The 57,358-nt window shown below is 72.6% G+C and carries 53 protein-coding genes and 1 pseudogene (1 of these 54 cut by a window edge); 34 read left to right on the forward strand and 20 right to left on the reverse strand.

The genetic code is table 11. The features are described from left to right. The first annotated feature begins 1,467 nt into the window (after positions 1-1,467). The 13 genes from ACFT55_RS01750 to ACFT55_RS01810 all read left to right on the forward strand — a co-directional run bounded on the left by ACFT55_RS01750 (position 1,468) and on the right by ACFT55_RS01810 (position 18,310). Positions 1,468-2,391 (forward strand): hypothetical protein, encoded by a 924-nt coding sequence (locus ACFT55_RS01750; RefSeq protein ID WP_380240863.1) that lies wholly within the window; start codon positions 1,468-1,470, stop codon positions 2,389-2,391. After that, positions 2,388-3,401 (forward strand): HAD-IIA family hydrolase, encoded by a 1,014-nt coding sequence (locus ACFT55_RS01755; protein ID WP_380240865.1) that lies wholly within the window; start codon positions 2,388-2,390, stop codon positions 3,399-3,401. Before ACFT55_RS01750 ends, ACFT55_RS01755 begins: the two co-directional genes overlap by 4 nt. Before the next feature lie 259 nt (positions 3,402-3,660). Continuing rightward, on the forward strand, positions 3,661-3,951 hold the full coding sequence (locus tag ACFT55_RS01760; protein WP_380240867.1) for a hypothetical protein: 291 nt from the start codon (positions 3,661-3,663) through the stop codon (positions 3,949-3,951). Further along, the gene (locus ACFT55_RS01765) at positions 3,951-4,853 is read left to right on the forward strand and encodes a TlyA family RNA methyltransferase (protein WP_380240869.1); all 903 of its coding nucleotides are present in this window, start codon (positions 3,951-3,953) and stop codon (positions 4,851-4,853) included. The genes ACFT55_RS01760 and ACFT55_RS01765 overlap by 1 nt, the downstream gene beginning before the upstream one ends. Next, positions 4,850-5,845, forward strand: coding sequence for an NAD kinase (locus ACFT55_RS01770; RefSeq protein WP_380240871.1), 996 nt, complete (start codon positions 4,850-4,852; stop codon positions 5,843-5,845). Before ACFT55_RS01765 ends, ACFT55_RS01770 begins: the two co-directional genes overlap by 4 nt. 1 nt (position 5,846) lies before the next feature. Continuing rightward, positions 5,847-7,607 carry a DNA repair protein RecN gene (gene recN, locus ACFT55_RS01775; RefSeq protein ID WP_380240875.1) on the forward strand — a complete coding sequence of 587 codons (1,761 nt, stop codon included), beginning with the start codon at positions 5,847-5,849 and terminating at the stop codon, positions 7,605-7,607. Between the two features lie 6 nt (positions 7,608-7,613). Continuing rightward, on the forward strand, positions 7,614-8,807 hold the full coding sequence (gene steA / locus ACFT55_RS01780; protein ID WP_380240877.1) for a putative cytokinetic ring protein SteA: 1,194 nt from the start codon (positions 7,614-7,616) through the stop codon (positions 8,805-8,807). A 72-nt stretch (positions 8,808-8,879) separates the two neighbouring features. After that, positions 8,880-9,875 (forward strand): copper transporter, encoded by a 996-nt coding sequence (locus tag ACFT55_RS01785; RefSeq protein ID WP_380240879.1) that lies wholly within the window; start codon positions 8,880-8,882, stop codon positions 9,873-9,875. Further along, positions 9,875-10,750 (forward strand): hypothetical protein, encoded by an 876-nt coding sequence (locus tag ACFT55_RS01790; RefSeq protein ID WP_380240881.1) that lies wholly within the window; start codon positions 9,875-9,877, stop codon positions 10,748-10,750. The genes ACFT55_RS01785 and ACFT55_RS01790 overlap by 1 nt, the downstream gene beginning before the upstream one ends. A gap of 2 nt (positions 10,751-10,752) precedes the next feature. Next, positions 10,753-12,399, forward strand: a complete 1,647-nt coding sequence (gene murJ, locus ACFT55_RS01795) for a murein biosynthesis integral membrane protein MurJ (protein WP_380240883.1) — start codon at positions 10,753-10,755, stop codon at positions 12,397-12,399. A gap of 145 nt (positions 12,400-12,544) precedes the next feature. Then, entirely contained in the window at positions 12,545-14,233 is a 1,689-nt protein-coding gene (locus ACFT55_RS01800; protein ID WP_380240885.1) for a CTP synthase, read from the forward strand. Next, positions 14,230-14,886 carry an NUDIX domain-containing protein gene (locus ACFT55_RS01805; RefSeq protein WP_380240887.1) on the forward strand — a complete coding sequence of 219 codons (657 nt, stop codon included), beginning with the start codon at positions 14,230-14,232 and terminating at the stop codon, positions 14,884-14,886. The genes ACFT55_RS01800 and ACFT55_RS01805 overlap by 4 nt, the downstream gene beginning before the upstream one ends. Before the next feature lie 22 nt (positions 14,887-14,908). After that, positions 14,909-18,310 (forward strand): BTAD domain-containing putative transcriptional regulator, encoded by a 3,402-nt coding sequence (locus ACFT55_RS01810; RefSeq protein ID WP_380240889.1) that lies wholly within the window; start codon positions 14,909-14,911, stop codon positions 18,308-18,310. Here the strand turns inward: ACFT55_RS01810 and ACFT55_RS01815 are convergent. The 6 genes from ACFT55_RS01815 to ACFT55_RS01840 all read right to left on the reverse strand — a co-directional run bounded on the left by ACFT55_RS01815 (position 18,292) and on the right by ACFT55_RS01840 (position 23,767). Then, positions 18,292-19,143 (reverse strand): ABC transporter permease, encoded by an 852-nt coding sequence (locus tag ACFT55_RS01815; RefSeq protein ID WP_380240891.1) that lies wholly within the window; start codon positions 19,141-19,143, stop codon positions 18,292-18,294. The genes ACFT55_RS01810 and ACFT55_RS01815 overlap by 19 nt on opposite strands. Continuing rightward, a complete protein-coding gene (locus ACFT55_RS01820) occupies positions 19,140-20,117 on the reverse strand; it encodes an ATP-binding cassette domain-containing protein (RefSeq protein ID WP_380240893.1) in 978 nt (325 codons plus the stop codon). Before ACFT55_RS01820 ends, ACFT55_RS01815 begins: the two co-directional genes overlap by 4 nt. A 76-nt stretch (positions 20,118-20,193) precedes the next feature. Next, a complete protein-coding gene (locus ACFT55_RS01825) occupies positions 20,194-20,922 on the reverse strand; it encodes an aminotransferase class IV (RefSeq protein ID WP_380240895.1) in 729 nt (242 codons plus the stop codon). A gap of 45 nt (positions 20,923-20,967) precedes the next feature. After that, complete coding sequence (locus ACFT55_RS01830; RefSeq protein ID WP_380240897.1) at positions 20,968-21,930, reverse strand: heme A synthase; 963 nt, start codon at positions 21,928-21,930, stop codon at positions 20,968-20,970. Positions 21,931-22,019: 89 nt separating this feature from the next. Further along, positions 22,020-22,799 (reverse strand): ABC transporter permease, encoded by a 780-nt coding sequence (locus ACFT55_RS01835; RefSeq protein WP_380240899.1) that lies wholly within the window; start codon positions 22,797-22,799, stop codon positions 22,020-22,022. Continuing rightward, entirely contained in the window at positions 22,796-23,767 is a 972-nt protein-coding gene (locus ACFT55_RS01840; RefSeq protein WP_380240998.1) for an ABC transporter ATP-binding protein, read from the reverse strand. Before ACFT55_RS01840 ends, ACFT55_RS01835 begins: the two co-directional genes overlap by 4 nt. Before the next feature lie 120 nt (positions 23,768-23,887). Here ACFT55_RS01840 and ACFT55_RS01845 point away from each other — a divergent pair, with 120 nt between their 5' ends. The 9 genes from ACFT55_RS01845 (at position 23,888) to ACFT55_RS01885 (ending at position 31,545) form a co-directional block, all read left to right on the forward strand. Then, positions 23,888-24,526 (forward strand): HdeD family acid-resistance protein, encoded by a 639-nt coding sequence (locus ACFT55_RS01845; RefSeq protein WP_380240901.1) that lies wholly within the window; start codon positions 23,888-23,890, stop codon positions 24,524-24,526. Between the two features lie 148 nt (positions 24,527-24,674). Continuing rightward, positions 24,675-25,466, forward strand: coding sequence for a helix-turn-helix transcriptional regulator (locus tag ACFT55_RS01850; RefSeq protein WP_380240903.1), 792 nt, complete (start codon positions 24,675-24,677; stop codon positions 25,464-25,466). Next, the gene (sufB, locus tag ACFT55_RS01855) at positions 25,463-26,923 is read left to right on the forward strand and encodes a Fe-S cluster assembly protein SufB (protein WP_380240905.1); all 1,461 of its coding nucleotides are present in this window, start codon (positions 25,463-25,465) and stop codon (positions 26,921-26,923) included. The genes ACFT55_RS01850 and sufB overlap by 4 nt, the downstream gene beginning before the upstream one ends. After that, positions 26,924-28,144 (forward strand): Fe-S cluster assembly protein SufD, encoded by a 1,221-nt coding sequence (gene sufD / locus ACFT55_RS01860; RefSeq protein ID WP_380240907.1) that lies wholly within the window; start codon positions 26,924-26,926, stop codon positions 28,142-28,144. A gap of 7 nt (positions 28,145-28,151) precedes the next feature. After that, positions 28,152-28,499, forward strand: coding sequence for a non-heme iron oxygenase ferredoxin subunit (locus tag ACFT55_RS01865; protein ID WP_380240909.1), 348 nt, complete (start codon positions 28,152-28,154; stop codon positions 28,497-28,499). A 50-nt stretch (positions 28,500-28,549) separates the two neighbouring features. Continuing rightward, entirely contained in the window at positions 28,550-29,317 is a 768-nt protein-coding gene (gene sufC, locus ACFT55_RS01870; RefSeq protein WP_380240911.1) for a Fe-S cluster assembly ATPase SufC, read from the forward strand. Positions 29,318-29,365: 48 nt separating this feature from the next. Then, the gene (locus ACFT55_RS01875; protein ID WP_380240913.1) at positions 29,366-30,664 is read left to right on the forward strand and encodes a cysteine desulfurase; all 1,299 of its coding nucleotides are present in this window, start codon (positions 29,366-29,368) and stop codon (positions 30,662-30,664) included. Positions 30,665-30,685: 21 nt separating this feature from the next. Continuing rightward, positions 30,686-31,153: a Fe-S cluster assembly sulfur transfer protein SufU gene (gene sufU, locus ACFT55_RS01880; RefSeq protein WP_380240915.1), complete on the forward strand. Its 468-nt coding sequence runs from the start codon at positions 30,686-30,688 to the stop codon at positions 31,151-31,153. Between the two features lie 32 nt (positions 31,154-31,185). Then, entirely contained in the window at positions 31,186-31,545 is a 360-nt protein-coding gene (locus ACFT55_RS01885) for a metal-sulfur cluster assembly factor (RefSeq protein ID WP_380240917.1), read from the forward strand. Positions 31,546-31,839: 294 nt separating this feature from the next. Here the strand turns inward: ACFT55_RS01885 and ACFT55_RS01890 are convergent, their stop codons facing one another. Continuing rightward, a complete protein-coding gene (locus tag ACFT55_RS01890) occupies positions 31,840-32,277 on the reverse strand; it encodes a hypothetical protein (protein WP_380240919.1) in 438 nt (145 codons plus the stop codon). Here ACFT55_RS01890 and ACFT55_RS01895 point away from each other — a divergent pair. Continuing rightward, positions 32,264-32,386, forward strand: coding sequence for a hypothetical protein (locus ACFT55_RS01895; protein ID WP_380240922.1), 123 nt, complete (start codon positions 32,264-32,266; stop codon positions 32,384-32,386). The genes ACFT55_RS01890 and ACFT55_RS01895 overlap by 14 nt on opposite strands. A 433-nt stretch (positions 32,387-32,819) precedes the next feature. On the opposite strand, the gene ACFT55_RS01900 is transcribed toward ACFT55_RS01895, so the two are convergent. Next, a complete protein-coding gene (locus tag ACFT55_RS01900; RefSeq protein WP_380240924.1) occupies positions 32,820-33,386 on the reverse strand; it encodes a TetR/AcrR family transcriptional regulator in 567 nt (188 codons plus the stop codon). 164 nt (positions 33,387-33,550) lie between these two features. On the opposite strand from ACFT55_RS01900, the gene ACFT55_RS01905 reads away from it, so the two are divergent. From ACFT55_RS01905 to ACFT55_RS01915, 3 genes are read left to right on the forward strand one after another with little or no spacing between them, the layout of a single operon-like run. Then, entirely contained in the window at positions 33,551-34,462 is a 912-nt protein-coding gene (locus ACFT55_RS01905; protein ID WP_380240926.1) for an aldo/keto reductase, read from the forward strand. 9 nt (positions 34,463-34,471) lie between these two features. Then, positions 34,472-34,780: a DUF2316 family protein gene (locus ACFT55_RS01910; RefSeq protein WP_380240928.1), complete on the forward strand. Its 309-nt coding sequence runs from the start codon at positions 34,472-34,474 to the stop codon at positions 34,778-34,780. Positions 34,781-34,834: 54 nt separating this feature from the next. After that, positions 34,835-35,479 (forward strand): NAD(P)-dependent oxidoreductase, encoded by a 645-nt coding sequence (locus tag ACFT55_RS01915; RefSeq protein ID WP_380240931.1) that lies wholly within the window; start codon positions 34,835-34,837, stop codon positions 35,477-35,479. Positions 35,480-35,807: 328 nt separating this feature from the next. Here ACFT55_RS01915 and ACFT55_RS01920 read toward each other — a convergent pair whose 3' ends face one another. Continuing rightward, a complete protein-coding gene (locus ACFT55_RS01920) occupies positions 35,808-36,821 on the reverse strand; it encodes a LacI family DNA-binding transcriptional regulator (protein ID WP_380240933.1) in 1,014 nt (337 codons plus the stop codon). A gap of 25 nt (positions 36,822-36,846) precedes the next feature. After that, positions 36,847-39,915 (reverse strand): glycoside hydrolase family 2 TIM barrel-domain containing protein, encoded by a 3,069-nt coding sequence (locus ACFT55_RS01925; protein ID WP_380240935.1) that lies wholly within the window; start codon positions 39,913-39,915, stop codon positions 36,847-36,849. Between the two features lie 288 nt (positions 39,916-40,203). On the opposite strand from ACFT55_RS01925, the gene ACFT55_RS01930 reads away from it, so the two are divergent. From ACFT55_RS01930 to ACFT55_RS01945, 4 genes are all read left to right on the forward strand, one after another. Continuing rightward, entirely contained in the window at positions 40,204-41,493 is a 1,290-nt protein-coding gene (locus ACFT55_RS01930; RefSeq protein WP_380240937.1) for an extracellular solute-binding protein, read from the forward strand. Then, on the forward strand, positions 41,493-42,467 hold the full coding sequence (locus ACFT55_RS01935; protein WP_380240939.1) for a carbohydrate ABC transporter permease: 975 nt from the start codon (positions 41,493-41,495) through the stop codon (positions 42,465-42,467). Before ACFT55_RS01930 ends, ACFT55_RS01935 begins: the two co-directional genes overlap by 1 nt. Further along, positions 42,454-43,386 carry a carbohydrate ABC transporter permease gene (locus ACFT55_RS01940; RefSeq protein WP_380240941.1) on the forward strand — a complete coding sequence of 311 codons (933 nt, stop codon included), beginning with the start codon at positions 42,454-42,456 and terminating at the stop codon, positions 43,384-43,386. The genes ACFT55_RS01935 and ACFT55_RS01940 overlap by 14 nt, the downstream gene beginning before the upstream one ends. 146 nt (positions 43,387-43,532) lie before the next feature. Then, positions 43,533-44,117 (forward strand): NAD-dependent epimerase/dehydratase family protein, encoded by a 585-nt coding sequence (locus tag ACFT55_RS01945; RefSeq protein WP_380241000.1) that lies wholly within the window; start codon positions 43,533-43,535, stop codon positions 44,115-44,117. On the opposite strand, the gene ACFT55_RS01950 is transcribed toward ACFT55_RS01945, so the two are convergent. The 5 genes from ACFT55_RS01950 to ACFT55_RS01970 all read right to left on the reverse strand — a co-directional run bounded on the left by ACFT55_RS01950 (position 43,998) and on the right by ACFT55_RS01970 (position 48,834). Continuing rightward, entirely contained in the window at positions 43,998-44,678 is a 681-nt protein-coding gene (locus tag ACFT55_RS01950) for a hypothetical protein (RefSeq protein ID WP_380240943.1), read from the reverse strand. The two genes, ACFT55_RS01945 and ACFT55_RS01950, sit on opposite strands and share 120 nt — an antisense overlap. 149 nt (positions 44,679-44,827) lie before the next feature. Continuing rightward, entirely contained in the window at positions 44,828-45,160 is a 333-nt protein-coding gene (locus tag ACFT55_RS01955) for a DUF4387 domain-containing protein (RefSeq protein ID WP_380240945.1), read from the reverse strand. Beyond that, positions 45,157-46,575: an acyclic terpene utilization AtuA family protein gene (locus ACFT55_RS01960; protein WP_380240947.1), complete on the reverse strand. Its 1,419-nt coding sequence runs from the start codon at positions 46,573-46,575 to the stop codon at positions 45,157-45,159. The genes ACFT55_RS01955 and ACFT55_RS01960 overlap by 4 nt, the downstream gene beginning before the upstream one ends. A gap of 2 nt (positions 46,576-46,577) precedes the next feature. After that, positions 46,578-47,906 (reverse strand): MFS transporter, encoded by a 1,329-nt coding sequence (locus ACFT55_RS01965; protein ID WP_380240949.1) that lies wholly within the window; start codon positions 47,904-47,906, stop codon positions 46,578-46,580. A gap of 73 nt (positions 47,907-47,979) precedes the next feature. Then, positions 47,980-48,834: a GntR family transcriptional regulator gene (locus ACFT55_RS01970; RefSeq protein WP_380240950.1), complete on the reverse strand. Its 855-nt coding sequence runs from the start codon at positions 48,832-48,834 to the stop codon at positions 47,980-47,982. Positions 48,835-48,986: 152 nt separating this feature from the next. Between ACFT55_RS01970 and ACFT55_RS01975 the strand changes: the two genes are divergently transcribed. Next, entirely contained in the window at positions 48,987-49,556 is a 570-nt protein-coding gene (locus ACFT55_RS01975; RefSeq protein ID WP_380240951.1) for a TetR/AcrR family transcriptional regulator, read from the forward strand. Between the two features lie 36 nt (positions 49,557-49,592). Here the strand turns inward: ACFT55_RS01975 and ACFT55_RS01980 are convergent, their stop codons facing one another. The 3 genes and pseudogenes from ACFT55_RS01980 to ACFT55_RS01990 all read right to left on the reverse strand — a co-directional run. Further along, positions 49,593-50,519, reverse strand: coding sequence for an NAD(P)-dependent alcohol dehydrogenase (locus tag ACFT55_RS01980; RefSeq protein WP_380240952.1), 927 nt, complete (start codon positions 50,517-50,519; stop codon positions 49,593-49,595). Between the two features lie 990 nt (positions 50,520-51,509). Then, positions 51,510-51,635, reverse strand: a complete 126-nt coding sequence (locus tag ACFT55_RS01985; RefSeq protein WP_380240954.1) for a hypothetical protein — start codon at positions 51,633-51,635, stop codon at positions 51,510-51,512. Between the two features lie 56 nt (positions 51,636-51,691). Further along, positions 51,692-51,904, reverse strand: a pseudogene (locus ACFT55_RS01990) (MarR family transcriptional regulator); the annotation flags it as partial. On the opposite strand from ACFT55_RS01990, the gene ACFT55_RS01995 reads away from it, so the two are divergent. Next, complete coding sequence (locus ACFT55_RS01995; RefSeq protein WP_380241004.1) at positions 51,803-52,849, forward strand: DNA-3-methyladenine glycosylase family protein; 1,047 nt, start codon at positions 51,803-51,805, stop codon at positions 52,847-52,849. The pseudogene ACFT55_RS01990 and the gene ACFT55_RS01995 sit on opposite strands and share 102 nt — an antisense overlap. A gap of 293 nt (positions 52,850-53,142) precedes the next feature. Here the strand turns inward: ACFT55_RS01995 and ACFT55_RS02000 are convergent, their stop codons facing one another. Beyond that, positions 53,143-54,633 (reverse strand): MFS transporter, encoded by a 1,491-nt coding sequence (locus tag ACFT55_RS02000; protein ID WP_380240956.1) that lies wholly within the window; start codon positions 54,631-54,633, stop codon positions 53,143-53,145. A 107-nt stretch (positions 54,634-54,740) separates the two neighbouring features. Between ACFT55_RS02000 and ACFT55_RS02005 the strand changes: the two genes are divergently transcribed. Further along, a complete protein-coding gene (locus ACFT55_RS02005) occupies positions 54,741-55,184 on the forward strand; it encodes a MarR family winged helix-turn-helix transcriptional regulator (protein ID WP_380240958.1) in 444 nt (147 codons plus the stop codon). Between the two features lie 96 nt (positions 55,185-55,280). Here ACFT55_RS02005 and ACFT55_RS02010 read toward each other — a convergent pair whose 3' ends face one another. Continuing rightward, complete coding sequence (locus ACFT55_RS02010; protein ID WP_380240960.1) at positions 55,281-55,856, reverse strand: TetR/AcrR family transcriptional regulator; 576 nt, start codon at positions 55,854-55,856, stop codon at positions 55,281-55,283. 145 nt (positions 55,857-56,001) lie between these two features. Here ACFT55_RS02010 and ACFT55_RS02015 point away from each other — a divergent pair, with 145 nt between their 5' ends. Then, on the forward strand, positions 56,002-57,358 hold the 5' portion of the coding sequence (locus ACFT55_RS02015) for a flavin-containing monooxygenase (protein WP_380240962.1). Its footprint extends 500 nt past the window's final position; the window shows 1,357 of its 1,857 coding nt (coding positions 1-1,357); it begins with the start codon at positions 56,002-56,004; the stop codon falls past the right edge of the window.

A 57,358-nucleotide genomic window follows, 5' to 3' on the forward strand; every position in this document is an offset into this window, starting at 1 on the left:
GAGAGTAGGACGCCGCCGGACACCCATTCACGAAAGGCCCACCCCCCACGGGGTGGGCCTTTCGCATACCCCCACACCACCCCACCCCCCACACCGCCCCAGATCCCACACCACCCCGGGGACCCACCACAGGCACCGCACCTGGTACCCGGGTCGTCGTGGTCGCCGGGCGCGTGCCCTGCCGCCGTCTCGCCCCTCACACCCGCATGCCGCCAGGCACCGCAGCCGCAGCTTCAGCGATCGGGTGGGGGCCAGTGCCGGCAGCGGGGCCTGGAGGAGTCCGGTCCGTCAAGGGGGAGCGGGGCCGCTCGCCTGCCGGTCGGACAGACGTTCCCCTCTCCCTTTCTCGGTGAGGCGGGTCGCCGGTTCTGTCGTCGCCCGACGCTGCACCCGGGGGCACCGGCCGGCTGGCCTGTGTGGAGGAAGGCGGTGCCCGCTGTCACACGCGTTTCGGGGCATCTCGGCGGTCCGAGTCGGGGGTGGCGTGGGAGAATACGGCTCGTGTCGGCGTCTGGAAGGAATACCGTGAACGATTCACCGCGGGACGAGAACAAGGGTGGTGCGGGCGGTCGCTCGTCGTCCTCGCGTGGCGCGAGCTCTCGCGGGGGAGCACGCGACGGTGGATGGGGTTCGCGCTCGTCCGAGGGCGGACGAGGCGCGGGGCCCCGGGGCGGGAGCGGGCCTGGTGAGCGGTCGCGCGGCGAGATCCGTGGTGCGTCCGGTCGCGGCGCCCAGGGAAGTGCTGGGGGGCGTCCGCGTTCGGACGACCGCGAGCGGTGGTCGGGTTCCGACCGGCGTGACCGTGCGGACGACCGGCGGCGCGGCGAGGACGGCCGGGGCGGACCCCGGTCGTCGGCCCCCGCACGGTACGGCGACACGAGCCGCGGGGACCGTCCGGCCCGTGGCGCGGGGCAGGGCGCAGACCGTCGTGAGCGCCGCGAGGGCTGGTCGCGGGACGACCGTGGATCGCGTCCGGCGCAGGGTGGACCGCGGGCTACCGACCCCCGCGCAGGTCGCGAGGGCGGGTTCCGGCCCCGCGGCGAGGGTCGGCCTGAGCGTGGGCGTGACGAGCGCGAGGACCGCGGTGGCCATGGTCGTTCGTACGGTGCGGACCGGCCTGAGCGCGGGCGCGAGCAGCGCGACGACCGTGGGTACGGCCCCCAGAGCTCGCGAGGTGGCCGCGACGACAGGTCGCGCCAGAGCCGTGAGCACGCCGGTGCAGGACATGGCCACGCCGACCGGCGCGACCGGGACAGCAACCGGGACGGTCGTGACGGCAACCGCCAGGGTTACCGCGGCGAGGGATCGCGTGGCCCGTCGACCGGTGGGCGACCCGCCGGGGCCGGCCAGGGACGACGTCCGGCAGGCCAGGGCCACGGCGGAGCGCCGCGGCAGGGAGGCCGTCCGGCGGCTGCGTCGGAGCGACGCCCTCGCGTCGTCGAGCCCGAGATCGCCGAGGACGCGACGATGGGCCAGCTCGGGCGTGAGGTCCGCGGACGCCTGCGTGGCCTCACCAAGGAGAACGCCGAGCGCATCGGGCTGCACCTGGTGATGGCGGGGCGGCTCCTCGACGTCGACCCCGAGCGGGCGTACGAGCACACCCAGGCCGCGGTCCGCCGCGGAGGGCGCGTGGACGTGGTGCGCGAGGCCGCCGGCATCGCCGCCTACCGCACGGGACGGTTCGCCGAGGCGCTGCGGGAGCTGCGGACGGTGCGGCGGCTCAACGGCTCGTCCGAGCACCTGCCGCTGATGGCGGACGCCGAGCGTGGTCTCGGGCGTCCGGAGCGTGCACTGGCCCTCGCGGCGAGCGAGGAGGCGCGCACGTTGGACGCCGAGGGCAGGACCGAGCTCGCGATCGTGGCGAGCGGTGCCCGCAGCGACCTCGGGGAGCACGATGCTGCGCTGGCCGTGCTCGACCGGATCCCCGCCGCGGAGCGGAAGGGAGACCTGGGGCTGCGGGTGCTCCAGGCTCGTGCTGCCGCGCTCGAGGCGGCCGGGCGATCCGACGAGGCGGCGTCGCTCCTCGCGGGCGTGGATCCCGCGGCGCTGGAGCGCGCCTCCGGTGTGGTGGACGACGAGGACGACGTCGTGGTCTACGACACCTACGACGAAGATGCTTTCGAGGAAGACCCCGAGGACGTCGTCGACGGGGCCCCGGACGAGCACGACGCGGATGGTCAGGACGCAGCGGGTGTCGCGGACGTGGCCGACGTAGCCGACGACGACGCTGACGACGCTGACGACGCTGACGAGGCCGGCGGTGCTGAGCCCCAGGCCCAGTCGGACGACGTCGAAGACGCTGGGGACGTGGCTGACGCCGAGGTCGCGGCGGGGCTCACCGACGCCGAGGCTGAGGACCGGTCGGGCGACGCTCCCGAGGGGAAGGGATGACGGCGACGCTCGCCGGCTGCGACGTCCCGCTCGCGACGGCGCACGACCTCGCCCTCGTCGACCTGGACGGCGTGGCCTACCGGGGGCACCTCCCGATCCCGCACGCGGCGGAGAGCCTGACCGCCGCTCGGGAGGGCGGCCTGCGGCTCGTGTTCGTCACGAACAACGCGTCGCGCGAGCCCGAGGAGGTGGCGGACCAGCTCACCGGGCTGGACATCCCCACGGCCGCCAACGAGGTCATGACCGCGGCGCAGGCCTGCGCCGCCCTGCTGCGCACGCGGCTCGCGCCGGGCGCTCGCGTCCTCGTCGTGGGCGGGGCCGGGCTGCGGACGGCCGTCGAGCGGGCAGGGCTGACGATCGTCGACTCGGCGGACGACGGACCGGACGCCGTGGCCCAGGGCTACGCTCCGGGCCTGGCGTGGGAGGACCTTGCGGAGGCGGCGTACGCCGTCGCCGGCGGGGCTTGGCACGTGGCGAGCAACCTGGACCTCTCGCTGCCGACCGCCCGCGGGTTCGCACCCGGCAACGGCGCCCTCGTGGGGGCCGTCGTGGCGGCGACAGGCGTGCAGCCCGACAGTGCCGGGAAGCCGTCGCCGACGATGTACCGCCTCGCCGTGGAGCGGGCGGGTGCGGAGCGGCCCCTGGTGATCGGCGACCGGCTCGACACGGACCTCGCAGGCGCTCGTTCGGGCGGGTTGCCGGGCCTGCACGTCCTGACGGGCGTCTCGTCGGCGCGGGACGCGGTGCTGGCCGACGCCGGGTTGCGGCCCGACTTCCTCGGCGGCGACCTGCGGGCGCTGCTGGAGCCGCACCCGGCGCCGCAGCGAGGCGCGGACGGCTGGTGGACCTGCGGCGACCGGGCGGCGCGTGCCGTGGACGGGCGTCTCGAGCTCGACCGGCAGGGCCCGCACGGCATCGACGTGATCCGGTCCGCCTGCGCCGCCGCCTGGGAGGCGGCGGACAGGGACGACCACGTGGACGCCACCACGGTGCCCGAGCTCGAGGCCTGACACCCGACGATCGACGCCGGGCGACCGACAGGAGGCCGGCGTTCGGCTGCGGTGCGGCGAGGTGATCCTCGAGGCCGCGACCGACCTGGTCGGAGGCTGTGCGTCCTGGCACAGGACGTCGGCGCCAGCAGGTAGCGTGGACCCGGACCTCGGACCGTGACGTCGCCCGCGAGCGATCGACCGCGCTCGGACCGGCGGTCCCCACGGCCCCGGCAGGCGCCGGCGACGAGACCACGACCCGCGACCGCAGGGAGGGACGATGACGCAGGATCCGGCGACGCCTGGAGGCGCTGTCCCCGATCCCACGCGCGACGCGGCGACGCACGACGACCGTGGACGCCCGGCGGCGAACGAGCAGCAGCACGACGATCCGCAGCCGGCCGGCGTACCGGGTGCGCTCGCGGAGCTGGAGGGCCTCGACGACATCCCGGTGGGCGAGCACGTCGAGCGGTTCGCGCGCGTCCACGACTTCCTGCGCGCCCGCCTCGACGGCGAGCCGGAACCGGGGGAACGGGGCGACGCCGGCCCCGGCACGGGACCGGCTCGGTGATGCCGGGGTCTCGCACGGACGCTCGCACCGACGTCGAGCTCGTCCGCCGCGGACTGGCCCGGTCGCGCCGCCAGGCCGCCGAGCTCATCAGCGCGGGCAGGGTCCGGCTCGACGGCCGGGTGGTCGCCAAGGCTTCCACGCCGGTCCCCGCGGGGACGCCGGTGACCGTGACGGCCGACCCTGCCGACCCCGGTTACGCGTCGCGCGCCGGCGGGAAGCTGGCGGGTGCCCTCGACGCGCTCGCGGCCGACCCGAGCGGTCGTCAGCTGCTGGGCGCGGTCGACGGCGGGTGGTGCCTCGACGTCGGGGCATCGACCGGAGGCTTCACGGACGTGCTCCTGCGCAGGGGTGCGCGCCACGTGGTGGCGCTCGACGTCGGGCACGACCAGCTGGTCCCGGCGCTGCGCGCCGACCCGCGGGTGACCGTCGTGGAGGGGTTCAACCTGCGCGACCTCACGCCGACCGACCTGGAACGCGCACCCGACGTGGTCGTGGGCGACCTCTCCTTCATCTCCCTCACCCTGGTGCTCGGTCCGCTCGCCGCGGTGCTCGGGCCCTCCGCGCACGCGCTGCTGCTGGTCAAGCCCCAGTTCGAGGTGGGGCGCGACCGACTGGGCAGCGGTGGGGTGGTCCGAGACACCGGCCTGCACGTCGACGCCGTCGGTGCCGTGGTCCGGGCCGCGGCGCAGCACGGGCTCGCGGCGCAGGCCGTCGTCCCGAGCCCGCTTCCCGGCCCGAGCGGCAACCGCGAGTACTTCTGCTGGTTCCGTCCGGCTACGGGGGGCGGCCCGGACCCCGCCGCAGCGACTGCGGCCGCGGCGGCCGCCGTCACCTGGCAGCCCGCCGCCACCGACGCACCCCCATCCGTCCCGCCCGTCCTGCTGATCGGAGGAGCCCTGTGAGCCGCCGAGTCCTCATCGTCACCCACGGCGGCCGCCCGGAGGCCGTGGCCGCGCTCTCGGAAGCGGTGCGTGAGCTCACCGAGGCGGGCTTCGAGGTCGCCCTGCACGACGACGACCTCGCCGAGTCCTTCGGCGACCACATGGCGGCGGCCCGCGCCCGCGAGGGCGTCACGGAGTCCGAGGCCGTCATGGTGCTCGGCGGGGACGGGACGATCCTGCGCGCCGCCGAGCTGACGCACGGCACAGGGGTCCCGCTGCTCGGGGTGAACCTGGGGCACGTCGGCTTCCTGGCCGAGAGCGAGCGCGACGACCTGCGGCACGCCGTGCGGCGGCTCGCCGCGCGCGACTACGAGGTCGAGGAGCGCGCCGTCGTCGACGTCGCCGTCCACCTGCCGGGCGAGGCCACGCCCCGCACCGGATGGGCGCTCAACGAGGCCACGGTGGAGAAGGCGCGGCGCGAGCGCATGGTCGAGGTGGGGATCGCGGTCGACGGACGTCCGCTGTCCTCCTTCGGGTGCGACGGCGTCGTGATGTCGACGGCGACCGGCTCGACGGCGCACGCGTTCTCGGCCGGCGGCCCGGTGATGTGGCCGGAGGTGGACGGCGTGCTCCTGGTGCCGCTGTCCGCGCACGCGCTGTTCGCCCGCCCGCTCGTCATCGGCCCGCGGTCCACGTACACGGTGAAGGTGCTCGAGCGCAGCCCCGTGCCCGCCGTGCTGACCTGCGACGGCCGCCGGCGCATCGACCTGCCGGTGGGGTCCTGGGTCGAGGTGCGCCGGGGTGCGCTGCCGCTGCGCTTCGCGCGCCTCTCACCCTCGCCGTTCACCGACCGGCTGGTCTCGAAGTTCTCGCTGCCGGTGGTCGGCTGGCGCGAGCTGGCCGCGAACCGGCCCGACCACCGAGCACCGGTGGAGCCGGAGGGCGCGCCCCGTGCCGCGGGCGACGCCGAGCAGGACGCCGAGCATGACGCCGAGCAGGACAAGGAGGCCTGAGGTGCTCGAGGAGATCGCGATCGAGAACCTGGGCGTGATCCGCGCAGCCCGGGTGCCGCTGGCGGACGGGCTGACCGTCATCACGGGCGAGACGGGCGCTGGGAAGACCATGGTGCTCACGGGCCTGGGCCTGCTGATGGGGGGCAAGGCGGACGCCGCCGCCGTGCGGCCCGGCGCCGACGGGGCCGTCGTGGAGGGACGCCTGCGCGTGGCGGCCCACCCCGCCGTCGCCGCACGCGTCGACGAGGCCGGCGGGGAGGTCGACGACGACGGCACGGTCGTCGTGCTGCGGACCGTCGCCGCGGCGGGCCGCTCGCGTGCGCACCTGGGCGGTCGGGGCGTGCCCCAGGCGGTGCTCGCCGAGATCGCGGACGAGCTCGTGACCGTGCACGGGCAGGCCGACCAGCTGCGGCTGCGCACGTCGGCGAAGCAGCGCGAGGCGCTCGACGCCTTCGCAGGCCCCGAGCACCAGGACCGCCTCGACGCGTACCGGGCGGCCTGGACGGAGCGTGCTGGGCTGCTCGCGGAGATCGCCGAGCTCACGGCGCGCGGCGCCGAGCGCGCCCGCGAGGCCGAGCTGCTGCGCCTGGGGCTGGCCGAGGTGGAACGGGTGGACCCGCGACCGGGCGAGGACGCCGAGCTCACGGCTCTCGTCGGGCGCCTCGGCAACGCCGAGCAGCTGCGGGTCGCCGCCCAGGAGGCGCACGACGCCGTGGCCGGGGACGACGTCGAGACGGCCGGCAGCGCGGTGGCCGCCGTCGAGCGGGCGCGGCGGGCGCTGGAGGCTGCTGCCGTGGACGACCCCGCGCTCGGTGCCCACGCGACCCGCCTGGCAGAGGCGGGATACCTGCTCGCGGACGTCGCCACCGACCTGTCGGCGTACGTGAACGACCTGCAGGCGGACCCGGCAGGCCTCGAGACCTCGCACGCCCGGCTCGCGGAGCTCACCACGCTGACCCGCAGCTACGGGGAGACGATCGACGACGTGCTGCGGTGGGCGAGCGACGCCGGGCTGCGCCTGCTCGACCTGGACGACGGCGGCGAGCGGCTGGCCTCGATGCGTGAGCGCACGGTCGAGCTCGACACCGAGCTCGCCGCCGCGGGGGAACAGCTGACCGCCGGTCGCAGGACCGCCGCGGAGGCGCTCGCGGGCGCCGTCACCGAAGAGCTGGCGGGGCTCGCGATGAAGGGCGCCCGGCTCGTGGTGGACGTGGCCCCCGCCGACGAGCCCGGGCCCTGGGGCGCGGACCAGGTGACCTTCCTGCTCGAGCCGCACCCGGGCGCGCCCGCGCGCCCGCTGGGCAAGGGCGCCTCGGGCGGCGAGCTGTCGCGGGTCATGCTCGCGGTGGAGGTGGCGCTCGCCACGGCCCGCCTCGCGGCGGCGCCCAGGGGGCGGGCCACGGCACCCCTCCCGACGTTCGTCTTCGACGAGGTCGACGCGGGCGTCGGCGGGCGGGCGGCGGTCGAGGTCGGCCGGAGGCTCGCGACGCTCGCCCGCAGCACGCAGGTCGTGGTCGTGACGCACCTGGCCCAGGTCGCAGCGTTCGCGGACTCCCACCTCGTCGTCACGAAGTCGAGCGCCGACGGCGGCACCGACGGTGACGGTCGGCAGGACGGGGGAGTGACCGTGACGGGCGTGCGCGAGGTCACGGACGACGACCGCGTGCGCGAGCTGGCGCGGATGCTGTCAGGGCAGGAGGAGTCCGCGACCGCGCGCCAGCACGCCGTCGAGCTCCTGGAGTCCTCCACCGTGGGACGATAGGGGGCGATGAGAATGATCCTGCGCAAGTCCGAGCGCGCCCCTGACGCCGGCGACGGCAGCCCCGACGTGACCGGACCCGCCCGGGTCGGCACGCGGACGAAGGACCTGACGAAGCGGCTGCGCCCCGGCGACGTGGCCGTCATCGACCATGTCGACATCGACCGGGTCGCGGCCGACGCCCTCGTGGCCGTGAGCCCGGCCGCCGTGCTGAACGCCGCACGGTCGACGTCCGGGCGCTACCCGAACGCGGGGCCGGGGATCCTGCTCGAGGCCGGCATCGTGCTCGTCGACGACCTCGGACCGGCCGTCATGGCCCTGCCCGAGGGGGCGTCCGTCCTCGTCGACGGCGGCACCGTCCGCGTCGACGGCACGACCGTGGCGGACGGGGTCCGGCAGACACCGGAGACGGTCGAGGCCGACATGGCCGCGGCCCGCGAGGGTCTCTCGGACGAGATCGAGCACTTCGCCGAGAACACCATGACCTACCTGCGGCGCGAGCGGGACCTCCTGCTCGACGGCGTGGGGGTGCCGGACGTGCGCACGAGCTTCGACGGGCGGCACGTGCTGATCGTCGTCCGCGGCTACCACTACCGCGAGGACCTGGCGATGCTGCGGTCCTACATCGCGGAGAACCGGCCCGTGCTGGTCGGCGTCGACGGCGGCGCCGACGCGATCATCGACGCCGGCTGGAAGCCCGACATGATCGTCGGGGACATGGACTCGGTCTCGGACCGGGCGCTGTCGTCCGGCGCGGAGATCGTCGTGCACGCCTACCGCGACGGCAACGCCCCGGGGCTCGACCGTGTCGAGGCCCTCGGCGTCCAGCCCGTGGTCTTCCCCGCGACCGGCACGAGCGAGGACATCGCGATGCTGCTCGCCGACGACAAGGGCGCCGAGCTGATCGTCGCCGTCGGCACGCACGCCACGCTGGTGGAGTTCCTCGACAAGGGACGGGCGGGCATGGCCAGCACGTTCCTCACGCGGCTGCGGGTCGGTGGCAAGCTGGTGGACGCCAAGGGCGTGTCCCGGCTGTACCGGACCCGGATCTCGAACCTGCAGCTCACGCTGCTGTCGCTGGCGGGCGTCGCCGCCGTCGTCGCGGCCCTGTGGTCCACCTCCGCGGGCCAGACGTTCTTCGGCCTCGTGGGTGCCCGGGTCGACGACCTCGTCTCGTGGGTGGGTAGCCTCTTCGGCGGGTGACGCCGTTCCGCAGCCCCGCAGCCCTGCCGCACCCCGCCCGTCCCGACCCCATCGAAGGAACCTCTGCCGACCGTGATCGACTTCAGGTACCACCTCGTCTCGCTGATCTCCGTCTTCCTCGCCCTCGCGGTGGGCATCATCCTCGGCGCCGGCCCGCTCCAGGGACCGCTGGGCGACCAGCTCACCGAGCAGGTCGACGCGCTGCGCACGGAGCGCAACACGCTGCGTGACGAGCTCGGCGACGCGCGGACCACGGCGGACGAGCAGCGGCAGTTCATCGACAGCGCGGGCGACCAGCTCGTCGCGGGCTCCCTCGAGGGCAAGAACGTGGCCGTCGTCGAGGTCGACGAGGTGAGCGACGCCAGCCGCAAGGCCGTGCTCGACGAGCTCGAGGCCGCCGACGCCACCGTGGTGGCGCAGGAGCGGCTCGCTGCGTCGTGGACCTCGGCGGACGAGCTGACCATGCGCGAGACGGTGGCCGACGGGCTGCGCGCGAAGCTGCCGGCCGACGCCGTCGACGGCGTGATCGACGAGGACTCGGGGCCGGCGCAGCTCCTGGCCGCGTCGCTCACGGTCGCGCTCACCGGCAGCGGGCCCGGCGTGGGGACCTTCTCGGACGCGGCGCTGGAGCAGCAGCACCTCCTCCAGCAGGTGGGGCTCGTGGAGCAGGTCGCGGAGCCGAGCGCCCCGGCCGACGCGATCCTGCTGCTCTCGGGCGGTGGCACGGGTACGGAGGACGGCGAGGAGACCACCGACGCCGACCCGGAGCAGACCGGCATGGGCGCTCTCGCGGCGCTCGCCGGCACGTCGGCCCAGGTGGCCGGCACCTCCGTGGTGGCCGGCCCGACGACGCAGGACGGCGACCTGGTCGCCACCGTCCGCGCCGACGACCAGCTGGCCGAGCTGGTGAGCACGGTCAGCGGCGTCGAGCAGACGACCGGGCAGATCGTCGTGCCGCTCGCGATCGCCGCGCAGGACGCCGGCACCGTCGACCAGTACGGCTTCGAGGACGGCGCGACCGTCCTGCCTCCGGTGGTCGAGAACGGCGAGACCCAGGGGAACGGCTGATGGGCCGGCTGACGGGATCCGGTCCCTGGGCGTCGCTGCGCGGCGCGGCGGCCGCGGCCGCAGGGACGGCGCTCGCGCGTCGTGCGCTCGAGACGGACCCGCCGGGCGGTGCCGCACGCTGGACACGCACCAACCACCGGGGCGAACCGGTGAGCATGCTCGAGGGCCCGTCGGTGGCCGCCGGGCTCGTCGCCGGCACCCTCGCCGCGGGAGGCGGGCGCGAGCGGCTCGGCACAGCCGTCGCGACGGCCGGGGCCGCAGCGTTCGGGCTCGTCGACGACCTCGCCGAGGACACCAGCACCCGCGTGAAGGGGTTGCGTGGCCACCTGGGCGCGCTCGCCGAGGGCCGCCTCACGACCGGAGGCCTCAAGGTGCTCGGCATCGGCGCGACAGCGCTGGCCGGAGCCGCCATCGGCACCCGCCGGCGTGGCGGCCTGGCCGGACATCTCGTGGACGTCGCCGTGAACGGGGCGCTGATCGCCGGGACCGCCAACCTCCTGAACCTTCTCGACCTGCGCCCCGGACGGGCGCTCAAGGCGTCGGCGGCTCTCAGCCTGCCCGTCGCCGCCGGTGCGACGGGCGCCACGACCGGTGTGGTGCTCGGGGCCGGCGCCGTCGCTGCCCCGGGCGACCTCGCCGAACGCGACATGCTCGGTGACGGGGGAGCGAACGCGCTCGGTGCGCTGGTCGGCGCGCAGTGGGCGTTCGGCGCCCCCCGCGCCGTGCGTCTCGCCGCGCTGGCGTCCGTCGTCGGGCTGACGCTCGCCTCCGAGCGGGTGAGCTTCTCCGCCGTCATCGAGCGCACCCCGTGGCTGCGTCGCGCGGACGGCTGGGGGCGTCGTCCGGCGGCCGCGCCGGGCACCCCGGAGGAGTGACCGTGGCGTCGCGCGCGGGCGGGCTGCGGGCCGCGACCCAGACGCTCGCCGGCGCGGCGGCGATGATCACCGTCGTGACCGTGGCGAGCCGGCTGGTGGGGTTCGCCCGGTCGTTGGTGCAGTCGAACGCCGTGGGGACCGAGGGCGTCGGAGCCGCCTACCAGGCGGCCAACCTCCTGCCGAACGTGCTGTTCGAGGTGGCGGCCGGGGGCGCGCTCGCCGGTTCCGTCGTGCCCTTGCTCGCCGGCCCGATCGTCCGCCGTGCCCAGGGGGAGACGTCTCGGATCGCGTCGGCGCTCCTCGGCTGGACGCTCCTCGTCCTCGTCCCGCTCGGGGCGCTGCTCGCGATCCTCGCGCGCCCGATCGCGCTCCTGCTGTGGCGCGAGCACCCCGAGCTCGTGGACGTCACCGCGACGTTCGTGCGGGTGTTCGCGCTCCAGGTGCCGTTGTACGGGATCGCGGTGGTCCTGGGCGGCGTGCTCCAGGCGCACAAGCGGTTCTTCTGGCAGGCCTTCTCGCCGCTGCTGTCGAGCCTGGCGGTGATCGTCGTCTTCCTGGTGTTCAAGGGGCTCGCCGACGGGGACCAGGCGGACGTCGCGGCACTGTCGAGCGAGGCCATCGCCTGGCTGGGCTGGGGGACCACCGCGGGGGTGGCGGTCCTCGCGCTGCCGCTCGTCTCCCCGGTGCTGCGCACGGGCGTCCGGCTCCGTCCGACCCTGCGGTTCCCGGGAGGCGAAGGCAGGCGTGCGCGCAACCTGGCCTTCGCCGGCGTCGGGGCGCTCGTCGCCCAGCAGCTGTCCGTGCTCGCGATGCTGGGCGCGTCGTCGCGCTTCGGCCCCGAGTCGACGTTCGCGACCTACTGGTTCGCCCAGCAGGTCTACCTGCTGCCGTATGCCGTGCTCGCGTTCCCCCTCGCCACCAGCACGTTCCCGCGGCTGGCCGAGCACGTGGCCCACGGGCGCCAGGAGGCGTTCCGGCGGCTGCTCGCCATGACGACGCGCACGCTCCTGGTGGTCACGGGCGTCGGCGTGGCGGCGCTCGTGGCGGCGTCCGCGGCGGTCGAGGTCGTGTTCGCGGGGTTCGCGACCGGCTCGGTCGAGGGGCTGGGGGCAGCCGTCGCGTGGATGGCCCCGGGGATCGTCGGCTTCTCGCTGATCCTGCACCTCTCGCGGGCGCTCTACACGATCGACCGGCAGCGCGCCGCCGTGACGGTGACGGTGGCCGGGTGGGTCGTCGTGGCGGGCGCCGCGTTCGCGCTCCCGGCCGCGACCGGCGTGCGCGACCAGGCGGGCGTGCTCGCCCAGCTCGGTCTGGCGACGTCGCTGGGCATGACCGTGGCCGGGATCGGGCTGCTCGCCGCGGTCGGCAGGTACGCCGGGCGCGACGCGTTGCGCGGCGTCCCGCGCACCCTGGCGGTGCTGGTCGTGGCGACCGCGCTCGGCGCGTGGCTCGGGTCGCTGGTCTCCGGCGCGCTGCTCCCGGACGGGGCCGCGATCCTCCCGGCGCTCGGCGTCGGGATCCTCGCGGCACTGGCGGCCGGGGCGGTGGTCGTGGGCGGCTTCCTGGTGACGGACCGGTCAGCGGTGACGGGGATCGTGCGCCGCCGTGCGACGCCGTCGGACGACCCGGTCGACCACACCACGGAGTGAGCGCCCCGGTCGACCCGTGGTGTGACCGGCCGGTGTGATCGGGCGGCGTGACCGGGCGGGGTGACCGTGCCGCACGAGCCGGAGTGACCAGACGCACCGCGCGGCCCGCGTGCCGCCGTCCGACCCGCTGTTAGGATGGAGTTCCGTGGCCGACACCGCGAACCGACACCAGCCCCGCTCCTCCAGCCGTACGGGTGCCACGCACCAGACGCGGCACATCTTCGTGACGGGCGGTGTGGCTTCCTCGCTCGGCAAGGGACTCACCGCTTCCTCGCTGGGGCGCCTGCTGCGCTCGCGAGGCCTCCGGGTCACCATGCAGAAGCTCGACCCGTACCTCAACGTGGACCCGGGCACGATGAACCCGTTCCAGCACGGTGAGGTCTTCGTGACCGAGGACGGCGCCGAGACCGACCTCGACATCGGCCACTACGAGCGGTTCCTCGACGTCGAGCTGCCCGCGTCGTCGAACGTCACGACCGGCCAGGTCTACTCCCGCGTGATCGCGAAGGAGCGCCGCGGCGAGTACCTCGGCGACACCGTGCAGGTCATCCCGCACATCACCGACGAGATCAAGTCGCGCATGCGCGACCAGGCGGGCCCCGACGTCGACGTGATCATCACGGAGATCGGCGGCACCGTCGGCGACATCGAGTCCCAGCCGTTCCTCGAGGCCGCCCGCCAGGTGCGCCACGAGCTCGGCCGCGACGACTGCTTCTTCCTGCACGTCTCGCTGGTGCCGTACATCGGCCCCTCCGGCGAGCTCAAGACCAAGCCCACGCAGCACTCGGTGGCCGCGCTGCGCTCCATCGGCATCCAGCCCGACGCGATCGTGCTGCGCTCCGACCGGATCGTGCCGGAGCCGATCAAGCGCAAGATCGCGCTCATGTGCGACGTCGACAACGAGGCCGTCGTGAACGCCGCGGACGCGCCGAGCATCTACGACATCCCGCGCGTCCTGCACGCCGAGGGCCTCGACGCCTACGTGGTGCGCCGCCTCGACCTCCCGTTCCACGACGTGGAGTGGGACGGCTGGAACCGCCTGCTGGAGCGCGTGCACGAGCCGGAGCACAACGTCGAGATCGCCCTCGTCGGCAAGTACATCGACCTGCCCGACGCGTACCTGTCGGTGATCGAGGCGCTGCGGGCCGGCGGCTTCGACAGCGACACCAAGGTGGCGATCCGGTGGGTCGCGGCCGACGACTGCCGCACCCCCGAGGGCGCGCAGGACTCCCTGGGCGGCGTCGACGGCGTGCTCGTGCCCGGCGGGTTCGGCGTGCGCGGCATCGACGGCAAGGTCGGCGCCCTGCGCTGGGCCCGCGAGAACCTGGTGCCGACGCTCGGCATCTGCCTCGGCCTGCAGTCGATGGTCATCGAGTACGCACGCAACGTGCTCGGCCTGGAGGACGCGTCGTCCACCGAGTTCGACCCGGACAGCACGCACCCGGTGATCGCCACGATGGCGGAGCAGCTCGCGATCGTGGGCGGGGACGGCGACCTGGGCGGCACGATGCGGCTCGGGGCGTACGACGCGCACCTGGGCGCTGGCTCGGTCGTCGCGAAGGCGTACGGCAGCGAGCGCGTCTCCGAGCGTCACCGCCACCGGTACGAGGTCAACAACTCCTACCGGAAGCAGCTCGAGGAGGCCGGCCTGGTGTTCTCCGGCACGTCGCCCGACGCGAAGCTCGTCGAGTTCGTCGAGCTGTCCGCCGACGTGCACCCGTACTACGTGAGCACGCAGGCGCACCCGGAGTTCAAGTCGCGCCCCACACGCTCGCACCCGCTGTTCAAGGGCCTGGTGGCGGCCGCTCTCGAGCGCCAGGGCAACCAGGCGTGACCGGCGCCCCCGGCACCCCGGGCGACGCCGCGCTCCTCGCGGACGAGATCGCACCCCGCCCCGTCCTGCGGCACGACGTGCTGCAGCGCGGGCGGATCATCGCCCTCGTGCAGGACGAGGTCGACCTCGGAGACGCCGGGGTGGTCACCCGCGAGTACGTGGAGCACCCCGGCGCCGTCGCGATCGTGGCGCTGGACGACCAGGACCGGATCCTGCTGGAACGGCAGTACCGGCACCCCGTCCGGTCGTACATGTGGGAGGTGCCCGCCGGGCTCCTGGACGTCGACGGCGAGCCCGCCGTCGGCGCGGCCGCGCGCGAGCTCGCCGAGGAGGCGGACGTGACGGCCGAGCGGTGGGCCGTGCTCGCCGACTACGCCACGACCCCGGGCAGCAGCGACGAGGCGGTGCGGATCTTCCTCGCCCGCGGCATCGCGCCGGTGGCCGAGGCCGACCGGCACGAACGCACCGGCGAGGAGGCGGGCATGGAGCTGCGCTGGGTGCCGCTCGACGAGGCCGTCGCCCGGGTTCTGGACGGCAGCCTGCACAACCCGTCCACCGTGGTCGGGATCCTCGCGGCGGCGACCAGCCGCGCGGGAGGGTGGGCGTCGCTGCGCCCGACCGACGCGCCCTGGCCCGCCCGGCCGGGCGCCTGAGCGGCCGGTAGGCTCCACAGGCGTGCGTGACGCCTCCCTCCCCGAGCCCGGTTCCGTCGCCCTGCCGGTGATTGCGGGCGCGCCCGCGGTGCGGGTGCTGGGCCAGGTCCGGGTCGCCGGGCCGGGTGGCGAGGGCCGCGCACCCCGCGGGGCGCGCGCGTCCGCGCTGGTCGTGCTGCTCGCCCTCGCGGGCCCTCGCGGGATGTCGTCGGCGGCCCTGGTCGACCAGCTGTGGCAGGAGTCCCTGCCCGCCGACCCACGCGCTGCCCTGCAGAACCTCGTCTCCCGGCTGCGGGCCGTCGCCGGCCGCGCCGTCGTGCGCGCGACCGAGACGGGATACGCCCTCGGCGTCCCCTCCGACCTGGACCAGGTGCGCGAGGACCTCGCCGCGGCCCGGCGCGAGCTCGTCGCCGGGGACCCCCAGGGCGCCGCGAGCACGGCGGAACGTGCCCTGGCGCTGTGGACGGGCACGCCCGGCGCCGACCTGGAGGGCGGGGAGTTCGGGGCGGTCGCCGCCGAGCTCGCGACGTCTTCCCGGCGCTGGCGCGACGCGCTGCGCGTCGTGCGCCGTGACGCGGCCGAGGCCGCGGGGGAGCACGCCGTCGTCGCGGACCTCGCGGGCGGGGACGTCGCGGCCGACCCCACGGACGAGGACGCCGCCCGTGCCCTCATGGGCGCGCTCGGCGGGCTGGGCCGCCCGGCGGAGGCGTTGCGCGTGTTCACCCGCCTGCGGTCGGTCCTGGTGCGCGAGCTCGGCAGCGAGCCCGGGCCCGAGACCGTCGCCCTGTACGAGACCCTCGCCGACGAGGTGGGTCGTCGGGGCAGCGAGGAGCCGCCGGCCGCTGCCTCCCCGCCGGCCCCGGCGTCCCGCCCCGGCGGGTCGACGGCGGTCGCCCCGACGGCGCGTGGCCTGCGCACGTACCCGACACCGCTCGTCGGTCGGGAGCAGGACGTCGTGGCCGTCCTGGACGCCCTGTCCGGCTCTCGCCTCGTCACCGTCCTCGGCCCCGGGGGCCTGGGCAAGACACGGCTCGCGCAGGAGGTGGCGCGACGGTCGCTGGCGCGGACCCCGGTCGTCGTGGTGGTCGAGCTCGTGGGCGTGCGGACCGACGGTGACGTCGTCCTGGCGCTCGCGGACGCCCTCGGCGTGTCGCCGGGTGCGGCGACCGTCCGCCTCGCCGACCGCCTCCAGGCCGGCGACCTGACCACCCAGGTGACCGCCCGCCTGCGCGACGCCGACGCGCTCGTCGTCCTGGACAACTGCGAGCACGTCGTCGAGGGCGCCGCACGCTGGGCCGCCACCCTGCTCGAGGTGTCACCGGGGCTGCGCGTGCTCGCCACCAGCCGGACCCCGCTGCTGCTCGAGCAGGAGGTCACCTACGCCCCGGCGCCGCTCACCTCCGACCCGGACGGCACGGACGACGGCCCCGCCGTCCGCCTCTTCGTCGAGCGGGCACGTGCCGTGCGCCCTGACGCGCTGCTCGACCGCGCGGCGGTGGCCCACCTGTGCGAGCGGCTCGACGGCCTGCCCCTGGCGATCGAGCTGGCGGCGGCACGGGTGCGCACCCTGAGCGTCGCGGAGGTGGATGCCCGGCTCGACGAGCGGTTCGCCCTGCTGCGCGTGCGCGACCGCTCCGTGCCCGACCGGCACCGCACGCTCGAAGCGGTGCTCGACTGGAGCTGGAACCTGCTGACGGCCGGCCAGCAAGCCCTGTGGCGGCGGGCCGCGGTGCTCCCCGACGGGTTCTCCGCCGAGGCGGCGCGGGCGCTCGTGCCTGACGCGCCCGGGTGGCAGGTCGACGACGACGTCGACGCCCTCGTGCTGCAGTCCCTGGTGCGGGTGGAGGAGGCCGACGGGGCGAGCCGGTACCGCATGGTCGAGACCGTGCGGGAGTTCGGGCTGCTGCGCCTGTCCGCGGCCCGGGAGGAGCAGGCGACGGAGGAGGCCGTGTTCGCCTGGGCGACGACCGTCGCGCGGCGTTGCGCCTCCCGCGTCCTGTCCCCGGACCAGCGCGCGGCCGTGGCCGAGCTCGGGCGCGAGCAGGAGAACCTCCTGGGCGCCGTCCGCCGGGCGATCGACCGCGGTCGGCCGGACGTCGCGGTGCACGGGTTCGTCGCGCTGCTCGGTGCCTGGGCGTCCCGAGGGGCCGAGGAGCGGGTCGTCGCCCTCGCCCCCGTGGTGCTGGACGCGCTGCGGGGCTGGGACGTGCCGGAGGAGCATGCCGACGCGACCGCCATCGCGCTCGAGGTGATCGCCGGCGCGTCCGTCTTCGGGGAGCCCGGGCAGGCGGCGCGAGCGCTCGGCCGGCTGCGGCGGCTGCTGCGCACCCGGCACTCGGTCGGGTCACGCACGCGCGACCTGGCCCAGGTGGTCCTGGCGCGCTCTCCGGAGGACCTTGCCGCCGTGCTCACGCGCCTGCAGGCCTCCGACGACGGGTACACCTCCCTCATCGCGCTGATGTTCGAGGCGCAGCAGCGCGAGAACGACGGCGAGATCGCCCGCGCGGTGGTGCTCGCCTCGCGGTCCTACGAGGTGGCCTCGGCGCTCGAGGACGGTGCCGCCGTCGCGATGACCGCGATCGTGGTGGCGTCCTTCCACGCTGAGCGAGGGGAGGCCGTCGACGCCGCGCGGTGGGCCGCCGTCGCGCGGGAGGGCCTCACCTCGATCGGTGCCGGCGAGATGGAGCGGCAGGTGCGGTGGGTCGAGCTCACCTCCGCCCTGTGCCTGGGCGACGTCGCGACCGCCGACGCGACCGTGGGAGACATGGCGGCGGCGCTCGACGACCCGAGGGCCTCCCGGGAGGCGGAGTCCGTCGCCGTGCTGGAGCTCGGTCGCGGGGAGATCGCGTGGCTGCGGGGGGACCGGACGTCGGCCCTCGAGCACCTGTCGCGGGCGGTCGGCTCCTTCGGCCCCGGGCGTCCGCGGGCGGACGGCGCACCGTGGTTCCTCATGACGGCGTCGGCCACGCTGGTCCGGCAGGTCCAGGCGGTCGGCTCCGGCGACGACGAGCTGGCACGCCGCGTCGTCGAGGCCGGCCGCGGCTTTCGCGGCGCGGGGCGCGGCTTCGTCGACCGCCCGGTGCTGGCGACGTCAGCGGTGGGCATCGCGTACGGAGCCTGCGTGCGCGGCCTGCAGGGCGGTGCCGACGCGGACGGGCGGCGTGCCGCCGACGGAGCCGAGCTGCTCGCGCTCGCGGGGCGGCTCGGCGCGCGGCAGGACCTGCCCTCCCTGCACCTGACCGTGCTGCGGGACGCGATCGTGACTGACCACGGCGGGGCCACGGTGGTGGCCCAGGCGGAGCATCGCGTCGCCGCGCTGCGTGACGGCGAGCTGGTGGGACGGGCGGACGAGCTCCTGGGCCGCCTCACGGGAGAGACGGCCCAGGAGCTCGAGGGCGACGCGGGTCAGGCCTTCTTCATGTAGCTCCGCACCGCGAGCGGGGCGAAGACGGCGACGACCACGGCGCAGCTCAGGAGGGCGATGCCCACCTGGCCCGTGACGCTGCCCGTGCTTGCGAGGTCGCGCACGGCGCTCACCAGGTGCGACACCGGGTTGACGTTGACGAAGCCCTGCAGCCAGCCGGGCATCGTGTCCACGGGGACGAACGCGTTCGACAGGAACGTCAGCGGGAACAGCACCAGGAACGAGATGCCCTGCACCGAGGACGCGGACCGACCGATGACGCCGAAGAAGGCGAAGATCCAGCTCAGCGACCAGGCGCACACGATGACCAGCACGCCCGCGAGCAGGACGCCGCCGACGCCGCCGCCAGGTCGCCAGCCCATGACCAGGCCCATGGTGATCGTCAGCGTCGTGGCGATGAGGTAGCGGACCAGGTCGGCGACCAGGGCGCCGGCAAGTGGCGCGATGCGGGCGATGGGCAGCGACCGGAACCGGTCGAACACGCCCTTGTCCATGTCCTCGCGCAGCTGGGTGCCGGTCACGGCGGAGGCCGTGATGACGGTCTGGACGAGGATGCCGGGGATGATGACCGGCAGGTAGGCCGCGATGCTGCCCGAGATCGCCCCGCCGAAGATGTATGTGAACATCAGCGTGAAGATGATCGGCTGCACGGTGACGTCGATGAGCTGCTCGGGCGTGCGCCGGATCTTGATCAGGCCGCGGCGTGCCATGGCGAGCGAGTCGGACACGGCCTGCCCGAGCGTGACGCGGTTGCGCAGCGAACGGTCGGCGCCGGGGACGATGCGTCCACCGGACGCCGCGGGCGTCGTGGGCGCGGTGGTGAGCGTGGTCATGCGGAGATCTCCTCGGGCTCGGAGGCGGCGGCGTCAGCCGCGCCGTGGCCGGTCAGGGTCAGGAACACCTCGTCGAGGGTCGGCTTGTCCATCGACAGCGAGTCGAGCTCGACACCGGCGTCGCGCAAACGGACCAGCAGGTCCGTCACGAGGCTCGGGTCGGCGACGGGCACGGTGAGGCGGCGAGCCTCGGGGGAGGGCGTGGCGGCGACGCCCAGGACTTCCCGCACGGCCTGGAGCGCGACGGGGGCGTCGTCCGGCCGCACCAGGGCGAGCTGCAGCGACTGCTCGCCGACGGAGGACTTGAGCTCGTCGCCGGTGCCCTCCGCGACGACCTGTCCCCGGTCGATGACCGCGATGCGGTCCGCGAGCTGGTCGGCCTCGTCGAGGTACTGGGTGGTGAGCAGGACGGTCGAGCCGGTCGCGACGAGGCGACGGATCGTCTCCCACATCTGCGCGCGGGTGCGCGGGTCGAGGCCCGTGGTGGGCTCGTCCAGGAACAGCAGCGGCGGCTGCGCGATGAGGCTGGCCGCGAGGTCGAGGCGCCGGCGCATGCCACCCGAGAAGTTCTTCAGCGGGCGTGCGGCAGCGTCGGTGAGGCTGAACTCCTCGAGCAGGTCGCGGGTGCGCCGCGTCGCGGAGGCGCCCTTGAGTCCGTTGAGGCGGCAGAAGAGCAGGAGGTTCTCGGTGGCGCTGAGCGTCTCGTCGACCGACGCGTACTGCCCGGTCACGCCGATGAGCTGCCGCACGACGAACGGCTCGCGGGCCACGTCGTGCCCGAAGACGGACGCCCGCCCTGCGTCGGGGCGCAGCAGGGTCGCGAGCATGCGGATCGTGGTGGTCTTCCCGGCCCCGTTCGGGCCGAGGACCCCGTAGACCGTGCCGGTGGCGACCCGGAGGTCGACCCCGTCCACGGCGCGGTTGTCGCCGAAGATCTTGACGAGGCCCTCGGCCTCGATCGCGGTGGTGGTCATGGGACCACCGTGCCGGGCGGCGCTCGCAGCCCCCTGTCACGGCGCTGTCACGCCCTCGCCCGGCACCGTCAGCAGGTCAGGGCGCGTCCCAGGGGACGGCGGCGACGGCGGTGCGGAGCTCGTCGACGCGGGCGGTGGCGTCGGGCAGCGAGGTCGCGTCCACCGACGCGACGGGCACGATTCCGACGGAGTTGACGAGGAACGCCCCGGCGAAGCTCGCGACGTCGTCGACGTGCACGGGCCGGGCGCTGGTCGACGCGCTCGCCTCGACCAGCGCGAGCCCCGTGCCGCGCAGGTGCGGCGCCGTGGGCCAGACGACACCGCCGTCGGCCTCGAGGAAGCCGACGTTGGCGATGCTGGACTCGGCGACGGCGCCGTCGGGTCCGGTCAGGAGCGCGTCGTCGTAGCCCTCGCGCACGGCCTGCCGTGCCCACTGCGCCTGCGCGAAGCCGCCGAGGTGCTTGAGGTGGGCGAACGGGCGCAGGTAGGGGACGGTGCGCAGGCGCTGCGGCGCCGTCGGGGGGAGGCGGGGGTCGGCGACCTGGACGGCCACGTGCTCCGGGTCGCGCAGCACCACCCGCACGGACGCGTCGGCACGGCCGTCGAGGGCGTGCCGAACGAGCCCCCGGACGCGGTCGGTGTCGAGCGTCGCGCCGAAGATCTCGAGGTGCGCGGTGCGGAGCCGGCGCAGGTGGTGCTCCAGGCCCTGCACGCCACCGCCGCGCACCTGCATGGCGGTGAAGTGGCCGTCGGTGGACGCGACCTGCGGGGCCGTCGCGGGACGGCCGTCGACCTCGATGCGCACGTCAGCACCGTAGCGCGGCCTCGGCGGCTGCGGTGCGGAGACCCGTCAGGCCCGGGAGCGCAGCCGGAGGACGGCGTTCGCGGTCGCCCACGTGAGGCAGCCCGCGCCCACCAGGTGGAAGCCGACGAGCACCTCGGGAAGTCCCGTGAAGTACTGCACGTACCCGATGAGGCCCTGCGCCAGGGTGACGCCCGCCAGCAGCCACGCGGCCGTGCGGGCGGCGGCGACCCGGGGGCTGGCCGGGGTGCGGTGCAGCAGCACGAGCAGCAGCACGAGCGTGATCGTGAACAGCCAGACGGTGCCCGAGTGCGCCCTGGTGATCTCGAGCGGGTCGAGGGCGAGGCGGTAGCCGACGGAGGTGTCGCCCGAGTGCGGGCCGGAGCCGGTGACGAGCACGCCCAGGGTGACGATCGGGACGAGCAGCACCCCGAGGACGGTGCCCGTCACGGAGACGGCCCGTCCGGCCACCGGCTCGGGGCGGCCGTCGCCCTCGCCGTGGCGGTGCAGCAGGTAGGCGCTGAACCACACGAGCGCGGCGGAGACCCCGAAGTGCAGGGACACCCAGCCGGGGCTGAGGTGCAGCAGCACCACGACGCCGCCGATGACGGCCTGGGCGACCACGCCGGCCAGGGGGACGATGCCGAGCAGCCGGTACGAGCGCGACCGCGACCGGTCCGTCCACACCAGGAGCAGGAGCGCGAGGCCCACCACCGCCAGGACGAAGGCGACCGTCCGGTTCCCGAACTCGACGTACGGGTGGATGGAGGACGCCTGGTGGAACGCGGGCGTGAAGTGGCCCGGCTCGCACAGCGGCCACGTGGAGCACCCGAGCCCCGAGTCGGTCAGACGGACGGCGCCGCCGGTGCCGATGATGAGGATCTGCCCGATGACGTTCGCCAGCAGGACGCCGCGGGTCCAGGAGCGGAACCGGGCGAGGCGGTCGGGCGTTCCGGCGGGGCCGGTGCCCGCCTCGGGGGCGGGGCGCACGGCAGGGCTCGACGAGGTCACGAGTCCACGGTATCGCCACGATCCGGGCGACCGGGCGCCTCGACGGGCGCCCGGCGGTGTGACCTTGGCCCGGTCGCACCGCCCGTGCGTCACTGCCAGCGGAAGAAGCGCGCCGCGGCCCATGCGAGCACGGCCGTCCAGGCCGCGAGCACCACGAGGGCCAGCGCCGGGACGCCCGTGCCGAGCAGGGCGCCGCGCATGGCCTCCCCGAGCGCGCCCGACGGGAGATAGGTCGCGAGGTGGGCGACCGGTCCGGGCAGCTGCTCGGGCGGGACGAGCAGCCCGCCGCCCACGACGAGGAGCACCAGCACCAGGTTGGCGAGCGCGAGCACGCCCTCGGCGCGCAGCGTGCCCGCGAGCAGCAGCGCGAGCGCCGTGAAGCAGGCGGTGCCGAGCAGCCCGATGCCGACGGCCGGCAGGATCCCTCCCGCGGCCGGCTGCCAGCCCAGCGCGAGCGCGACGGCGCCGACGACCACCACCTGCACGACCTCGACGGCCAGCACGCCCAGCAGCTTGCCCGCGAGGAGCCCGCCCCGGCCGAGGGGGGTGGTGGCCAGCAGGCGCAGCACACCGTTGCGCCGGTCGAAGGCGGTGGCGATCGCCTGGGACGTGAAGGCGGTCGACACGCAGGCGAGGGCGAGGACGCCCGGGGTGACGAAGTCGACCCGCGCCAGCCCGCCGGTGTCGATGTCGATGACGCTGGTGCGCGTCAGGCCGAGGAGCACCATGACCGGCAGCACGATCGTCACGAGCAGCTGCTCGCCGTTGCGCAGCACGGCCATGGTCTCGAACCCCGTCTGCGCGAGCACCCGGCGCCAGGCCGGGGCGGCACCGTGCGCCGTCGTGCTCGTCGAGGTGGTGGTGGTCATCGCAGGTGCCGTCCCGTCAGGTCGAGGAAGACGTCCTCCAGCGTGCGCCGGCCCACCGTGAGACGGCTCGCGAGGACGTCGTGGTCGGCGAGCCAGGCGGTCAGCCTGGCCAGGGCCCGAGGTCCGGCAGGGCCCTGGACGACGTACGAGCCCGGCTGGGGCTCGGTCACGGTCCACGTGCCGGCCGTGCCGGTGGCGGCTCCGAGCGCGCCGGCGACGGCAGCCACGTCCAGGCCGGGGGCGGCGTCGAACCGCAGCGTCCGGTCGTCCTGCGCGTCGGGGGAGAGGAGCTCCGGAACGGTGCCGCTCGCGATGACGCGCCCGTGGTCGACGACGTGGACGCGGTCGGCGAGGTCCTCGGCCTCGTCCATGAGGTGCGTCGTGAGGACCACGGCCGTGCCCTCGTCCCGCAGCTCCCGCACGAGGTCCCACACGGCGTGCCGGCTCTGCGGGTCCATGCCGGCGCTGGGCTCGTCGAGGAACACGACCTCCGGGCGGCCGACGACGGCGGCGGCGAGCGACAGCCGCTGGCGCTGCCCGCCGGACAGGCGCCGCACGGTGGTGCGGGCGAAGGAGCCGATGCCCAGCCGCTCGCCGAGCTCGCCGACGTCGCGCGGCGCGGCGTACATGGCGGCGACGTGCCGCAGCACCTCGCCCGCGCGGGCGCCGGTGGGCAGGCCGCCGTCCTGCAGCATCACCCCCACGCGCGGACGCAGGGCGCGCGCGTCGGCCACCGGGTCGAGGCCGAGGACGCGCACGGCGCCGCCGTCCGGGGTGCGCAGCCCCTCGCAGCACTCCACGGTGGTGGTCTTGCCCGCGCCGTTGGGCCCGAGCACGGCGGTCACCGCTCCGGCGTCGGCCACGAGGTCGAGCCCTGCGACCACGTCCTTGCCGCCGTAGCGTTTGACGAGGCCCTGGACGTGGACGGCGGCTCCGGCGCCGGCGGCGCGAGGGTCCTCGGGGGGCACTGCGGGCGACGGGGCGTCGTCCGCGCCCGATGGCGCGATCGAGGTGGGCACCGGAAGATTCTACGGAGTCGCCCGGCCAGGGCGACGAGCGTGAGGCGCGACCCGAGGAGCGGCACGACCATGACCTTCTACACGTTCACCCCGCCGCAGGACGTCGCCGCCCTGGCCCGGCGCCTGTGGTACTGGCCGATCATCCGCGGCGTGCTCGCCCTGCTGTTCGGGCTGCTGGCGATCTTCCTGCCGGACAAGACCCCGACCGTGCTGGTGCAGATCTTCGGGGTGTTCGTGCTGGTCGACGGCGTGGTGAGCCTCATCGACGGGCTGCGGCGGCGAGGGACCTCCGCGGGCTCCGTGAACACCGGCATCGGCATCGTGGCGCTCGTCTTCGGCGCGCTCCTGCTTCTCCTGCCGAAGGTGTTCCTGGGTGTCGTGCTCATCCTGGTGGCCATCTGGGCGCTGATCTTCGGGCTGCTCCAGCTGTTCGTCGTGCCGGCGATGCGCCGCCGGGGTGGCGCCTCGTGGGTCTGGAACCTCCTCGCGGGCCTCCTGCTCGTCGCCCTCGCGGTGGTGTGCTTCGTCAACCCGGCCAACGCCATCGTGGGGCTGTCCATCGTGATCGGCGCGTTCGCCGTGATCATCGGGGCCGTGATGATCGCGCTGGGGATCAAGCTGCGCCAGCTCGGTCGCCAGCCCGGCCAGCCGGGCGCCGGGGGGCGGCCTGGCGAGGTCATCGAGGGCCGCATCGTCAGCGACGAGTGACGTTCGCGACACCCGACCCCTGAGGGGCCGCAGTGAGGCATGCCTTGCTTGACATCCTGGATTACGCAACAAGGATGTTACCTATATCGACGTCGTGCCGAGGGTGAGTCGTGCCCCCGGTGATCACGAGCCGAACGGGGGTGAGCGCATGCCGACGAGCACGACCGACCGCAGGCCCGCGCGCGTCGAGCCCCGCGTCCTCGACCCCCGCGTCCTCGACGGCGCCCCCGACGTCGACGGCACCACGCGCCGACGCGTGCTGGAGCTCGTCGCCGGCGAGGGGCCCGTGAGCGCGGCCGAGCTGGCCGACCGTCTCGGCCTCACCTCGGCCGCCGTCCGCCGCCACCTGGCCTGCCTCGAGGAGGACGGCACGATCGCCGTGCACGACGGCGGCCCGTCCTCCGGCCGTCGCGGACGACCTGCCCGCCGGTACGTCGTGAGCGCCCGCGGGCAGTCCGACCTCGCGGGCGGCTACTCCGAGCTCGCGGCCCAGGTCATGCGCCACCTGCGCGAGACGGGCGGCACGGAGGCCGTCGCGCGGTTCGCGGCCGAGCGGTACGACGCGGTCGTCGCCCGGTACGCCCCGCGGCTGACGGCCGAGGACCCCGAGGGGCGCGCGGCCCAGCTCGCCGACCTGCTCTCGGCCGACGGCTACGCCGCGTCGGTGCGCCCGGTGACCGGCCCGCTGCTCCCGACCGTCCAGCTGTGCCAGGGGCACTGCCCCGTGCAGCACGTGGCCGAGGAGTTCGGCGAGCTGTGCGAGGCGGAGGCCCGCGCCTTCTCCGAGCTGCTCGGCACGCACGTCCAGCGCCTCGCCACCATCGCGGGCGGCGCGCACGCCTGCGTCACGAACGTCCCGACCGTCTCCACGCAGGTCTCCCCCCAGAACCTCCCCACCCCGGCCCACCGCACCCGCGGCATGCAGGAAGGAACACGATGAGCGCTCCCACCCAGGACGCCGCCCAGGCGGCACCGGAGGGCACCGACAAGAGGACCGACGACGAGATCATCGCCTCGATCGGTGCGTACGAGTACGGCTGGCGCGACAGCGACGCCGCGGGCGAGGCTGCCCAGCGCGGCCTCAACGAGGGCGTCGTCAAGAACATCTCGGCGCTCAAGAAGGAGCCCGAGTGGATGCTCAAGGCTCGCCTCAAGGCGCTGCGCCTGTTCGACAAGAAGCCCATGCCGAACTGGGGCGCCGACCTCAGCGGCATCGACTTCGACCGGATCAAGTACTTCGTGCGCTCCACGGAGAAGCAGGCCGCCTCGTGGGAGGACCTGCCCGAGGACATCCGCGCGACCTACGACAAGCTGGGCATCCCCGAGGCGGAGAAGCAGCGCCTCGTCGCCGGCGTCGCCGCCCAGTACGAGTCCGAGGTGGTCTACCACCAGATCCGCGAGGACCTCGAGGCCCAGGGCGTCATCTTCGTGGACACGGACACGGGTCTGCGCGAGTACCCGGAGCTGTTCCAGGAGTACTTCGGCACCGTCATCCCCGCGGGTGACAACAAGTTCGCCGCGCTGAACTCGGCCGTCTGGTCGGGCGGCTCGTTCGTCTACGTGCCGCCGGGCGTGCACGTGGAGATCCCGCTGCAGGCCTACTTCCGCATCAACACGGAGAACATGGGCCAGTTCGAGCGGACGCTGATCATCGCGGACGAGGGCTCCTACGTGCACTACGTCGAGGGCTGCACCGCGCCGATCTACTCGAGCGACTCGCTGCACTCGGCCGTCGTCGAGATCGTCGTCAAGAAGAACGCCCGCGTGCGCTACACGACCATCCAGAACTGGTCGAACAACGTGTACAACCTGGTGACCAAGCGCGCCACGGCCGCCGAGGGCGCCACCATGGAGTGGGTCGACGGCAACATCGGCTCCAAGGTGACGATGAAGTACCCGGCGATCTACCTGCTGGGCGAGCACGCCCGCGGCGAGACCCTGTCCATCGCCTTCGCGGGCGAGGGCCAGCACCAGGACGCCGGCTGCAAGATGGTGCACGCCGCGCCCCGCACGTCGTCGTCGATCGTGTCGAAGTCCGTCGCGCGTGGTGGCGGCCGCACGTCCTACCGCGGTCTGGTGCAGGTGCTCGAGGGCGCCAAGCACTCCGCGTCGACCGTGCTGTGCGACGCGCTGCTCGTCGACCAGATCTCCCGGTCCGACACCTACCCGTACGTCGACGTCCGCGAGGACGACGTGTCCATGGGGCACGAGGCGACGGTCTCGCGGGTGAGCGAGGACCAGCTGTTCTACCTCATGTCCCGGGGCATGGAGGAGACCGAGGCGATGGCCATGATCGTGCGCGGGTTCGTCGAGCCCATTGCGCGCGAGCTGCCCATGGAGTACGCGCTCGAGCTCAACCGCCTCATCGAGCTGCAGATGGAAGGGTCCGTCGGCTAAATGACTGCGCAGACCATGACTACCGATCACTCCCGCGCCGTGGCCGACGGTGCCCACTCCCACGGCGTCGTCCCGGCGGGCTCCCGTGCGGAGCGCCGGACCTCCTTCGACCTCGCCGACATCCCCGTGCCCACCGGGCGCGAGGAGGAGTGGCGGTTCTCGCCCGTCGCACGGCTCCAGCCGCTGTTCGACGCGGACCTCGGTGCCGGCGGCGTCCTGACGACCGTCGTCGAGGCCCCCGAGGCCAAGGTCGAGATCGTCGGCAAGGACGACGCGCGCCTGGGCACGACGGGCAAGCCGGGCGACCGCACCGCGGTCACCGCTTGGAACGCCGCCGCCGAGGCGACGGTCGTCACGCTCCCGGCCGAGGCCGTCGCCACCGAGGTCACCTCGGTGCGCGTCGAGGGCGCGACGAAGGACGCGACGGCGCAGCACCTGCTGGTGCACGCCGAGCACCACGCCGAGGGTGTCGTCGTCATCGACCACCGCGGGGACGCGACGCTCAACCAGACGGTCGAGATCGTCGTGGACGAGGGTGCGCACCTCACCGTCGTCTCCGTGCAGGACTGGGCCGACGGCGCCGTGCACGCGTCGAGCCACCGCGCCCGCATCGGTCGTGACGCCAAGCTCAAGCACGTCGTCGTGACCTTCGGCGGCGACGTCGTGCGGATCACGCCGGACGCGACGTTCACGGGCGAGGGCGGCGAGGTCGAGATGGTCGGCCTGTACTTCGCCGACGCGGACCAGCACCAGGAGCACCGACTCTTCGTGGACCACGCCGTGCCGCGCTGCAAGTCGCGCGTCACCTACAAGGGCGCCCTGCAGGGCACCGGCGCGCACGTGGTGTGGGTCGGGGACGTGCTCATCCAGGCCGAGGCCGAGGGCACCGACACCTACGAGCTCAACCGCAACCTGGTCCTCACCGACGGCGCCCGCGCCGACTCGGTGCCGAACCTGGAGATCGAGACGGGCGAGATCGAGGGCGCGGGACACGCGTCGGCGACCGGCCGCTTCGACGACGAGCAGCTCTTCTACCTCATGGCTCGCGGCATCCCCGAGGTCGACGCGCGTCGCCTCGTGGTGCGCGGCTTCTTCGCCGAGCTGATCGACCAGATCGGCGTCGCGTCGGTCGAGGAGCGCCTGCTCGCGTCGATCGAGGCCGAGCTCGAGAAGTCGATGAGCGTCATCACCGGCGTCACGGCGCCCGCCACGGCGGAGTGACCGGGCGATGACCTCCCAGCTGGCCTGCATGGCCGACGACCTCGCCCCCGAGGAAGCCATGCTCGTGGAGCTCGACGGCGCGGACGGGGCCCCGGTCCCGGTCGCCGTCGTCCGCGACGCCGACGGCGGCTGGCACGCCCTGTCCGACATCTGCTCCCACGGACGGGTCTCCCTGTCCGACGGGGAGGTCGAGGGCTGCCTCGTCGAGTGCTGGCTGCACGGTTCGCAGTTCGACCTGCGCACCGGCAAGCCGGTGCAGCTGCCCGCCACGCAGCCGGTGCCGGTCTACCCGGTGTCCGTGGACGGCGACCGCATCCTCGTGGACGTCGACGAGCCGCTCGCCGCCGCGTCGTGACCGCCTCGGCAACCCCCCTTCTTCGCAACACAGACCTGGAGACACGAAGCATGCCCACCCTGGAGATCCGCGACCTGCACGTCAGCGTCGAGACCAAGGAAGGCGCCAAGCCGATCCTGCGCGGCGTCGACCTGACCATCAACTCGGGCGAGACGCACGCCATCATGGGCCCGAACGGCTCCGGCAAGTCGACCCTCGCGTCGGCCCTCGCCGGCCACCCGAAGTACACGGTGACCTCGGGCACCGTCACGCTCGACGGCGAGGACCTCCTCGCGATGACCGTCGACGAGCGCGCCCGCGCCGGCCTGTTCCTCGCCATGCAGTACCCGGTCGAGGTGCCCGGCGTGTCGGTGGCGAACTTCCTGCGCACCGCCAAGACGGCCATCGCCGGCGAGGCCCCCGCCCTGCGTACCTGGGGCAAGGAGGTCAAGGGTGCGATGGAGAACCTCCGCATCGACTCGACCTTCGCCGAGCGCTCCGTCAACGAGGGCTTCTCCGGCGGTGAGAAGAAGCGCCACGAGATCCTGCAGATGGAGCTCTTCAAGCCTCACTTCGCGATCCTCGACGAGACCGACTCCGGCCTCGACGTCGACGCGCTGCGCGTCGTGTCCGAGGGCGTGAACCGCGCCAAGGCGAACACCGACGTCGGTGTCCTGCTGATCACGCACTACACGCGCATCCTGCGCTACATCAAGCCCGACTTCGTGCACGTCTTCGTCGACGGCAAGATCGCCGAGGAGGGTGGCCCCGAGCTCGCCGAGCAGCTCGAGGAGAACGGCTACGACAAGTACGTCGGCACCGGCGCGACGATGGCCTGACCTCCTCGACGAGGAGTTCTCGCCAGGAGCCGTCATCAGGAGGAAGCCATGACCACCACCGACACCGTGCGACCGTCGCTCACCGCGGCGGAGCTCGCCGCCGTGCGCGCGGACTTCCCGCTGCTCGGACGCACGGTGCGGGGTGGTCGGCCGCTCGTCTACCTGGACTCGGCCGCCACGTCGCAGAAGCCGAACGTGGTGCTCGAGGCCGAGGTCGACTTCTACGAGCAGCGCAACGCGGCCGTGCACCGCGGCGCGCACCAGCTCGCGGAGGAGGCGACGGAGGCGTTCGAGGACGCCCGGGAGGCCGTGGCGGCCTTCGTCGGGGCGGACACCGACGAGATCGTCTGGACGCCGGGCGCGACGTCGGCGCTCAACCTCGTGGCCTACGCGTTCTCGAACGCGACGGCCGGGCGCGGGGGAGCGGCGGCCGAGCGCTTCCGGCTGGCGCCCGGGGACGAGATCGTCGTCACCGAGGCGGAGCACCACGCGAACCTCGTGCCGTGGCAGGAGCTGTGCGCCCGCACGGGGGCCGTGCTGCGGTGGTTCGGCGTCGACGAGCAGGGTCGTCTCGACCTGTCCGACCTCGACGGGCTGATCACGGACCGCACGCGGGTCGTCGCGTTCGGGCACGTGTCGAACGTGACCGGGGCCGTGGCCCCGGTCGCCGAGCTCGTCGAGGCCGCCCGGCGCGTGGGGGCGCTCACCGTGCTGGACGCGTGCCAGTCGGTGCCGCACCTGCCGGTCGACCTGCACGCCCTGGGCGTGGACCTCGCCGCGTTCAGTGCGCACAAGATGCTCGGCCCGACCGGTGTCGGCGCCCTGTACGGGCGGCGCGAGCTGCTCGAGGCGATGCCGCCCGTCACGACCGGCGGCTCCATGGTCGAGGTCGTCACCATGGCCGAGACCACCTACGCCCCGCCGCCGCAGCGGTTCGAGGCGGGGACGCAGATGGTGGCCCAGGCCGTCGGCATGGGTGTCGCGGCGCGCTGGCTCGACGAGCTCGGCATGGACCGGGTGGCCTGGCACGAGCAGGAGCTCGCCGCGGAGCTGGTGCGGATCGCGGAGATCCCGGGTGTGCGGATCGTCGGCCCGGCCGACACCCGCGACCGCCTGGCGGTCGTGTCGTTCGTGGTCGACGGGGTGCACGCGCACGACGTCGGGCAGGTGCTGGACGACCGCGGGATCGCCGTGCGGGTGGGGCACCACTGCGCGCAGCCCCTGCACCGGCGGTTCGGTGTGGCGGCGACCGCGCGCGCGTCCGCCTCCGTGTACACCACCACCGAGGAGATCGCGGCGTTCCGGGAAGCACTGGCGGGCGTGCGCGCGTTCTTCGGTGTGGACTGACAGCAGGCGGAGAGGACAGCAGTGAGCTCGCTCGAGCAGATGTACCAGCAGGTGATCCTGGACCACGCGAAGCGCCCGCACGGCCGGGGGCTCGTGGAGGCGCCGGTCGACCACCGGTCGGGGGAGTCGCACCAGGTGAACCCGACCTGCGGCGACGAGATCACGCTGCGCGTGGACGTCGACGGGTCGACGGTGGCGGGCGTGTCCTGGGAGGGTCAGGGCTGCTCCATCTCGCAGGCGTCCGCCTCCGTGATGACGGAGCTCGTCACGGGACAGGACCTCGCGGACGTCGCGCGGCTGGACGCCGTGTTCCACGACCTCATGGGATCGCGCGGCAAGGGGCTGGACGACGAGGACGCGCTCGACACCCTCGGGGACGCGAGCGCGTTCACGGGCGTCTCGCAGTACCCCGCCCGCATCAAGTGCGCGCTGCTCGGCTGGGCGGCGCTGAAGGACTCGCTGGCGCGCAGCGGCGCGCTGGCCGGATGACGTACCGGCCCGACCGGACACCGGAGGAGACGATGACCGAGAACACCACCGACACGGGCACCCCGCCCGTCGCGGCACCGACGCCCACCACGGCCGCGGACGTCGAGGAGGCCATGCGCGACGTCATCGACCCCGAGCTGGGCATCAACGTCGTCGACCTGGGTCTCGTCTACGGCATCCAGGTGGACCAGAACAACATGTCCACCATCGACATGACGCTCACGTCGGCGGCCTGCCCGCTCACGGACGTCATCGAGGACCAGGCGGGCACCGCGCTCGAGGGACTCGTCGACGGCTTCCGCATCAACTGGGTCTGGATGCCGCCGTGGGGCCCGGAGAAGATCACCGACGAGGGCCGCGAGCAGCTGCGGATGCTGGGCTTCAACGTCTGATCGAAAAGTCAGAGATATCGGATACACGAAGGTCTCGTCCCTCGGGGCGAGACCTTCGTGTCGTTGGGGCTCGACTGCGATGTCGTCGCCGCGACGACGACCCGTCGGCGCGTCAGTCCCGGGTGGCCTGACCATGCCGGAGGGCACCGAGCTCCCGGGAGGCCGTTGCTGCCGTCTCCAGTAGGAGGTCGCGCCAGCGTTCCAGGTCCGCGGCCGGGATGGACGGGCTCGGGAACACGAGCGTCATCACGAGGGGGAGCGCGTCCGTCGCGGTGAACACCGGGGCCGCGAAGCTCAGCTGACCAGCGATGACGCCGCCAGAGGTCGTGCCGTAGCCCGGTCGCGCACCGCCTGCGCGATGGCAGTCGCCTCCGACCGCGTGCGCCCGGCGAGGGACGCCTCCAGGGCGCGGGCGGTCATCGTCCGTGGCAGGTGGGCGAAGAACACCTGGCCCGAGGCGGAGTCGAGGAGCGGGAGCGAGGCGCCGACCCGCGCAGTGAGAGAGAGGGCGTGCGCGCCGTAGTCCCACCGCACGATCATCGGGCCGCTGTCCGTCCACACCGCGAGGTTGACCGAGTGCCCGGTGGCCTCACTGAGGGCCACCGAATGCTCGGAGGCGATCGCCACCTCGTTCGTGCGTCGGAGCGCTTCGCCGCCGAGCCGCCGGGTCGCGGGACCGAGGTCGTACTTGCCGGTCGAACGGGACTGGGTCGCGGACGTGCTGGAGGACATGCTGGAGGACATGCTGGAGGACATGCTGGAGGACATGCTGGAGGACATGCTGGCCACCGTTGATGCCTCACAGATCGAGATGGAGCTCCGAGGCAAGCTCGCCGGCTGAGGCGCTGTAGGAGCCCGGTGCGACGGAGGCTGCCCCGACTGGTGGCCCACGGCTTGGCCTCGGTGGCGGGTACTGGATTGCGATCCGCCGCAGTCGAGTCGTGCGGCGGGGACGAGAAGCGTGCGCTGGCGCAGCAGCTGGTGGCCCTGGCCAGGGCGGCGGGGGTCGATCTGGTCGGTCTGAACGGGTTCTTGACCGGGTTGACCAAGCAGCTCCTGGAGACCGCTGAACCTTCGCGATGGCGTATCCGCGCAGTCCCAGGGGTTGGCCTCTTCCGGTGACGAGGACGGGGCCGCGTCGGCGTTTGCGTGCTCCGTCCGAGGCCTGGGCGCCAACTCCGGTCCATGACGTCTGCACGGGGACCCACGACCGGCGCCACCGTCGCAGCGGGGAACGTCTACGCGCGAGGATCGATCGAGCGACGGCTGGGCTCTCAGTCCCGCCGGCGCAGTGCGTCCACCACGAGATCGAGCAGGCGTGCGATCTGCTCGACGTCGGATCTCGTCGCCGTGGCGACGAACAAGCCGTGGAGCAGCACGGTGACGTCGTCGGGTCGGATGTCCGAGCGGAGGGACCCGTCCGCGACCCCCGCCTCCAGCAGCGGGGCCACTGCCGTCGTGATCCGTTCGCGGGTGGCCTTCATGGGCGCCTGCGACTCCGAGGTCCCGGCGCGGAGCGTGTCGATCATGCCGCGCTTGGTCGCCGCGAACTGGGTGTATCTCGTGAGCCACTCGCGCAGTGCGGCGATCGGGGCGAGTGCGTCGAGCAGTGCGGCGGAGGAGGTGGTGAGGTCCTCCAGCTCGGCGGCGTAGACAGTCTCGACGAGTGCCTCACGTGTCGGGAAGTGCCGGTACAGCGTTCCCGCGCCAACGCCGGCGCGGGCCGCGACGGTGTCCATCGCGAAGCTGCCGCCGTGCGCAGCGAGCTCCTCACGCGCGACGGCGACGATCCTGGCGCGGTTGCGTCGTGCGTCGGCACGCATCGGTCGCGGCGCGCTCACGGTCACCGGTGCAGGAGTGGGCGAGGAGGGAATCTCGTCGGTCCCAGGGCGAAGGTGCGAGGAGCGGGCGTTCAAAGCGGAGAGTCCTCCGGTTAGTGCTAGGGTGATGCTTAGCGGAGAGTTCTCCGTCTATGACATCGTCCCACAGGATCGAGCAACCGCCGATGATGAGCAGCACTGACCACACCCCTGGCGGTCGGGGAGCGCTCGCGGGCCACTCCGTCGCGCGCGTCGGTTACGGAGCCATGCAGCTGCAGCGCCTGCGTGGCGACCGTGATGCCGCCGAGAGGGTGGTCCGGCGTGCGGTCGAGCTCGGCGTCGACCATGTCGACACGGCGCCCTTCTACGGTCGCGGCTTCGTCGACGTCGTTCTCCGGGACGTCCTGCGACCGGAGGACGGCGTCACCGTCGTCTCGAAGGTCGGCGCGGAGGCCGCCCCCGCCGGTGCCCCGTTCCCCGTCCGGGTGGCGCAGCGTCCCGAGCAGCTGCGGGCCGGCGTCGAGGCGAGCCTGCGAGGTCTGGGGGTCGAACGCATCGACGTCGTCAACCTGCGGCGCATGGACACTCCACAGCGTGTGCCGGTGCCGGCCGATCAGGTGGTGGATCTGGACGACCAGCTCGCCGTCATGCTCGCGATGCGCGACGAGGGCATGATCGGCGCGATCGGGCTCAGCTGCGTGACCCCTGAGGTCCTGCGTCGTGCCCTGTCCGTCGGGGTTGCGTGCGTGCAGAACCCGTACAGCGTCGTCGCGCGGGAGGACGAGGAGCTGCTGCGCATGTGCGAGGAGGCGGAGATCCCGTGGGTGCCGTTCTTCCCCCTCGGCGGCGGTTTCCCCGGTGCGGCCAAGGCGGGTGACGCCCCGGTCGTGCGCGCCGTCGCCGACGAGCTGGGCATCACCACCTCGCAGGTCGCGCTCGCATGGTTGCTGCACCACTCCCCGCGCACCCTGCTCATCCCGGGCACTGCGGATGTCGACCACCTCGAGGCGAACCTCGTCGCCGGGGCCGTCGACCTCGACACGGAGACGCTGCACCGACTGGACGCCGTCGGATCCCGGACGGCCGGGAACGACTGAGGGGGAACCATGAGCCTCAACCATGACGAGCTCGTCCGCACGAGCGCCGAACTGCACGCCAACCTGAACTTGACCGGCCTGAACCGCGCTGAGGTCGCCTCCGACCTGGGTGTCGCGGCGCAGCAGCTGGACGCCGCCTTGTCGCCGACTAGCAGCGATCCCGTGCTCGTCTGGCAGCTGCGCGACTATCTGCTGCATGCCGTACGAGACGCAGGCGGCGCCCCGGTCCCGTTCTCGGTCCTCACCGATGCCAACAAGCTGCGCGCGCGCCTGTGGTTCAGCTTGCGCAAGGCCCCGCGACACGACTTCTCCACCTGACCCGCCTACCGGGACCTCGTCTTCCGCAGACCCCCTTCTTCTCAAGGAGTACCGATGACCCGCATCACCGTCCTGGGCGGCACCGGCTACGCCGGCAGCGCCATCGTCCGCGAAGCCGCAGCACGCGGCCACGAGGTCACCGCGTTCAGCCGCAGCGCACCCGCCGACCCGGTCCCCGGTGTCACCTACCGTACGGGCTCCGCCCTCGACGAGGAATCACTGGCGTCGGTCATCGACGGCGTGCAGGCGGTCGTCGTCGCTCTCGCGCCCCGTGGCGAGCTCGAGCACGTATTCGCGCAGGCTGTCGACCGGATCGGCGCGCTGGCTCGCGCGGCCGGCGCGCGTCTGGGCGTCATCGGTGGGGCGGGCACGTTGCTCGCCGCGCCGGACGGTCCGAAGGTGTACGAGACGGCTGACTTCCCGGCGGCGTACGTGTCGGACAGCCGCGCGGCCGACGAGGCGCTCGGCGTCCTGCGCGGCTCGACGCAGGACCTGGACTGGTTCGTCGTCAGCCCGCCCCTCGGCTTCGGCTCCTGGGCGCCCGGCACCGCGACCGGCGTCTTCCGCCTGGGCGGGGATGTGCTGCTCACGGACGACGAGGGGCGTTCGGAGATCTCCGGCGCCGACCTCGCGACGGCCGTCGTCGACGAGCTCGACAGCCCCACGCATCGTCGCTCACGATTCACCGCGGCGTACTGACCGCGTGGATCGACCCGCGCGGCGCGAGGGGGTGCCAGCGGCGTGTGGTGCGCGCCGGGGGGCCGATACCCGAGCTTCGGGTCTTCGGCGCAGGCGTCGAACGGGACGTTCGCCAGGCGGGTTGGGGCCGACGCGGTGGCGTGACAGGGGCGGTGAGTCACGGGTGGTGCGGCTGGCTGGCGATCGGCAGGAGCTGGCACGTCACCGCGGCGGGGATTCTGCCTCGGCGACCTCGCGGGACGAGCGGGTCAGGTGTCACCCGTACGTGGAGCAGCCCCGAAGTCGGAGGCGGGCCCGATGGTGACGTTCCCGTGTCTGCGAGGTCCGGCTAGGCCGACTCGCGCAGAAGCAACGAATGGGAAACAGACCGATGTACGGCGGGCCCGCTGGAGGGGAGCGCACCCGAATGCATCTGGACTGCCAGCTCCACACCGAGCCGCCCCACCTCGCCGAGGTCGAGCGCGAGGCTGGAGAGCTCAGGAGTGCTGATACGGCCGATCGGCAGGCCATCGATACCGAGTACGGCGCATTGTCGAGGAACGTGGACGCCCGCCCGCGCCAGCTCCTTCATGACGCCGAACGCGACGATGTCATTGAACCCGATGATGGCATCGACGTGCGGATCCTCGACGAGCATGGCCTGTGCTGCCCGAATGCCCCCATCGACGGACTGCTCGGCGAAATACACCGTCGGCTCGAGCCCGAGCTCGGTCATCGCCGCACGGTAGTGCCGCTGACGCTCAGATATCGAACCCGGCCCGACGATGTCGACCAGCGCGATGCGCCGATGTCCGCGACCGTGCAGATATGCGACGCCAGCCCGCATACCGGGGCCGAAGTCGAGCTCGACCACTCCCCGATGACCAGGCACCGGCGAGGTCTCGAGCGTGACGACAGGCAGGTCGCCGAAGATGCCGTCGTAGTCGGCCGGAGCGACGCGGAGGTAGCCCACGACTGCGTCGACCTGGCCTGCGAGCGACTTGAGCGAGGCCGGCACGCCGTTCGGGCTGTGCGCCGTGTCCGCGATGACGACGCTCCAGCCACGGGTAGCAGCCGTTGCGATCACGCTCGCCGCCAGCTCGGGGTAGTACGGATTGGTCAGGTCGTCGATCACGAGGCCGAGCGTGAGCTGGTGGCCCAGCACCAGCCCGCGGCCGAAGCGGCTAGGCCGGTACCGCAGCTCCTTGGCGGCGGTCATGACCCGCTTCTTCGTCGCCACGCTGATGCCCGGCATGTCGTTCATCGCGCGGGTCACTGTCTGGCGGGAGACCCCGGCGCGGGCAGCGACGTCCAGCACCGTCGGCCGCTTGGCGCCGCCCGTTCTCGTCGATCCGTCGTTCATGATGGCGTCACGGTAACAGCGGGCGTCACTGCTGGAGCCCCCCGGAGATCAGGAACGTGAGAGTGCGTGCCTCGGGCCGCAGCGTGAAGTCCGGCAGGACGTCCGGCCCGCACGCGGCGCTGCCGAGCCCGTGCTGGGCCGCGTCGAGGTAGAGGTGGTGGCCGCGCACGGGTGGGAGCTCGTGCGGGTGAGTGGCGGCGGTGAGCTCCTCGGCCGAGTGCCGGGCGAGCGTGAAGCCCGGCAGCCGTCGCTGCGCGTCGCGGACGGCCTCGATCCGCAGCCAGGGCTCGTCGCCGGCGGCGAGCTCGAGCCAGCGGACGTCGCTGCGGTGGCCGTTCTCCTGCGGGCGTGCGTAGCTCATGGCGAGGTCGTCGACGTCGGCGGCGAACCGGCCGACGAGGGCTGCGCGGCGGCTGTCGGCGTAGGACTCGAGGGGGCCGGTGCCGAACCAGGTCGCGTGGTCCACGGCGGCGGGGACGCCGAGGTGGACGCCGGTGCGCGGCCAGACGAGGTCCCACCCGCGTGACGGGACGATGTCGAGCTGCACGGCGACCGTGTGCTCGTCGATGGGGCGCCACAGGGTGTCCAGCCAGACGGCGAGCTTGCTGTTGGCCGCCGCGTAGCGCGTGCGGGTCAGGACCGCGCCGTCCGCGCCGTCGACGTCCTCGGCGCGCTCGACCCGGCCGACCAGGCGGTCGAGCCCGGCGTCGAGCCACGAGCGCAACTGGCGCTTGTCGTTGTCGATGGGCGCCCGCCACAGGGTGAGCTCGGGGGCGGTCACGGGCCGGCCGGCCAGCTCGACCAGCGTGGCGCCGTCGAACACCGCGGGGCCGAGACGGCGGTGGCCGGCCCGGGCGGGCGTGGCCGATCCGTCGACGGCGCGCGGGCGCAGGCCGCCGAAGACGACCTGGTCGCGGGCCGGGGCGCCGCCCAGCTCAAGCTGGGCGGTGGAGACCACGTGGCCGGCGGGCGCCCAGGCGGTCTGCGAACCGAGCACCGCCTCGACGGTGAGCCACGTCTCGGCCCCGAAGCGGCTCTCGCCGGTGGCGGGGTCCACCGGGTCGAGGTGCGGGAGGTCGACCGGGACGGACACGCGTGCCTCGGGTGCGAGAGGCCGGCCGTCGTCGGTCACCTTCACCTCGCCATCGGCCACGGTGATGCCGTCGCGCTCCGCGCGCCAGACGAAACGCACGCCGGAGGTGTCCGCGCTGTGCTGGCGGTTGGTGACCTCGAGCCCGACCTCGCCTGAGCGGGTGGGCGCCAGGCGGAGCCGAATCGGCGCCACGACGGCCTTGAACTCATGCAGGCCTGGGGTCGGGGTGCTGTCGGAGAGGACCATGCCGTCCATGACGAAGTTGCCGTCGTGCACGACCTCGCCGAAGTCGCCGCCGTAGGCGAAGAACTCCGTGCCGTCCGGAGTGGCGGTGCGGATGCCGTGGTCGCGCCACTCCCAGACGAAGCCGCCGTGCAGCCGCGGGTAGGTGTCGACCAGATCCTCGTACTCGCTGATCAGGCCGGGGCCGTTGCCCATGGCGTGGACGTACTCGCACAAGATGAACGGGCGGGTGCGCTGGCGCCGGGACTCGGCGGCGTCGCAGCCCGGCAGCAGCACCTCGGTGCCGTCGCCACCGATGGACGCGGTCTCGGCGATGGACGAGTACATGCGCGAGTAGACGTCGGTGTACTGCCCGGTGTAGTCGCCCTCGTAGTGCACCGGCCGGCTCGCGTCGCGATCGTGCACCCACGCCGCCATCGCGGCGAGGTTCGACCCGGTGCCGGACTCGTTGCCGAGCGACCACATGACGATGCTCGGGCGGTTCTTGTCGCGCTCGACGGTGCGCTCGATGCGGTCGAGGAGCGCGTCGCGCCAGCGCGGGTCGTCGCTCGGGTTGTCCCGCCAGTCCTGCGCCCAGAAGCCGTGGGTCTCCAGATCGCTCTCGAGAATGACCCAGAAGCCGAGCTCGTCCGCGAGCTCGAGCACGCGCGGGTGCGGCGGGTAGTGGCTGGTGCGGATCGCGTTCACGTTGAACTGCTTCATCATCGCCAGGTCGGCGCGGACGAAGTCCTCGTCGAAGACGCGCCCCAGGTCGGGGTGCGTCTCGTGCCGGTTCACCCCGTGGAAGACGACGCGGCGGCCGTTGACGGTGAACTGGTCGCCGACGATCCGCACGGTGCGGAAGCCGAGCCGGGTCGTGACCGTCTCGTCGCGGCCGGTCACGGTGGCCGCGTAGAGGCGCGGCACCTCCGCCGACCACGGCTCGACGGCGGCGACGTCGAGCGGCGCGACGTCGTCGGGGGAGTCCCAGGTCGCCTCCAGCCCGAGGTCGGGGACGGACAGCGTCACCGGGTAGGCAGCGGCGGGCGCCGTGATCTCGGGCGTGATGCGGCCGCGGCCGGTCGCGGCGTCGTAGTCGGCCTGCAGCCACACGTCGTCGATCCGCCCGGCCGGGCGCGCCAGCAGCGTGACGTCGCGGAAGATCCCGGGCAGCCACCACTGGTCCTGGTCCTCGAGGTAGCTGGACGCCGACCACTGGTGCACCCGCACCACCAGGACGTTCTCGCCCGGGCGCAGCAGGGCGGACACGTCGAACTCCTGCGTGAGCCGGCTGCCCGTGCCCCAGCCGACCGACTCGCCGTTGAGCCACACCCTGTACCGGGACTCGACGCCGTCGAACCGGAGAAGCACGTGCTCGGCGGCGGCGAAGTCGTCGGGCAGGGTGAAGCGTCGCCGGTGGTCGCCCGTCGGGTTCGCGTCGGGGGGAAACGGGGGATCCACCGGGAACGGGAACTGCACGTTCGTGTAGATCGGACGCCCGTACTTCCCCTCGCCCTGCAGCACCCAGTGCCCAGGAACCCGGATCTCGTCCCACTCGGCGTCGTCGTAGCCGACCGCCGCCACGGCGTCGACCGCCTCGCCCGCGGGCAGCACGCCGGCCGCCCCGAGCGCACCAGGAGCGCCGTCGAGCAGCCGGAACCGCCACCGGCCGTTCAGCGACAACGACGGCGCGTCCGTCCGCAGCCAGGAGCGTGCCGGCGCACGCAGCCCACCACCCGGCCCGCGCTCGGTGAGGTAGTCGGAGCTCGCGTCGCGCATGCGGTCAGGCCTTTCGATCGGACGGGACGAGGAAGCGATGGCGGACCATCGGCGCGGTTCGAGGCAAGCCATGGTGAACGTTCACGCCGGATCGAGGCTACGAGGTGGGCCCGATGGCCGTCAACCGGCCACCGAACCACGATGAGAACCGCGGGAAATCCAGGATGCCTTGCCATGACGGGGGGATTGACACGTCCCAAGGAGCGGTGGAACATTTCGCGGCGGAGCGTGATCGTTCACGGATGACGCTCGAAGAACCACGACTCGACGAAGAGACTTGGAGACAGCGTGGAACGACTCTCTCGCCGCGCATTCCTGGCCGGCTCCCTGAGCCTGACCGGCTTGGCCGCCGCAGGGGCCCTGTCCGGGTGCTCACCGACCGTGTCGATCTCGTCCGACCCCAAGACCCTCACGCTCTGGTATTGGAACCTCAGCATCGCCGAGAGCCTGCTGGCCACGGTCCGCAAGGGCATCCCAGGGACGCGGTTCCGGTTGGACACCGACAAGGTCAGCACCGGCATCGACGTCAAGCTCCGCACGAGCCTGGCCGGCGGTGCCTACGTCCCCGACGTGACGGCGCTCAACTCGAACGTCGCGACCTACTTCCCGATCGAGGACCAGTTCCACGACCTGAACGAGCTCGGGGCCGGGGAGTACAGCGACAAGTACCTCGAGTGGAAGCTGCAGATGGGGGTCACGTCGAACGACCGACTCTGCTTCTGGCCGATGGACACCGGCCCCACCGCGCTCTGGTATCGCCGGGACGTCTTCGCCGACGCGGGGCTTCCCAGCGAACCCGACGAGGTCACCGCGTCGATGACCGGGTGGGACGCCTGGATCGAGGCGGGCAAGAAGCTGCGCACCGACGCGGACGCGGCCATCATCACGAGCAGCCCGCAGGCCTTCGCCCAGCTGATGGGGGCAAGCGCGGACCGCTACTTCGACTCCGGCGGCGCGCGCCTCTACGACCGGGAGAACTCGGCGGTGCGCCAGGCGTGGGACGTCGCGGTGCAGGCCGGGCAGGAGGGTGTCACCGCACGGGCGTTCACCGACACGGAGAAGAACTCGGCGCTGTCCGCCGGGCGGCTCGCGTCCAACATCGAGGCCGCCTGGTGGGGGCCGCAGCTCCAGGGCGCCGCGCCGGACACCAAGGGGCTGTGGGGTGTCGCCCACCAGCCCGGCCTGGCCGGCAACAACGGCGGGTCGTTCCTGGCCGTGCCGAAGACGGCCAAGGACCCGGAGGCGGCGTTCGCGCTGCTCGCCTGGCTGACGTCGCCGGAGCACCAGGTGACGAGCTACGAGGAGGCCCAGCTGTTCCCGTCCACGCCCGACTCGTTCATGGCGATCGACCCGGACCGTCCCGACGAGTTCTGCGGCGGCCAGCCGATCACGCAGGCGTTCGTCCGCGCGGCGGAGGAGGTGCCGACCACGTTCATCAGCCCGTACGAGAACCTGATCATCGACGGCATCAACCTCGAGCTGACCAACGTCGAGACCCAGAACAAGGACCCGGAACGTGCCTGGGACGACGCCATGGCGCGCGCCGACCGGCTGCTGCAGAAGAAGGGGTTGATCTGATGGCGACGACGACGGCGCCGCCCGTCTCCGGATCGAGCGCGCTCGCCACGCCGACCGGCCCGGCCAAGAAGCCGCGGGGACTCCGGCGGTACTGGCCGCAGTACCTCGCGATCTCGCCCTTCTACCTGCTGTTCCTCGTGTTCGGCCTCGTCCCGATCGTCTTCTCCCTGTTCATCTCGTTCCACGACTGGGACGGCGTCGGGGAGATGAAGTACGTCGGCCTGCAGCAGTACACGTTCCTGATCAGCGACCCGCGGTTCTGGAACTCGGTCGCGAACACCTTCATCATCTGGTTCCTCTCCACGGTGCCGATGATCTTCCTCGCGCTCCTCCTGGCGTTCTTCCTGCACCAGAACATCCGGTTCAAGGGCTTCTACCGCGTCGCGTACTTCCTGCCCAACGTCACGTCGATGGTCGCGATGGCGATCGTCTTCGGGTCGGTGTTCTCCGACTCGTTCGGTCTCGTCAACTCGGCCCTCACGGCGCTGCACCTGGATGCGATCCCGTGGCTGAGCTCCGACTGGGGCATCAAGGTGACGATCGCCGTCATGGTGATCTGGCGGTTCACGGGCTACAACGCGATCATCTTCCTCGCCGGCCTGCAGGCCATCTCGAGCGACCTCTACGACGCCGCGAAGGTCGACGGCGCGGGCACGTGGCGCACGTTCAGCCGGATCACGGTGCCGCTGCTGCGCCCGGTGATCCTCTTCGTGGTGATCACCTCGACCATCGGCGGGCTCGGGCTCTTCACCGAGCCGCAGGTGCTGCTCGGCGACACCGGCGGGCCCAACGAGGCGGGCATGACCATCGTGCTCTACCAGTACAACCAGGCGTTCACGCAGTTCGACTTCGGGTACGGCTCGGCCCTCGGCTGGGCACTGTTCGTCATCGCCGCCATCTTCTCGATCATCAACTGGCGGCTGGTCAGCGAGCGCGACACGCGCGGATGGAGGAAGCACCGTGCCCAGCACTGACACCCGCACTGACACCAGCACCGACACCAGGCCCGACACCCCCGCCGCCGACACGACGACGGGGGCCCGGTCGGCCCGGCCGCTCGCGCCTCGGGCGCAGCGCGTGGTGCGGTCGACCGTGACCCACCTCGTGCTCGTCATCGGCGTGCTGCTGTCGATCTTCCCGTTCTACTGGCTCGTCGCGATGTCGACGAACACGACGGCGGACATCTTCGGCTACCCGCCCAAGCTCACCTTTGGTCCCGAGCTGTGGACGAACATCCAGAACGTGTTCGCGAACATCGACCTGCTCAGCGCCCTCGGCAACACCCTCATCGTGTCGCTCTCCTGCGCGGCGCTGGTGATGTTCTTCTGCTCGCTCGCCGCGTTCACGTTCGCCAAGTACCAGTTCCCGTTCAAGAACGTGCTGTTCGCCCTGCTGCTGGTGACGTTCCTGGTCCCGGCCCAGCTGTCGCTCGTGCCGAACTTCGTGATCATGGCGAACCTCGGCTGGATCGGCACGCTCCAGGCGCTGATCGTGCCGGGCGCCGTGAGCGCCTTCGGCATCTTCCTGCTGCGGCAGCTCGCGGACGGGGCGATCCCGGACGAGCTCCTCGAGTCGGCGCGGATCGACGGTGCGGGGTTCTTCCGCACGTACTTCGCGATCGCCGTGCCGATGCTGCGCGGTGGGCTCGCGTTCCTCGGCATCTTCACCTTCATCGGGGCGTGGAACGACTACGTGTGGCCGCTGGTCGTGTTGATCAACCCGGGCCGGCAGACGCTGCAGGTGGCGCTGTCGCAGCTCAACTCGATCTACAACACCGACTACGGGATGGTCATGGCCGGTGCGCTGATGAGCGTCGTACCACTGATCGGGGTGTTCCTGATCGGGTCGCGACACTTCATCGCCAACATCGCGGCCGGGGCCGTCAAGGGGTGAGCTGACCCGGGGAGCGGGCGGATCGGGGTGGGGTACCCCCAGGAGCCGGCCTCTGTTTCGAGGGAGCTTGTGGAGCACTCGCCCCGCTGCCGTCCCCGAACCCGGCGCGCGCGTGTCTTGCGCGCCGGGTTCGATTCACTCATGGCCTGGCGGACGGGTGCTGGACGACGGGAGCAGCATGGGCAACCTCGTCAGCACCGGAGGCGCAGGAGCGTGAGTGGGCCGACATCCTTGCGGTGAACGTCGACGGCACGCGAGCCGTGTGCGAGGCGGTGCGCCGGGCAGGGATGGGGCGGTTGCTCCTGGCGAGCTCCGTGCACGCAGCAGGGTTCTTGCCGACGGAATCGCCGATCGTGGGGATGCCTGCGCCGCGACCTGACACCCACTACGGGGTGGGGAAGGCTGCGCTGGACGAGGTCGGCGCGTCCTCCAGGCCCGATCGCGCCTCGGTCGCGAGCTGGGGGAGGGCGAAGGAACGACCCATCGAAAGGCTCAGAGCACACCCGCGCCTGCTTCGACGCGACAAACCAGCAGTTCACCACACCTACCCCCGACGACTTTGCCGGGGGCCTGCACCGAGTGGCAGCTGCGACGGCCTCGGAGTCTCCGGCTCAGGTGGACAGGGTCTCCTCAAGGAACTTGATGACCTCCGGCAGCACGCCCGCTGCTTCGTGGGCGACGGCCGGCACGATGTCGAGCCTCACGTTCAGCCCTCGGGCCTCGAGGGTTGACGCCAGGAACGCCGCACGATCGCGGCGACCGGCACCCGCGCGCGCCTCGCGGGGGTCGGAGGCGACAGCGGCCAACAGCTCGCTCGAATCGTCGAGGCCCCCGACCACGACCTGGAGGTCGACGGCGCGCAACGCGTCCAGATCCACCGGCCGTCCGAAGACGAGCGGCGTGTCGCCGATTCCGTGCGGCCACGGCTCGTCGTCCAGCAGTGTGACGCGCCCGGGCGCGCCGATGGAAGCCGCCCGCACCCGATCTGCGTGCAGGAGCGTGAATCGCAGCGCGAACTGGCCGCCGCCCGAGTACCCGGACACCACGACGCGCGCGGTGTCGAGACTCCATCTCTCGGCCGCCTCGTCGATCATGGCCAGCAGAACCTCGTCGTAGCGCACGCCGCCTGCGGCGACCTCCTTGTAGTCGTTCAGCTCGTTCGGGCCGCCGAGGCCCGCGGGGAACAGCGGGGCGAGCACGGCCACACCGGCGCGCTCCGCGAACTCCGCGAGGGAGTCGCGTGTGCTCTCTGCCGTCCGATGAGTGCCGTGCACGGCGACGACCAGCGGCATCGGGTGGGGTAGACCCGGGTAACCGACAGGGACGTAGAGGGAGTAGGAGAACCGTGGGTCGGACCCGAGGGCGAAGAACGGGGTCGCTCCGAGCATGAACTGCAGTGCTGGGTGCCCGTCCGGCAGGCCGTCGGCCCTGAGCCGCGCGTTCATGCGGCGTCCTCGTCGTCGCGTTCGGGAACGTCGACGTCGAGCAGGAGCGCATGCTGCTGTCCGCCATAGCAATCGACGTCGCCTGCTGAGCCCTGGATCACCGGTCGAGGCATGGAGGCCTTCACCGCGAGTGCCGCGGGATGCTCGAAGACACGCACCGTGGCCGCGTCCGCGCCGTAGAGGGACGCGAAGAGATCGGGAGTGAGGATGCCGCTTCCGACGACCCGGTCGTACGCGGCCTGGTCACCGAGCATGATGTCGAACGTCAGCGTGAACGGCCCTGCGTTCTTCGATCGGATGAGGCTGCAGAGCTCCACGAGCGCGGTCATGCGGCGGATCCTTCCAAGGTCGGACCGATCGGACCTCGCGGCGCCTGGGCGACGATCGTCTCGAACTCGGTACGGAACAGAGCGGATGGGTCATCGACCACGACGGTGCTGTTGAGCGTGAACTCGTACACGGCCCCTCGATCCATCTCCGGGGGCGAGAAGGGATAGGCGACGGTCGAGACCAGGCCGTCGTACTCGGGGATCGGCAGGTGCGAGAGCACGTGCGCGGCCGTGGCGCCGACGGCGTGAGCGATCTCCTGCGTGGCTGCGGTGACGGTGAGCAGCACGCCAATCTCGTGGGCGGGCTGACCGCGCAACGGCTCGCGCTCGCCGAGGACGGCGTCGTCTCCGTACAGGGTGAATCGGATGTCGACGTCAGCCGGGTCCACGTTCCCAGCAAAGAGCGCCTGGATGCGCTCGGTGAAGTACTGGTTGGCCATCGGCAGGATCTGCTTCAGTCGGGCGATCACGATGCGGTCGCGCACGCCGCCGACGGCCACGGTCTGGAAGCCGCGCAGGCGCGCGCCTTCGAGCTTGTTCGTGTAGGTGTCGGAGGCGTGGAAGCGTGCACCGCGCACCCGCACCATCGTCTCGCTGATCTGCTCGTACTCTGCCGCTGAGGTGTCCAGCACGCCGGACGGTTCGACGACGAGGAAGGGGTCGGCGTTCTCGTACAGCGTGTGGGCCGCGACGGATTGCGCGGTCAGGCGGGATCCAGGTTGCAAGGCTTCGACGTCGAAGTGGTCGTCGCGCAGGTAGACGAGCAGCCCGTCGGCCGATGGCGGCACCGCGCACGCCGCCCCGCACTCGACCGTCTTGGCGGCGTGCCAGGTGAGCCCGGCGTCCGCTCCCTGCAGGTGAGGGAGCGCGGCGAAGAGAGCAGTGTCGCTCGCGCGCCCGGCGAGAACCACGTCCGCCCCTGCGCTCAGCGCTCGTTCGATGGGTTCGGACCCCATCATCGCCACGACGTGGCTGTCGACGAGCGTGGTCGGTTCGATCGGCACGAGGGGTTCGAGGGCACGGATGCGCCCTGCGGATCGGGCGCTCTCCAGCCGTTCGGTCGGCTGATCCGAGTAGATGAGGGCGAGCCGGAGCGACAGACCCTCCGCCTCGGCGATCTCGCGCACGAGAGCGGCGACCCCGTCGACTCCGACGTCTCGACCGCTCGTGCCACACGATCCGACGACGAGGGGCACGTCGAGGCGCGCTCGACCAAGGAGCAACAGCCGCAGGTCACGCCGCACGGCGGCGTCAGAGAGCTTCGGCACCCCGGACCCGAGAGCTGACGGCCCGCTGTCGGTGGATCCGGCATCGCAGGCGATCACATGCGGCCGGCGGGCGAGGCCGGCCTCGAGCGATTCTTCGGTGAAGCCTCCGCCGAGGACTCCGGTGGGTGCGAGAACGCGGATCTCCAAGTTCAGCTCTCCTTTCGGGGCGTGCCGGCATCATCCGCCGGCCGGGTGTCGACGTCGTCGAACTGTCGTGGGTTGATCTCGCGGCGCACGCCGAGGAGGCAGAGGAACGCGACGGCGACGAGGATCGTGGCGTGCAGGAACAGGAAGCGCCAGGACGTCAGGTCGACCATCACACCGATGATGGCCGGGCCGAGCGAGGCCCCGAGAGCGGTCGCGATCGCGTAGAGGCCGGTATAGGTGCCGACGACGGTGGCACTGGGGGCGAGGTTCCACATGATGACGACGCCGTTGATCGAGAACGCGGCGTAGCCGATGGATGCGATGATCACTCCCACCATCGTGACGGGCACGGTCGGCACCGTGAATGCGAGCATGCAGCCGAGAGCGAAGACGATCGTTCCTATTCCCGTGACCTTGCGGCGACCGAACCGGTCGCTCCAGAGCGCGATCGGCACAGCCACGACGATGAAGGCGAGGCCGGCGGGCAGGGCGAGCGATCCGGCCTGACCTCGCGTCAGGCTGAGCACGTCCATGGCGTAGGGGGTCAGCTGGGATCGCATGGCGGCCCAGGTTCCCGCTGTGGCGAAGATCGTCACGAGCATCATCACCCGGCTGCGATCGCGCATCAGGTCGCCGATGACCGCGCGGAAGGTCCACGGGGTCGAGGCGATCTCGGCGTCATCCTCGGCGATCGCCCGCTGATAGCCGGGAGAGCTCGTCTCCTTGATCGTCAGCGCGACGATGATGGTGGCGCACACCATCATCAAGGCCGGGATCGCGAACGCGAGCTGCACACTGCGGTCGACGATGAGCAAGCTGATCAGCGACGACACGACGATGGTGATGCTCGTCGCGACCTTCGCGATGGCGTTCGCAGTGCTGCGCTTGCCTGCCGGCTGGAAGTCGGGCGTGAGCGAGTCGACGGCGGACTTGAACGAGTTGGCGGTCAGGCCGAACAGGAACAAGCAGATGATGAGTGACCCGAACGAGCTGGTGAACGGGATCAGCACGAAGAAGACGGCTGCGATCGGGGCACCGATCACCAGGTAGGGGACGCGACGGCCCCAACGGCTGCGCGTGCGGTCGGACAGATGCCCGATGAGTGGTTGCAGGACGATGCCCAGCACGTTGTCGAGCCCCATCAGCAGGCCGATGAGGGCCGCGCTGGTGGTGTATTGGGCGATGCTCGCCGGAACCTGCGCGTCGTAGAAGTTCCAGACCGACTCCTGCGCGAACACGGCGAGAGCGACGAGCATCGCTGCCCGAAGGTTCAGCCTGCCGCGGTCGGTCACGGGGTGCTTGCCGCTGGTCGGGATCGTTGCTGCGCTCACCAGACTCCTTCGTCTGTCGCTATTTGCTATAGCAACGCACGATACGGCACGCCCGCGCTGGCGACAACCAGGGTCAGACGACGCGCCGGATGTCTCGGTGGGAGCGTTCGCCGTGCCGGAGCGCGATCTCGGCGGCGGCGTCCTCGTCCCCGGCGGCGATCACGTCCAGGAGCGCCTGGTGATCGCCGTAGCGCTCGCGGATGCCGACCGCCGACACGCGAGTCAGCGTCCGCGTCGCCTCCGCACGCTCTGCCGGGCTGAAGGCGCGCGACTGTTCAAGCAGCCGCGCCAGCACCGGGTTGCCGGCGATCACCTCGATCTCGTCGTGGAATCGGCGGATGCCGTCGAAGGCCCGTCGCGCAGCGCGCTCATCGAGCTGTTCTTGGCTGCCGAGCTGCGTGAGCAATAGCTCGGCGTCGGCTTCCGCCGAGGCGAGCAACGCGGTCAGCCTCTCGATGTCCGTACTCGTTGCCTTACGTGCCGCAAACCGCGCCGTGAGGGCCTGCAGCGTCACCTCGATCTCATCGATCTCCTCGAGGGACTCGTCCGTGAACTCTGCAACACGCATGGTGCGTAGCCCGACCCGCTCGATCTGGCGATCCTGCACGAGGCGCGCAATCGCTTCCCGAACCGGCGTCGGGCTGACACCGAGCATCTCGGCCAGTCCGCGCTCGGTGACCTTGGCCCCGCGCGGGAGCTCGCCGTTCGAGATCGCCGCCCGGATCGACGCGTACGCCTGGTCGCTGAGCGTCGTCGACGTGAGGCTGGAGAGAGCGGGACGCACCATGGGTGCGAGCCTACTGCGGCGCGTCTCACGGCAGGCCAGAGCATCGTCGTCGGCCTCGCGTGCCGCACGGGCCTCGGCCTCGGCGACCCACATGCAGGACGACGAGCGTGCGGCCTCGACGACCTGGCGCAACCGCTTCACCTCGACGCCTGTGCTGGTGGTCGGGGGCGCGGTGGTGAGAACACCTCTCAGGGCCACGCCCCTGGTGGTCAGCTCGTCTGCGATGTCGCGTGCGTGCGAAGAGGGGACCCGCGGATGTGGAAGCGCTTGTCCACTTCTCGTAGCATCGCGGAATGGGCGATCTCCGGCGGGACGCGCAGCTCAACCGGGAGCGCATACTCGCGGCCGCTCGTGTGCTCTTCGCCGAGCGGGACCTGCAGGTGCCGACCTCCGAGATCGCCCAGCGTGCTGGTGTCGGTGCGGCGACGATCTATCGCCGCTTTCCGACCCGCGATGCGCTTGTCGCGGCGGTCTTCACGACGCGGGTGGACGAGTGCGTGTCCCGCATCCTCGAGGCTTCTCGCGATTCGGACCCGTGGCGCGGCTTCAGCGCCGCGATCCAGGCGCTGTGCACCGTGGACGCCGATGGTCGTGGCCTCACACGCGACTTCCTCTCCGCAGTACCGGGCGGTGCGTCCGAGTTCGACGACCAGCGTCGTGTCGCCGAACAGGCCTTCGCCGATCTCGTCCGTCGGGCGAAGGAGGCCGGAGCACTCCGCGCCGAGTTCGGTCGTGACGACCTGACGCTCGTGCTCGCCGCCAATGCCGGCCTGGTCCAGGGTGACGTCGCCGCGCGTCGGGCGGCGTCGAAGAAGCTCGCCGGCTATCTCGTGGCGGGCTTCCGCAACCCGGCGACTTCCTGACCGCCCGTCGGCACGGGCGCAGATCCGGCGGGCGGCTCACGCTTCGACGGACGGCTTCGCGATCTCGATGACGTGCTTGCCGATCACGCCGCCGGCCTCGAGCGACCGATGAGCCTCGGCGATCCGGTCCAGCGGGTACACCTCGTTCACGATCGGTCGCAGCACGCCCTGGTCTGCGAGCCTCGCCACGTCGGTCAGCAGCTGAGGGTCGGGATCGCCACGGAAGATCCGCACGCGTCGCGGCCCGTGGATCGTCGAGCCCAGCACATAGGCCAGGCTCGCGAGGCGTCGGTTCATGTCGATCGTGATGGCCACCATCCGTCCGCCAGGGCTCAGCAACCGGCGTTGACCGCGAAAGTCCGACCCTGCGGTGTCGACGATGACGTCGAACCGGCCGAGCGCTGACAGCGGGGTGCTGCGATAGTCGATCGCCTCGTCCGCACCGAGGCTGCGCGCGGTGCTGAGCGCCTCGGCACGCGCGAGGGCGGTCACGTGCGCGCCATAGAGCTTGCCGACCTGCACCGCGAAGCTGCCCACGCCCCCCGTCGCGCCTCGCACGAGCAGGCGTTCGCCAGGCTTGATCGCGGCCTTGTCGCGCAACGCCGTGACGGCGTTGGTGGCACCCGCCGGGATGGTCACCGCCTGCAGCGCGGTCAGGGTGGACGGGGCCGGTGACAGTCGACTGCGTCGTACCGCGAAGTACTCGGCCGCCGTGCCGGGGGGCGTCTCGCTGATCGCCCAGACCATCTGGCCGACCTCTACATCGTCGACGTCGGCGGCCACCTCGACGACCTCCCCCACCAGATCGATGCCGGTCCGCATCGGGAACTTCTTCCCCAGCACCGCGCTCAGCCGCCCCGCGCGCCCTTGGACCTCACCGCCGTTGAGGCTCGTCGCCAGCACGCGCACCAGCACCTCACCGGCTGCCGGACGGGGCATCGGCACCTTCGCGATGCGCAGCACCTCCGGGGGTCCGTACCGGTCGAACACCGCCGCTCGCATCTCCGTCACGACGTCTCCCTTCTCGCACGACGTTCTCGTTTCGCAGCGACCCTACGAGTGGTCGCTCGGCACTTCGCCGACAACGCGCAGAAGTGGGAGAGCGAGCATCGACGCACTCGCAGAACGCCGCTGTTCGCCGCGGCATGCGAGATTCCCCGGTCTGCCGTGAGCCATGCAGCCGGGCCGCGTGAGATGACAGCCGCGGTGAGAGATCGTCCTTACGCGACTCTCCTCGCCGCGGCTCCGACTTCGCCAGCCTGGGCTGCCAGTAGCAGCGACGAGCCACCCGGCGTGGGGTTTCATCTGCTTACTCGCGGCAGCCACCCGCTGACGGTGCCGAGCCGTGCAGCCTGGTCGCTGCGCCGAGCTCGGCTCGCACCATGAGAGGGCGGCATCCGCCGCACCCTGAGACCACGACTCTCCTGTCGGTGTCTCGCAGTCCCGCTCAGCGGGGGCGCGCTCGATTCCCCTGGTTCCCGCACAGCCTCACAGCTCATGGAGAAACCGCAGGTGGATGAGGGTTTGGACAGTTCAACGTCTCCGAAATCCCAGATCTGTCGGGTTAACGAAGGTCTCGTCCTGCGCCGGGGCGAGACCTTCGTGCTTGTCCGCGCCTGCGGCGACTCGATTCGATCCCGCCATCATCGGGCTCGAGCAGCGCCACGACCGCAGGCCGCGGCGAGCTGCTGGTCTACTTCCTGGTCCTTTCGGGGTCCGTGGGGTTGGGCGGGTCCGGGCAGCTGTGCTCGCCCAGATCTCCGATGCCGGGGCTCGTCGAGGCTCAGGAACCCGGAGCTGTCAGGCCGCAGCTGTCGCTGGTTGCGCGCGCGTCACCATGGCGCCAGCTCGAACTGTCACCTGTCCGAGCAGCAGCCGCTGCGGCGTCGTCGAAGGAGCGCGTCGTGCGGAAAGTGGCTGGCCCGGCGTGTTCGACGTCGTCGAGGACGACCGTCATCGACGGGGGACCTCGACGTCCACCGAACCTTCGGAGGTGGCGCGGACCGTCAGCTCGCCGTGCCGGGTCGGGACGGTCGCAGAGGCCCAGTCCAGGTCACCCAGCCGAGGGTTGATGCGCACCCTGTCCCAGCCGTCGGCGAGGACCTCGATGCCCAGGACGGTGCTCGGCAGCAGAAAGGCCGGTCCCGCAGACCAGGCGTGGCACAGGCTCGCAGGACGAGGTTCATGGACTGCCGTGTGACGAACGCTCCACGCGCGAGCTCGGCGTTGGAGAGCCCCGGCCTCTGGTGCAGCAGCTCGAGGCAGGCGTGCTGCGGAACGGTGAGGCCCAGGGGGCGCAGTACCGCGTCCATCGCTCCGCGCAGTACCGCGGCAGCCTCCTTGAGCAGGTAGCCGATCGACTCCTCCAGGGGGCCGATGACGGGGGGTTGACATTCAATGGCTGTGGAAGCGGCCGAAGGAGGTGCACGATGGCGCAGCTGGGCATCGAGCGGGTGGTGCGGGGCCCGTGGTCCCTCGCGATGAGCAGGGAGTTCTGGGAAGGTTTCGCACCAGCGGCGCTGCCTGATGCGGACGCTCCGGGCGCCTCGCTGAGCACGGTGTTCCGGGTCGATACCGACTGGTCCAGCGCGAGCGCCGTCGTCCGACAAGACGGTGCGCAGGCGACGATCACCGTGCGCGGGGACGGCGACCTCGACGCCGCGGCCGACCAGGTGGCACGTTTCCTGGCGCTCGACGTCGACGCCACGGGGTGGCCCGAGATCGGCACGCGCGACCCGGTGATCGGCGCCGCCCAGGCGGCGCTGCCGGGCTTGCGGCCGTGCGGCTTCCACTCCCCGTACGAGGCTGCCGCGTGGTCGGTGCTGTCGCAGCGGGTCCGCATCGTGCAGGCCGCCCGCACTCGGCGCGAGCTGATCGACCGGCATGGTGACGATGGCGCGTTCCCGGCGCCGGCTGTTCTCGCGGCGCTCGACCTCGATCTCCCTGGCCGCAAGGCCGAGTACCTTCACGCTGTGGCCGAGGCCGCCCTCGAGGGGCGGCTCGCGGGCACCGTGCTGCGCGCGATGGACCCCCGCGAGGCTCTGACCTCGGTCCAGGACATCACGGGCGTCGGCCCGTTCGCCGCCGAGCTCATCGTGCTGCGCGGAGCCAACGTGCCGGACGCCTTGCCGGCTCGGGAGCGGCGGCTCGACGCCGAGGTCGAGGCGCTCTACGGGCCCGGCGCGTCGGTCGCCGAGGTGGGCGAAGGCTGGCGGCCGTTCCGGACGTGGGCTGCCGTCCTCCTTCGCGCGCAGCGGGAGAACCGCTTGCACGAGATCGCCGGCCGTCGGTGAGGCGCGTCGCTGCGGCATGCGGCGGCGGCCGGCTGACGACAACCGCGAGGCCGACAGCGTGCCGGTCGTCGACCGATCACGGTCTCGCCGCTCGGTGCCCCGCTGAGGAACTCCTGTCCCACCGCTGACGGCGGCCGACGTAGCGCTTGCTCGCTGCTGCGATCCTGCGGATCTCCTCATCGAGGGGGTGTCCGCTGCGGCCGCGGAGCGGAAGGCCCCGCCCTCTCGGAGGACGGGGCCTTCGACGTGCCCGCGGGGTCTCGCCGACCCCACGGTTCTCGTCGTGTCGAGGCTCAGACGGCGACGGGTTCGCCGTCCGCCACGTCCTGGTCCTGGACCTGGTGGGCGGAGGGTGCCGGGAGCTCGGCCCGCTGGCGCGGGATGAGCAGGACGACGAGCGCGCCGACGGCGGCTGCCGCCGCGCCGATGACGAAGCAGAGCTGGAAGGCGCCCTCGGTGGGGATCGCGGGGGTTCCCGGCGCGAGGGTGGTGGTCTGGCTGGTGAGGACGATCGCCATGACGGCGCCGGCGACGGTGGTGCCCATGGAGCGCATGAGGCTGTTGAGGCCGACGCTCGCGGCGGACTCGGTGGGCGGGACGTTGCTGAGGATGAGCGTGGGCATGGCGGCGTAGCCGATGCCGACACCGGCGGAGGCGACGCAGGACGCCAGCATGAGCTGCCAGGGGGCGTCCATGAGGAACACGGCGACGACGTAGCCGAGGGCGAGCACGGCGCCGCCGACGGCGAGGGTGACGCGCCCGCCGAGACGGGTCAGCATGCGCGAGGACACCGGGGTGAAGAGCATCATCATCAGGCCCGCGGGAGCCATCCACAGGCCGGCCTCGAGGATGGTCTGACCCAGCCCGTAACCGGTGGCCTCGGGCATCTGGAGCAGCTGCGGCACGACGATGGACTGCGCCATCATCCCGAAGCCGATGAGGAGTGCGGCGAGGTTGGTGAACAGCACGGGCTTGCGGGCGGTGGTGCGCAGGTCGACCAGGGGGTCGTCGTGGCGCAGCTCGTACCAGCCCCACACCAGCAGGACGACGACGCCGCCGACGATCAGGCCCAGAGTGCTCGCGGCGTCCCAGCCCCAGTCGTTGCCCTTCGAGACGCCGACGAGGAGGGCGACGAGCCCTGCTGCGAGGCCGAGCGCGCCGACGACGTCGAGGCGGCCGGGGTGGGCGTCGTGCACGTGCGGGACGACGGCCAGGGTGCTGACGGTCATGACGGCGGCCAGCGCGGCCGAGACCCAGAACAGGACGTGCCAGTCGAAGTCCTGCGCGATCCAGGCGGCCAGCGGCAGGCCGAGCGCACCGCCGACGCCGAGCGTGGCGCTGATGCCGGCGACGGCGGTGTTCCGCAGGTGCGCGGGTGCCGTCTCCCGGACCATGCTGATGGCGACCGGGATGTAGCCCATCGCGATGCCCTGCAGCACCCGGCCCGCGATCATGGGGCCGACGGAGTCGGAGACCGCGCACACGAACGATCCGATCACGAGGACCGCGGCCGAGACGGCGAGGACCGGCTTCTTGCCGTACAGGTCGGCCAGGCGCCCCGCCACGGGCATGGCGACACCGCCTCCGAGCAGGGTCGCCGTCACGACCCAGGACGTGTTCGCGGCGGACGTGCCGAGGAGCTGGGGGAGATCGCTCTGGATCGGGATGACCAAGGACTGCATGAGCGCGGCGCACAGGCTGCTGAAGCCGAGGACGACGATGACGGCCACCGCGCCGGCGGACGACCGTGACGCCGGTGCGGCGTCAGGGGAGGGGGACTTCATGGCACTCCTCGCGGGATGTGTAAGATACATAGCAACTTGTGTATGGTACCTACATATCTGGTCGAGTCAACTCTGGAGGACCGATGCCGTCTGGGACACTGTCGTCCGTGACGCCTGCTCCCGATCACCGCCCGCTCGGCGACGACCGCCGGGCCGCGGGCCTGCTGGTCCAGCTCGAGGTGCACCGACGCATGGCCGAGCACCGCAGCCCCCTCGGCGTCGCCGACGGTCGGCTGCTGTGGTTGCTCTCCGACGGCCGGCCCCGGACCCTGCGGGAGATCGGCGACGCGCTGCGACTCGAGCAGTCCACCGTGAACCGTCAGGTCAACGGCGCGCTCGCCGCAGGCCTGCTGCGACGGATCGCCGAGCCGGGCCGGTCTGCCCGGCTCGTGGAGCCCACCGACGAGGGGCTCGCCGCCTACGAGTCGGCCACCGCGACCGCCCTCGGCGAGTTCGAGGCCGGGCTCGCCGCCCTCGGGGCCGAGGTCGGCACCTTCCTCGACCTGCTCGACCGGTTCGTCGACGCCTACGGCGACGCGGTGCGGAGGTAGCACGGTGTGCCGACTCGACGCCACGCTCAGGACGGGGCGCTGATCGTCCGTCGCCACCTGGCTGACAGGCGCTCGTGTGCTGCCGCGAGGCGAGGCTCAACCCCCCGGCGGGCTGGTGGTGAACAGTCCTCGGTGGAGCATCGTCCGGACACGGCGCGGGTTATGTCCGGCTGACGCGTCGCCGACGCCGTGCGTCGTCGCGGCGCGCGCCGCCATGGCCATGGGCAGCGCGAGCAGGACGTCCTGGGTCGTGACCGACGGCTGGGTGAGCCCCTCGTCGCGCGCGCGTGCGACGAGCGGGTCGAGCGCTTCCGCGGTCCGTCGCGCAAGGTCCCCGACCTCCGAGGTGTCACGCTGCCCGACCACCCGGGACAACCAGGGGGCGTCGAGCTGTACGTCGAGCAGGTGGTGGAACAGCGCGATGGCGCCGTCGTCCCTGCCGGCGAGCTTCGCAGCGCGAGCCTCGATCTCCCGGACGTTCTCCTCGAGCACGGCCGAGACCAGGGCTGCGCGGCTGGCGAAGTGGCGGTGCAGGGTGGTGCGGCTGACGCCGGCCGTGTCGGCGATCGTCTCGAGCGGTGCGTCCGGCCCCTGCTCGGTGAACACCCGTCGCGCGGCGATCACGAGGCGCTCGCGGTTGCGGGCAGCGTCGCGTCTGGTGGGGACGGGCATACGCCGAGGGTAGCGACCGGTGCGGACGCGCGGCGGTGGGCACGGGGAAACGTACGGCGATGTACGGTTGTGGTTGCCCGAGGCGCCGTTGTGGTGGCCCGGGCTACGTCTCTGATGCCCTGTGCCGCCCACGGAAGGTGCCCTCGTGACCCACACGACGCTCGCGCACGTCGTCGACCCCGCCAACCTCGGCTTCGACCCCGACGCCCTGCGAGAGAAGTACCGTCGCGAGCGCGACCGGCGCGTGCGGCCCGACGGGAACCGGCAGTACCGGCGGGCGGCGGGGGAGTTCGGGTACTACGCGAAGGACCCGTACACCGAGCGGGTCGAGCGTGAGCCGTTGACCGACCGTGTCGAGGTGCTGGTCGTGGGCGGTGGGTTCGGCGGTCTGGTCACCGGTGCCCGGCTGCGCGAGGCCGGGTTCGAGTCCGTGCGGATGATGGACGAGGCGGGCGACTTCGGCGGCACGTGGTACTGGAACCGGTACCCGGGCATCCACTGCGACATCGAGTCGTACGTGTACATGCCGCTGCTGGAGGAGACGGGGTACGTCCCGTCGATGCGGTACGCGCCCGGGGAGGAGATCCGCCGGCACGCGGTGCGGATCGCCGAGCACTACGGCCTGTACCGCGACGCCGTCTTCCAGACGCGGGTCACCGAGCTCACCTGGGACGAGGACGCGGAGGAGTGGTTGGTGCGCACCGACCGCGGGGACGCGATGCGTGCGCGGTACGTGATCGTGTCCTCGGGCACCCTCACGCAGCCGAAGCTCCCCGGCATCCCGGGGATCGAGGACTTCCGCGGGCACACGTTCCACACCAGCCGCTGGGACTACGGCTACACCGGTGGGACCGCGGACGGCGGGATGACGGGACTGGCGGACAAGCGCGTGGCCGTGGTCGGCACCGGCGCCACGGGCCTGCAGGTGATCCCGCACGTGGCTCGCGACGCGGCGCACCTGTACGTCATGCAGCGCACGCCGTCGTCCGTGGACGTGCGGGACAACCGGCCCACCGACCCCGACTGGGTCGCGTCCCTGCGGCCGGGGTGGCAGCGCGAGCGCATGGAGAACTTCCTCGCGATCCTGTCCGGTGAGCCCGTGGACGATGACCTCACGCAGGACGGCTGGACCTCCACCGCGCGGCTGCAGCGCCAGATGCTCACGGGCGCGGTCGACACGTCGCTCGACCCGGCCGAGCGGGAGCGGCTGGACGAGCTCGCCGACTTCGCCAAGATGAACCAGGTCCGAGACCGTATCGACGGCATCGTCCAGGACCCGGCGACCGCCGAGGTGCTCAAGCCCTGGTACCGGTACATGTGCAAGCGCCCGGGGTTCTCCGACCTGTACCTGCAGTCCTTCAACCGTGAGAACGTCACCCTCGTGGACACCGCCGACCACGGCGGCATCACCCGGATGACCGCGACCGGCGTCGTGGTGGGGGAGGCGGAGTACGAGGTCGACTGCGTGATCTTCGCGACCGGGTTCGAGGTCGGGGTCTCCG

This window comes from Isoptericola sp. NPDC057191, from assembly GCF_042670225.1.
Lineage (GTDB): Bacteria > Actinomycetota > Actinomycetes > Actinomycetales > Cellulomonadaceae > Isoptericola.

Excerpts from the sequence above, each read along its gene's own strand:
- ACFT55_RS02010 (WP_380240960.1), bottom strand. The coding sequence starts at position 55,856 with ATGCCCGTCCCCACCAGACGCGACGCTGCCCGCAACCGCGAGCGCCTC.
- sufD (WP_380240907.1), top strand. The coding sequence starts at position 26,924 with ATGACTGCGCAGACCATGACTACCGATCACTCCCGCGCCGTGGCCGAC.
- ACFT55_RS01820 (WP_380240893.1), bottom strand. The coding sequence starts at position 20,117 with ATGACCACCACCGCGATCGAGGCCGAGGGCCTCGTCAAGATCTTCGGC.
- ACFT55_RS01845 (WP_380240901.1), top strand. The coding sequence starts at position 23,888 with ATGACCTTCTACACGTTCACCCCGCCGCAGGACGTCGCCGCCCTGGCC.
- ACFT55_RS01760 (WP_380240867.1), top strand. The coding sequence starts at position 3,661 with ATGACGCAGGATCCGGCGACGCCTGGAGGCGCTGTCCCCGATCCCACG.
- ACFT55_RS01950 (WP_380240943.1), bottom strand. The coding sequence starts at position 44,678 with ATGCCGCTGGTCGTCGCCGTGCACGGCACTCATCGGACGGCAGAGAGC.
- ACFT55_RS01835 (WP_380240899.1), bottom strand. The coding sequence starts at position 22,799 with ATGACCACCACCACCTCGACGAGCACGACGGCGCACGGTGCCGCCCCG.
- ACFT55_RS01755 (WP_380240865.1), top strand. The coding sequence starts at position 2,388 with ATGACGGCGACGCTCGCCGGCTGCGACGTCCCGCTCGCGACGGCGCAC.
- ACFT55_RS01750 (WP_380240863.1), top strand. The coding sequence starts at position 1,468 with ATGGGCCAGCTCGGGCGTGAGGTCCGCGGACGCCTGCGTGGCCTCACC.
- ACFT55_RS01875 (WP_380240913.1), top strand. The coding sequence starts at position 29,366 with ATGACCACCACCGACACCGTGCGACCGTCGCTCACCGCGGCGGAGCTC.
- ACFT55_RS01925 (WP_380240935.1), bottom strand. The coding sequence starts at position 39,915 with ATGCGCGACGCGAGCTCCGACTACCTCACCGAGCGCGGGCCGGGTGGT.
- ACFT55_RS01790 (WP_380240881.1), top strand. The coding sequence starts at position 9,875 with ATGGGCCGGCTGACGGGATCCGGTCCCTGGGCGTCGCTGCGCGGCGCG.
- ACFT55_RS01955 (WP_380240945.1), bottom strand. The coding sequence starts at position 45,160 with ATGACCGCGCTCGTGGAGCTCTGCAGCCTCATCCGATCGAAGAACGCA.
- ACFT55_RS01920 (WP_380240933.1), bottom strand. The coding sequence starts at position 36,821 with ATGAACGACGGATCGACGAGAACGGGCGGCGCCAAGCGGCCGACGGTG.
- ACFT55_RS01905 (WP_380240926.1), top strand. The coding sequence starts at position 33,551 with ATGATGAGCAGCACTGACCACACCCCTGGCGGTCGGGGAGCGCTCGCG.
- ACFT55_RS01850 (WP_380240903.1), top strand. The coding sequence starts at position 24,675 with ATGCCGACGAGCACGACCGACCGCAGGCCCGCGCGCGTCGAGCCCCGC.
- ACFT55_RS01910 (WP_380240928.1), top strand. The coding sequence starts at position 34,472 with ATGAGCCTCAACCATGACGAGCTCGTCCGCACGAGCGCCGAACTGCAC.
- ACFT55_RS01885 (WP_380240917.1), top strand. The coding sequence starts at position 31,186 with ATGACCGAGAACACCACCGACACGGGCACCCCGCCCGTCGCGGCACCG.
- sufB (WP_380240905.1), top strand. The coding sequence starts at position 25,463 with ATGAGCGCTCCCACCCAGGACGCCGCCCAGGCGGCACCGGAGGGCACC.
- ACFT55_RS01935 (WP_380240939.1), top strand. The coding sequence starts at position 41,493 with ATGGCGACGACGACGGCGCCGCCCGTCTCCGGATCGAGCGCGCTCGCC.
- ACFT55_RS01975 (WP_380240951.1), top strand. The coding sequence starts at position 48,987 with ATGGGCGATCTCCGGCGGGACGCGCAGCTCAACCGGGAGCGCATACTC.
- ACFT55_RS01915 (WP_380240931.1), top strand. The coding sequence starts at position 34,835 with ATGACCCGCATCACCGTCCTGGGCGGCACCGGCTACGCCGGCAGCGCC.
- ACFT55_RS01890 (WP_380240919.1), bottom strand. The coding sequence starts at position 32,277 with ATGTCCTCCAGCACGTCCGCGACCCAGTCCCGTTCGACCGGCAAGTAC.
- ACFT55_RS01865 (WP_380240909.1), top strand. The coding sequence starts at position 28,152 with ATGACCTCCCAGCTGGCCTGCATGGCCGACGACCTCGCCCCCGAGGAA.
- ACFT55_RS01815 (WP_380240891.1), bottom strand. The coding sequence starts at position 19,143 with ATGACCACGCTCACCACCGCGCCCACGACGCCCGCGGCGTCCGGTGGA.
- ACFT55_RS01765 (WP_380240869.1), top strand. The coding sequence starts at position 3,951 with ATGCCGGGGTCTCGCACGGACGCTCGCACCGACGTCGAGCTCGTCCGC.
- steA (WP_380240877.1), top strand. The coding sequence starts at position 7,614 with ATGAGAATGATCCTGCGCAAGTCCGAGCGCGCCCCTGACGCCGGCGAC.
- sufC (WP_380240911.1), top strand. The coding sequence starts at position 28,550 with ATGCCCACCCTGGAGATCCGCGACCTGCACGTCAGCGTCGAGACCAAG.
- ACFT55_RS02000 (WP_380240956.1), bottom strand. The coding sequence starts at position 54,633 with ATGAAGTCCCCCTCCCCTGACGCCGCACCGGCGTCACGGTCGTCCGCC.